Source organism: Mesonia hippocampi (genome assembly GCF_014197445.1).
GTDB lineage: Bacteria > Bacteroidota > Bacteroidia > Flavobacteriales > Flavobacteriaceae > Mesonia > Mesonia hippocampi.
In genome coordinates this window covers 1-57,671 of the sequence record NZ_JACIFO010000001.1, presented here as the reverse complement: position 1 = coordinate 57,671, position 57,671 = coordinate 1, and the positions used below count along the sequence as shown (strand labels likewise).

At 34.6% G+C, this 57,671-nt stretch carries 51 protein-coding genes and 1 rRNA gene (1 of these 52 running past the window's edge); 27 read left to right on the top strand and 25 right to left on the bottom strand.

What is annotated here, in order from left to right:
- Positions 1-446, bottom strand: the 5' portion of a protein-coding gene (locus tag GGR32_RS00255) for an alpha/beta hydrolase family protein (RefSeq protein WP_183475440.1). 223 nt of this gene lie to the left of the window's left edge; the window shows 446 of its 669 coding nt (coding positions 1-446); its start codon is at positions 444-446; the stop codon falls past the left edge of the window.
- Positions 447-568: 122 nt separating this feature from the next.
- Here GGR32_RS00255 and GGR32_RS00250 point away from each other — a divergent pair, with 122 nt between their 5' ends.
- Positions 569-865, top strand: a complete 297-nt coding sequence (locus GGR32_RS00250) for a GNAT family N-acetyltransferase (RefSeq protein WP_183475439.1) — start codon at positions 569-571, stop codon at positions 863-865.
- A gap of 3 nt (positions 866-868) precedes the next feature.
- Here the strand turns inward: GGR32_RS00250 and mtaB are convergent, their stop codons facing one another.
- Entirely contained in the window at positions 869-2,200 is a 1,332-nt protein-coding gene (gene mtaB, locus GGR32_RS00245; RefSeq protein ID WP_183475907.1) for a tRNA (N(6)-L-threonylcarbamoyladenosine(37)-C(2))-methylthiotransferase MtaB, read from the bottom strand.
- 103 nt (positions 2,201-2,303) lie between these two features.
- Here mtaB and GGR32_RS00240 point away from each other — a divergent pair, with 103 nt between their 5' ends.
- Positions 2,304-3,920, top strand: coding sequence for an ABC transporter substrate-binding protein (locus tag GGR32_RS00240; RefSeq protein ID WP_221403664.1), 1,617 nt, complete (start codon positions 2,304-2,306; stop codon positions 3,918-3,920).
- Here the strand turns inward: GGR32_RS00240 and mltG are convergent, their stop codons facing one another.
- From mltG to dapF, 3 genes are read right to left on the bottom strand one after another with little or no spacing between them, the layout of a single operon-like run.
- Positions 3,921-4,964 carry an endolytic transglycosylase MltG gene (gene mltG / locus GGR32_RS00235; RefSeq protein WP_183475438.1) on the bottom strand — a complete coding sequence of 348 codons (1,044 nt, stop codon included), beginning with the start codon at positions 4,962-4,964 and terminating at the stop codon, positions 3,921-3,923.
- On the bottom strand, positions 4,954-5,484 hold the full coding sequence (locus GGR32_RS00230) for a GNAT family N-acetyltransferase (protein ID WP_183475437.1): 531 nt from the start codon (positions 5,482-5,484) through the stop codon (positions 4,954-4,956). Before GGR32_RS00230 ends, mltG begins: the two co-directional genes overlap by 11 nt.
- On the bottom strand, positions 5,478-6,260 hold the full coding sequence (gene dapF, locus GGR32_RS00225) for a diaminopimelate epimerase (protein WP_183475436.1): 783 nt from the start codon (positions 6,258-6,260) through the stop codon (positions 5,478-5,480). The genes GGR32_RS00230 and dapF overlap by 7 nt, the downstream gene beginning before the upstream one ends.
- A gap of 127 nt (positions 6,261-6,387) precedes the next feature.
- On the opposite strand from dapF, the gene GGR32_RS00220 reads away from it, so the two are divergent.
- From GGR32_RS00220 to GGR32_RS00180, 9 genes are all read left to right on the top strand, one after another.
- A complete protein-coding gene (locus GGR32_RS00220) occupies positions 6,388-7,812 on the top strand; it encodes a S1C family serine protease (protein ID WP_183475435.1) in 1,425 nt (474 codons plus the stop codon).
- A gap of 145 nt (positions 7,813-7,957) precedes the next feature.
- Positions 7,958-9,406 (top strand): glyceraldehyde-3-phosphate dehydrogenase, encoded by a 1,449-nt coding sequence (locus GGR32_RS00215; RefSeq protein WP_183475434.1) that lies wholly within the window; start codon positions 7,958-7,960, stop codon positions 9,404-9,406.
- A gap of 90 nt (positions 9,407-9,496) precedes the next feature.
- Complete coding sequence (locus tag GGR32_RS00210) at positions 9,497-10,000, top strand: tetratricopeptide repeat protein (RefSeq protein WP_183475433.1); 504 nt, start codon at positions 9,497-9,499, stop codon at positions 9,998-10,000.
- A 79-nt stretch (positions 10,001-10,079) separates the two neighbouring features.
- Positions 10,080-10,661, top strand: a complete 582-nt coding sequence (locus tag GGR32_RS00205) for a hypothetical protein (protein ID WP_183475432.1) — start codon at positions 10,080-10,082, stop codon at positions 10,659-10,661.
- 10 nt (positions 10,662-10,671) lie between these two features.
- Positions 10,672-11,358: a tRNA (guanosine(37)-N1)-methyltransferase TrmD gene (gene trmD, locus GGR32_RS00200; RefSeq protein ID WP_183475431.1), complete on the top strand. Its 687-nt coding sequence runs from the start codon at positions 10,672-10,674 to the stop codon at positions 11,356-11,358.
- 92 nt (positions 11,359-11,450) lie between these two features.
- Positions 11,451-11,804, top strand: a complete 354-nt coding sequence (rplS, locus tag GGR32_RS00195; protein ID WP_183475430.1) for a 50S ribosomal protein L19 — start codon at positions 11,451-11,453, stop codon at positions 11,802-11,804.
- Positions 11,805-11,976: 172 nt separating this feature from the next.
- Entirely contained in the window at positions 11,977-14,202 is a 2,226-nt protein-coding gene (locus GGR32_RS00190; RefSeq protein WP_183475429.1) for an NADP-dependent isocitrate dehydrogenase, read from the top strand.
- A 152-nt stretch (positions 14,203-14,354) separates the two neighbouring features.
- On the top strand, positions 14,355-15,080 hold the full coding sequence (locus tag GGR32_RS00185) for a hypothetical protein (RefSeq protein WP_183475428.1): 726 nt from the start codon (positions 14,355-14,357) through the stop codon (positions 15,078-15,080).
- Between the two features lie 7 nt (positions 15,081-15,087).
- Positions 15,088-17,409, top strand: coding sequence for a hypothetical protein (locus GGR32_RS00180; RefSeq protein ID WP_183475427.1), 2,322 nt, complete (start codon positions 15,088-15,090; stop codon positions 17,407-17,409).
- Here the strand turns inward: GGR32_RS00180 and GGR32_RS00175 are convergent.
- The 10 genes from GGR32_RS00175 to GGR32_RS00130 all read right to left on the bottom strand — a co-directional run bounded on the left by GGR32_RS00175 (position 17,406) and on the right by GGR32_RS00130 (position 30,383).
- Positions 17,406-19,436 (bottom strand): VWA domain-containing protein, encoded by a 2,031-nt coding sequence (locus GGR32_RS00175; protein WP_183475426.1) that lies wholly within the window; start codon positions 19,434-19,436, stop codon positions 17,406-17,408. The genes GGR32_RS00180 and GGR32_RS00175 overlap by 4 nt on opposite strands.
- Before the next feature lie 14 nt (positions 19,437-19,450).
- The gene (fabG, locus tag GGR32_RS00170) at positions 19,451-20,197 is read right to left on the bottom strand and encodes a 3-oxoacyl-[acyl-carrier-protein] reductase (RefSeq protein ID WP_183475425.1); all 747 of its coding nucleotides are present in this window, start codon (positions 20,195-20,197) and stop codon (positions 19,451-19,453) included.
- A gap of 166 nt (positions 20,198-20,363) precedes the next feature.
- Positions 20,364-23,327 carry a M16 family metallopeptidase gene (locus GGR32_RS00165; protein ID WP_183475424.1) on the bottom strand — a complete coding sequence of 988 codons (2,964 nt, stop codon included), beginning with the start codon at positions 23,325-23,327 and terminating at the stop codon, positions 20,364-20,366.
- Between the two features lie 134 nt (positions 23,328-23,461).
- Positions 23,462-24,334 carry a succinate--CoA ligase subunit alpha gene (gene sucD / locus GGR32_RS00160; protein ID WP_183475423.1) on the bottom strand — a complete coding sequence of 291 codons (873 nt, stop codon included), beginning with the start codon at positions 24,332-24,334 and terminating at the stop codon, positions 23,462-23,464.
- 59 nt (positions 24,335-24,393) lie between these two features.
- Positions 24,394-25,332, bottom strand: a complete 939-nt coding sequence (locus tag GGR32_RS00155; protein WP_183475422.1) for a UDP-3-O-(3-hydroxymyristoyl)glucosamine N-acyltransferase — start codon at positions 25,330-25,332, stop codon at positions 24,394-24,396.
- 8 nt (positions 25,333-25,340) lie between these two features.
- Positions 25,341-25,907 carry an elongation factor P gene (efp, locus tag GGR32_RS00150; protein WP_183475421.1) on the bottom strand — a complete coding sequence of 189 codons (567 nt, stop codon included), beginning with the start codon at positions 25,905-25,907 and terminating at the stop codon, positions 25,341-25,343.
- Between the two features lie 9 nt (positions 25,908-25,916).
- On the bottom strand, positions 25,917-26,699 hold the full coding sequence (gene lpxA / locus GGR32_RS00145; protein ID WP_183475420.1) for an acyl-ACP--UDP-N-acetylglucosamine O-acyltransferase: 783 nt from the start codon (positions 26,697-26,699) through the stop codon (positions 25,917-25,919).
- Positions 26,700-26,709: 10 nt separating this feature from the next.
- Positions 26,710-28,110: a bifunctional UDP-3-O-[3-hydroxymyristoyl] N-acetylglucosamine deacetylase/3-hydroxyacyl-ACP dehydratase gene (locus GGR32_RS00140; protein ID WP_183475419.1), complete on the bottom strand. Its 1,401-nt coding sequence runs from the start codon at positions 28,108-28,110 to the stop codon at positions 26,710-26,712.
- A complete protein-coding gene (gene lpxD / locus GGR32_RS00135; protein WP_183475418.1) occupies positions 28,103-29,131 on the bottom strand; it encodes a UDP-3-O-(3-hydroxymyristoyl)glucosamine N-acyltransferase in 1,029 nt (342 codons plus the stop codon). The genes GGR32_RS00140 and lpxD overlap by 8 nt, the downstream gene beginning before the upstream one ends.
- Before the next feature lie 31 nt (positions 29,132-29,162).
- Complete coding sequence (locus tag GGR32_RS00130; RefSeq protein WP_183475417.1) at positions 29,163-30,383, bottom strand: HD domain-containing protein; 1,221 nt, start codon at positions 30,381-30,383, stop codon at positions 29,163-29,165.
- A 36-nt stretch (positions 30,384-30,419) separates the two neighbouring features.
- On the opposite strand from GGR32_RS00130, the gene porX reads away from it, so the two are divergent.
- The 5 genes from porX to GGR32_RS00105 all read left to right on the top strand — a co-directional run bounded on the left by porX (position 30,420) and on the right by GGR32_RS00105 (position 34,426).
- On the top strand, positions 30,420-31,970 hold the full coding sequence (gene porX, locus GGR32_RS00125; RefSeq protein WP_183475416.1) for a T9SS response regulator signal transducer PorX: 1,551 nt from the start codon (positions 30,420-30,422) through the stop codon (positions 31,968-31,970).
- A gap of 8 nt (positions 31,971-31,978) precedes the next feature.
- On the top strand, positions 31,979-32,404 hold the full coding sequence (gene tsaE, locus GGR32_RS00120; RefSeq protein ID WP_183475415.1) for a tRNA (adenosine(37)-N6)-threonylcarbamoyltransferase complex ATPase subunit type 1 TsaE: 426 nt from the start codon (positions 31,979-31,981) through the stop codon (positions 32,402-32,404).
- Between the two features lie 58 nt (positions 32,405-32,462).
- Positions 32,463-33,656: an alanine dehydrogenase gene (locus GGR32_RS00115; protein WP_183475414.1), complete on the top strand. Its 1,194-nt coding sequence runs from the start codon at positions 32,463-32,465 to the stop codon at positions 33,654-33,656.
- Between the two features lie 6 nt (positions 33,657-33,662).
- Positions 33,663-34,040 (top strand): hypothetical protein, encoded by a 378-nt coding sequence (locus GGR32_RS00110; protein WP_183475413.1) that lies wholly within the window; start codon positions 33,663-33,665, stop codon positions 34,038-34,040.
- Positions 34,041-34,126: 86 nt separating this feature from the next.
- Positions 34,127-34,426, top strand: a complete 300-nt coding sequence (locus GGR32_RS00105) for a hypothetical protein (protein WP_183475412.1) — start codon at positions 34,127-34,129, stop codon at positions 34,424-34,426.
- On the opposite strand, the gene GGR32_RS00100 is transcribed toward GGR32_RS00105, so the two are convergent.
- Positions 34,423-34,743 carry a hypothetical protein gene (locus tag GGR32_RS00100; RefSeq protein ID WP_183475411.1) on the bottom strand — a complete coding sequence of 107 codons (321 nt, stop codon included), beginning with the start codon at positions 34,741-34,743 and terminating at the stop codon, positions 34,423-34,425. The two genes, GGR32_RS00105 and GGR32_RS00100, sit on opposite strands and share 4 nt — an antisense overlap.
- 19 nt (positions 34,744-34,762) lie before the next feature.
- Entirely contained in the window at positions 34,763-35,302 is a 540-nt protein-coding gene (msrA, locus tag GGR32_RS00095; RefSeq protein WP_183475410.1) for a peptide-methionine (S)-S-oxide reductase MsrA, read from the bottom strand.
- A 106-nt stretch (positions 35,303-35,408) separates the two neighbouring features.
- Between msrA and GGR32_RS00090 the strand changes: the two genes are divergently transcribed.
- The 7 genes from GGR32_RS00090 to GGR32_RS00060 all read left to right on the top strand — a co-directional run bounded on the left by GGR32_RS00090 (position 35,409) and on the right by GGR32_RS00060 (position 42,446).
- Positions 35,409-36,074 carry an ABC transporter ATP-binding protein gene (locus GGR32_RS00090; protein ID WP_183475409.1) on the top strand — a complete coding sequence of 222 codons (666 nt, stop codon included), beginning with the start codon at positions 35,409-35,411 and terminating at the stop codon, positions 36,072-36,074.
- On the top strand, positions 36,071-36,835 hold the full coding sequence (locus GGR32_RS00085; RefSeq protein WP_183475408.1) for a TIGR02757 family protein: 765 nt from the start codon (positions 36,071-36,073) through the stop codon (positions 36,833-36,835). Before GGR32_RS00090 ends, GGR32_RS00085 begins: the two co-directional genes overlap by 4 nt.
- A 104-nt stretch (positions 36,836-36,939) precedes the next feature.
- A complete protein-coding gene (locus GGR32_RS00080) occupies positions 36,940-38,169 on the top strand; it encodes a sensor histidine kinase (protein ID WP_183475407.1) in 1,230 nt (409 codons plus the stop codon).
- Positions 38,170-38,233: 64 nt separating this feature from the next.
- A complete protein-coding gene (locus GGR32_RS00075) occupies positions 38,234-40,162 on the top strand; it encodes a vWA domain-containing protein (RefSeq protein ID WP_183475406.1) in 1,929 nt (642 codons plus the stop codon).
- Between the two features lie 28 nt (positions 40,163-40,190).
- Positions 40,191-41,444 (top strand): dihydroorotase, encoded by a 1,254-nt coding sequence (locus tag GGR32_RS00070; protein ID WP_183475405.1) that lies wholly within the window; start codon positions 40,191-40,193, stop codon positions 41,442-41,444.
- A gap of 1 nt (position 41,445) precedes the next feature.
- The gene (locus GGR32_RS00065) at positions 41,446-41,787 is read left to right on the top strand and encodes a hypothetical protein (RefSeq protein ID WP_183475404.1); all 342 of its coding nucleotides are present in this window, start codon (positions 41,446-41,448) and stop codon (positions 41,785-41,787) included.
- Complete coding sequence (locus GGR32_RS00060; protein ID WP_183475403.1) at positions 41,787-42,446, top strand: alpha/beta hydrolase; 660 nt, start codon at positions 41,787-41,789, stop codon at positions 42,444-42,446. The genes GGR32_RS00065 and GGR32_RS00060 overlap by 1 nt, the downstream gene beginning before the upstream one ends.
- On the opposite strand, the gene GGR32_RS00055 is transcribed toward GGR32_RS00060, so the two are convergent.
- Positions 42,443-42,937, bottom strand: a complete 495-nt coding sequence (locus GGR32_RS00055) for a hypothetical protein (protein ID WP_183475402.1) — start codon at positions 42,935-42,937, stop codon at positions 42,443-42,445. The genes GGR32_RS00060 and GGR32_RS00055 overlap by 4 nt on opposite strands.
- Positions 42,938-42,948: 11 nt before the next feature.
- Positions 42,949-43,710, bottom strand: coding sequence for an MBL fold metallo-hydrolase (locus GGR32_RS00050; protein WP_183475401.1), 762 nt, complete (start codon positions 43,708-43,710; stop codon positions 42,949-42,951).
- Between the two features lie 97 nt (positions 43,711-43,807).
- On the opposite strand from GGR32_RS00050, the gene GGR32_RS00045 reads away from it, so the two are divergent.
- Complete coding sequence (locus GGR32_RS00045) at positions 43,808-45,283, top strand: TonB-dependent receptor (RefSeq protein WP_183475400.1); 1,476 nt, start codon at positions 43,808-43,810, stop codon at positions 45,281-45,283.
- 179 nt (positions 45,284-45,462) lie between these two features.
- On the opposite strand, the gene hutH is transcribed toward GGR32_RS00045, so the two are convergent.
- The gene (gene hutH / locus GGR32_RS00040) at positions 45,463-46,974 is read right to left on the bottom strand and encodes a histidine ammonia-lyase (RefSeq protein WP_183475399.1); all 1,512 of its coding nucleotides are present in this window, start codon (positions 46,972-46,974) and stop codon (positions 45,463-45,465) included.
- Positions 46,975-47,030: 56 nt separating this feature from the next.
- A complete protein-coding gene (locus tag GGR32_RS00035; protein WP_183475398.1) occupies positions 47,031-48,563 on the bottom strand; it encodes an NAD(P)H-hydrate dehydratase in 1,533 nt (510 codons plus the stop codon).
- 150 nt (positions 48,564-48,713) lie between these two features.
- On the opposite strand from GGR32_RS00035, the gene gcvT reads away from it, so the two are divergent.
- On the top strand, positions 48,714-49,799 hold the full coding sequence (gcvT, locus tag GGR32_RS00030; RefSeq protein ID WP_183475397.1) for a glycine cleavage system aminomethyltransferase GcvT: 1,086 nt from the start codon (positions 48,714-48,716) through the stop codon (positions 49,797-49,799).
- 304 nt (positions 49,800-50,103) lie between these two features.
- Here the strand turns inward: gcvT and GGR32_RS00025 are convergent, their stop codons facing one another.
- A complete protein-coding gene (locus GGR32_RS00025; protein WP_183475396.1) occupies positions 50,104-51,282 on the bottom strand; it encodes a GlmU family protein in 1,179 nt (392 codons plus the stop codon).
- Positions 51,283-51,524: 242 nt separating this feature from the next.
- Between GGR32_RS00025 and panB the strand changes: the two genes are divergently transcribed.
- Together panB and GGR32_RS00015 are read left to right on the top strand one after the other, a co-directional pair.
- Positions 51,525-52,343, top strand: a complete 819-nt coding sequence (panB, locus tag GGR32_RS00020) for a 3-methyl-2-oxobutanoate hydroxymethyltransferase (RefSeq protein WP_183475395.1) — start codon at positions 51,525-51,527, stop codon at positions 52,341-52,343.
- A gap of 224 nt (positions 52,344-52,567) precedes the next feature.
- Positions 52,568-53,257 carry an RluA family pseudouridine synthase gene (locus tag GGR32_RS00015; RefSeq protein WP_183475394.1) on the top strand — a complete coding sequence of 230 codons (690 nt, stop codon included), beginning with the start codon at positions 52,568-52,570 and terminating at the stop codon, positions 53,255-53,257.
- 14 nt (positions 53,258-53,271) lie between these two features.
- Here GGR32_RS00015 and GGR32_RS00010 read toward each other — a convergent pair whose 3' ends face one another.
- The 3 genes from GGR32_RS00010 to rrf all read right to left on the bottom strand — a co-directional run.
- Complete coding sequence (locus GGR32_RS00010; RefSeq protein WP_183475393.1) at positions 53,272-54,810, bottom strand: YifB family Mg chelatase-like AAA ATPase; 1,539 nt, start codon at positions 54,808-54,810, stop codon at positions 53,272-53,274.
- 129 nt (positions 54,811-54,939) lie between these two features.
- Entirely contained in the window at positions 54,940-57,390 is a 2,451-nt protein-coding gene (lon, locus tag GGR32_RS00005; RefSeq protein WP_183475392.1) for an endopeptidase La, read from the bottom strand.
- 205 nt (positions 57,391-57,595) lie between these two features.
- Positions 57,596-57,671, bottom strand: a 5S ribosomal RNA gene (rrf, locus tag GGR32_RS12120); the annotation flags it as partial.

The following is a 57,671-nucleotide window of genomic DNA, read 5'->3' as shown; positions in this document are numbered from 1 at the left end:
GATAAGTATCGTTTATACAATTTTGCTTTTTTTTGTGTTGTTTTCCCCACTGGTAACTGTTCTAACTTATCTATATGCTTTGCTAAACTTGTGGGTAAAATCTTATAAAGTCCTGTATTCTTAGCAAACTTCATACCCGCAGGAAGTTCGTGCTTTGTTTTAACAGACGAAATAATAACAAGCTTTCTTACCGCTATAACTTTACTCATTTCTTGCACAATAATCCCCCCGAAAGAAACCCCTATTAAAATTGGTGTTTTGTGTTTTACATTCTCCAACAAACGCAATACATAATCCGAGAGTGTTTCATCATCATTTGGTATTATCCAATCTAAGTAATGTAACCTATATTTATCTTCAGGTAACTTTATATATTCAAAAATACTTGTATTTGCTGCCATTCCTGGCATAAAATATACATGAATTACTTCCTCTTTAACTGCCATAATCTTTTAACTATATAGATTGGGAAAATTGTAGTATCTTTATAGCGAGGTTTTTAAAAAGTTATACAATTTGATTTTTATTCATCTAAACACTTTGTAAAGTTACCTAAAATATTGTACAAATGGAAAACTTAAGCTTAATAGATAACGAATTTTTAAGACAATTTGAAGTAGAAAAAGGTAAAGAAAAAATTATTTTAGAGTATGTACGCCAAGAACGTAAAATTTTCTTAACTAAGTTAAAATTTAATAGCGAGCTTATCTCCGATTCTGAGGTTAATATTTTTTTAGGTGCTGTTTTTAATAAAATAAGGGAATACCGTTTACGCATTGTTCCTACAAGTCCCGAGGTTGCAAAATTCTTCAGAAAAAACAAAAATACGTATAAAGATTTAATCCCAATCGGGATTAGTATTTAGTGCTTATTTTTCGTTTACAAACTCAAAACGCACCAAACCATCTTCATCTATTTCTGTAAGTTTTACAAGGTGTAATGTGTTTACGTATGTAGGGTTCCATGGCATTTTTACTTTTACATAATTCTCTGTAAAACCATGAATGTAGCCTTCTTTGTTTTCTCCTTCAAAAAGCACTTCTAAGGTATTACCTAATTGACGCTCATAAAAAGCTCTACGCTTTTTAACCGAAAGTCCTCTAAGCATTTTGCTTCGTTTTTTACGCACATTTTGTGGTACAACCCCATCCATTTTATCGGCTGGTGTATTCGCTCGCTCTGAATAAGTAAAAACATGCAGGTAAGAAATATCTAGGTCTGCTAAAAAATTATAGGTTTCTAGAAAACGTTCATCGGTTTCTCCCGGAAAACCTACAATTACATCTACTCCTATACATGCATCGGGCATGGTTTGTTTAATTTTCTTAACTCGTTCTTGGTATAACTCCCGCATATACCTCCTACGCATAAGTTTTAATAAATGGTTACTCCCGCTTTGTAAAGGAATATGAAAATGAGGTACAAAAGTTCTGCTTTTAGAAACAAAATCTATGGTTTCATCTTTTAGCAAATTTGGTTCGATAGACGATATTCTTAATCGCTCTATCCCTTCTACTTTATCCAATGCCTCTACTAAATCTAAAAAGGTATGTTCATGGCGTTTATTACCAAACTCCCCTTTTCCGTAATCTCCAATATTAACTCCTGTAAGAACAATTTCTTTAATCCCTTGAGCAGAAATATCGGCTGCATTTTGCAAAACATTTTCTAAGGTATCGCTTCGAGAAATCCCTCTTGCCAAAGGTATTGTACAATAGGTACATTTATAATCGCACCCATCTTGAACTTTTAAGAAAGCCCGAGTACGATCTCCTATAGAATAGGAACCTACGTAAAAATCGGCTTCAGAAATTTCACAGGAATGTACCTCCCCAAAATCATTCTTGGTTAAATCGTTTAAGTAATCGGTGATATTAAATTTTTCGGTAGCTCCTAAAACCAAATCCACACCATTTACATCGGCCAATTCTTCAGGTTTTAATTGCGCATAACAACCTATAGCGATTACAAAAGCATCGGCATTGCTTTTTTGCGCCTGCTTCACAATGGTTTTGAAACGCTTATCGGCATTTTCGGTAACACTACAGGTATTAATTACGTAAACATCTGCTTTTTCCGAAAAATCTACACGATTAAAGCCTTCGTTTTCAAAAGAACGCGCAATGGTTGATGTTTCTGAAAAGTTTAATTTACATCCTAATGTATAAAAAGCTACATTTTTTGTTTCGGTAATATTCATATCCCTGACCTCTTCTTTCGTAATCTTTTTAGTATAATTGTAATGCATAAAGCTACACTAAAAAGCGGGTGCAAAAATACTATTTTAATTTGGTAAAATAAAATTGAAAACTTTTTTTAGAAACATACCTGTCAATCGCTTAGTTTTAGGATTAAGTCTGTGTTTATTTTTTGCTTGTAAAGAAGATAGCAAGCTCACAAAAGATCATTTGGTTTTCAGGTATAATGAGCACGCCAATATTAGCTCGTTAGATCCTGCTTTTGCAAAAGACCAACGCAACATTTGGGCATGCAATCAACTATACAACAGCTTAGTTAGGTTAAACGACAGCTTACAGGTAGAACCAGACTTGGCTAAAACTTGGAACATAAGCGAAGACCAAAAAACCTATACGTTTTTCTTACAAAAGGAAGTATTTTTTCATCAGCACCCTATTTTTGGTAAAGATTCTACTCGCGCATTTCTTGCTAAAGATGTAGTCTATAGTTTTAACCGCCTTAGGTCTCCTAAAATTGCATCGCCTGGTAGTTGGGTTATGCAAAGTGTTGAGGAAGTAATAGCCATAAACGATTCTGTTGTAAAAATCAGACTAAAAGAAGCCTTCCCTGCTTTTTTAGGCTTACTATCCATGAAGTTTTGCTCTGTAGTTCCTACAGAGATGGAAAACCTTGATTTTAGAAGCTCCCCCATTGGTACAGGACCATTTTATTTTAAACGCTGGAAAGCCAATGAAAAGCTTGTATTTAGGAAAAATAAACGTTATTTTGAAAAAGATGAAAACGGCGAGCAACTTCCTTATTTAGAAGCTGTAGCCATTACTTTTCTCCCTGATAAACAGAGTGAATTTCTACAATTTATTCAAGGAAATTTAGATTTTTTAAGTGGTTTAGACCCTTCATACAAAGATGAAATTATTACTGCTAAAGGTAAACTCCGAAAAAAACATGCCTCAAAAATTGCTATGCAAAAAACGCCTTACCTAAACACCGAGTACTTAGGCATTTTTTTAGAAGGCAACAACCCTGCCTTAGCTTCTGCTAAAATTAGAAAAGCAATCAACATTGGGTTTGATAGGCAAAAAATGGTTACTTACTTAAGAAATGGTATCGGAATTCCTGCCAATTACGGGTTTATTCCTAAAGGTTTACCTGGTTTTTCTGATAAAATATATTACACCTATCAACCTGAAAAAGCTAAAGCCCTAGTAACTGCTTACCACAAAGAAACAGGAAAAACACCTCAGATAAAAATTAGCACCAATGCTTCATACCTGGATTTATGCGAATATATCCAACAAGAGTTACGGCATATTGGTATTCAGGTAGAAATAGAAATAATGACTCCTTCCACGTTACGCCAACAACGCTCGGCAGGGAAGTTAGAATCGTTTAGAGCCAGTTGGATTGCCGATTATCCCGATGCCGAAAATTACCTTTCGTTATTTTACAGTAAAAATTTTAGTCCGAACGGCCCCAATTACACGCATTTTTCTGACTCTGCTTTTGATGCTTTGTATGAAAAAGCAAAATATACCGATGATAGCAACAAAAGACAACAGCTTTACAAGCAAATGGATGCTATTATTATGAATAAGGCTCCTATTGTTCCGTTATATTACGACGAGGTTGTTAGGTTTAAACAAAGTAATGTGCAAGGTTTAGGAATTAACCCCATTAACTTACTCAACTTAAGCAGAGTAAAAAAAACACCTGGAAATTAATTACCTATTTATTCCCATTTTATTTATCCAACTTATATAATGTTGGCGGTTACGGTTATGCTCTGCTAGGTTTCTCCCAAAAAGATGATAGCCTGGTTTTTTTGGGTTTGCCACAAAATAATAATACTGATGCTGCTCATAATCTAAAACGGCATCTATAGCAGAAATATCAGGCATAGCAATAGGTCCTGGAGGCAGCGTATTATATTTATATGTATTGTAAGGAGAATCTATTTCTAAATCTTTATACAACACCCGCTTTATTACCGTATCAAAATCGTTACGTTGCTTTTTAAGCGCGTAAATTACCGTTGGATCCGCATCGAGTTTCATGCCTTTGTTATACCTATTCATATAAACTCCGGCTACACGTGGGCGTTCATCTATTTGTACCGTTTCTTTTTGAACAATAGAAGCTATCACCATTACTTGCTTAGGTGTTAGGTTATTTTTTTTGGCTTTAGCCATACGTTTATCATTCCAAAAACGTTTATATTCCTGTAACATTCTAGCCCTAAACTCATCAGCAGAAGTGTTCCAATAAAATTCATATTGATTAGGAATATACATCCCTAAGGCATTTGCTAAAGTAAATTTTTGTTGCGCTAAAAATGTAGAATCGGTAAAACTTTTAAGCAAACTAATGCTATCTGTTTCAATTTGACTCGCAATACGCCCTGCGAGATTTTCTAAACGTTCTTGATTATTAAATGTAACTTTTACAGGCACATTTTTACTACGTAAGGTATTGATAAGCTCATTGTTATTCATCCCTTTTTTTAGAATAAACCTCCCTGGTTTTATATGTTTATGGTAAGCTTTTTTTTCTGCTATTCGCGAAAAACTAGCCATATCTTTTACATAAGGCTTAAGTTGTTTTTTTACCGTTGTAAAATTTGCATCGGTAGGAATTAACACAACGGCCTCTGGTTCTTGAAATGCTGTATTAGGAGTAAAAATCTGATTATAAACATAGTAACTAAAACCGCCCAATGCTATAATCCCCATGATAGCAATAATAAAAAGTATTTTTTTAATGTACATTATTAACGTATTGATATAAAAGTTCGTTTGTAAAAGTTCCGTTTGTAAAGTTCCAGTCTTTTTTGACTCCAGAAAGCACAAATCCTTGTTGTGTAAATAGTTTTATACTGGCGTTGTTTTCTTCTTCTATATTTGCATAAACTTGGTGCAATTGCAAGTGCTTAAAACAATAATTACATAATAAGTTTAGTGCTTGCTTTCCGTAGCCTTTTCCCCTATGGTAAGGTTCTAAAATTAATATTCCTATTCCGGCACGCTTATTTTTAGGGTCGAAATCAAAGACATCGATAAAGCCTATAGTTTCTTTAGTTAATGTTTCGATAACCAAACGAAGCTGTTTTACTTCATAAATATCTAAATGTGCATTTTCTAAATAGTGCTTTAAAATATGTTTTGAAAAAGGCGTTTGTGTTTGACTCAGCCCCCAAAGCTGCTCGGTATTTTCCGCCTTAAATAAGAAATCTAAATCCTCTGGCTCTAATGCTCGCAAACGCACTAAATCTCCTCGTAATGTTAGCATGTTATCTCTCCTTTAAAAACCATTGTTGCAGCTCCAGAAAGCCATACATCTTGATAACCTGTTTCTGTTTTGGTAAATTTTACATTTAGATTTCCTCCTTGAGTAACTAATTGTACTGGACACGTTGCTAATTTGTTAACCAAGTAACTTACCAAAGCAACTGCTGTAGCTCCTGTTCCGCAAGAAAGCGTTTCATCCTCCACCCCACGCTCGTATGTACGAAGGTAAGCTTTCCCTTCTTTTATTTCTGCAAAATTTACATTAACCCCTTTTAAAGGTGAATAAATGGCATGATTTCTAAGTTCTTTTCCTTTAGTATAAACATCAAAATCTGCCAAATTTTCTATAAACTCAACATGATGCGGAGAGCCTGTATCTATAAAATACCCTAACTCATTTTGTTGTACAGTTGCTGTATTTTTCATTTGCAGTTGAATCTCGTTAGGCGTAATTACAGCCTGATGTTCCCCGTCGATAGCGGTAAAAAAAGCACTATTATTAACAACCCCTAATTGCTCGGCAAAACGAACAATACATCTTCCGCCATTTCCGCACATGGTGCTTTCATTACCATCGGCATTAAAATACACCATTTTAAAATCATACTTAGCCTCTGTTGGGTTTTCTAATAATATGAGTCCATCTGCACCTATGCCAAATTTACGATCGCATAATTTTGCTATAAGTTTGGTATCATTTTTGAATGTTTTGTCACGATTATCCAGCATGATAAAATCGTTACCTGTTCCTTGATATTTATAGAATTCCAACTGCATATATAAAAAATAAGTGGGACAAATATACAATTTTCATCAAGAAGTAAGCTACGTTAAAAATGCGTTAATCAGAATCCTATAAAAAATCTTATTTTATAATTTAGTTCACTATAAAACTCTTAAAAGCATGAAAAAATTCACTAGTCTACTTATCGTTGCTATATTAGGCGGAGTTATTAGCCTAGGAACCTACAAATTATTCGAACCCAAACAAGAAGACAACAACACTTCTACCCTACTAACAACCGCAAATACAAATCCTGATACTTCTCGTGTTTTTCGGTTGCCTACTTCGCCTGTAAATCATAACAATACAGCATTGGCCAATTTAGATATCGATTTTACAAAAGCGGCCAACGAAACCGTACATGCTGTTGTCCATGTAAAAAATGTAAGCATTGGCAGAGCACCCCGAACAATCTCGGAATACATGATGGGGATGCGTGCAGGAAAAAGATTACAAGGCGCTGGTTCTGGAGTTATAATTACACCTAATGGCTATATTGTAACTAACAACCATGTCATAAAAGGAGCTAACGAAATTGAAGTTACCCTAAACAACAACCTCACCTACAAAGCAAAATTAATAGGCAGCGACCCGCAAGCAGATATTGCCTTAATAAAAATTGAAGCCGAAGAACTGGATTACCTCCCTTTTGGCGATAGCGACCAAGTTAAAATTGGCGAATGGGCGCTTGCCGTAGGAAACCCATTTAACCTTACTTCTACTGTAACCGCAGGAATAATTAGCGCCAAAGGAAGAGACTTAAACGATAGCGACACACAAATGCAATCTTTTATTCAGACCGATGCAGCCATAAACCCAGGAAATAGCGGAGGAGCCTTGGTAAACACAAGAGGTGAATTAATAGGGATAAACACCGCCATTAGCTCACAAACAGGAAGCTATATTGGGTATGGATTTGCCGTTCCTAGTAATAATGCCAAGAAAATTGTAGAAGATTTATTAGAATACGGAGATGTACAACAAGCCATTATAGGAATTACTGGCGGAACTATTAATCCTGAAATAGCCGAAAACAAAAACATCAGCATCACACAAGGTGTCTATATAGATAGTGTGTCGGATGGTGCAGAAGCTGCAGGACTTCAACACGGAGATTTAATTACGGCTATTGATAACATTAATGTTAGAAAAATATCGGACCTCACAGCTTATATACGTACCAAACGCCCTAACGACATCGTAAAAATTAAATACATAAGACAAGGAAACGTAAAACAGACCGATGTAAAACTTACTAAGTATGAAACGTACACACTAGATTTTGCTAACATAGAAGTTACCAACGCAAATAAAACATACCTTGCCGAATTTAAGGCAGATTATGGGGTAAGAATATCAAAAACATTAAGCAGAGATTTCCAGATACCTAAAGACCAATACATAATAACAGCCATTAACAACTACAAAATTAACAGTGTAACAGACGTTAAAAATATTTTAGAACAAACCCCAGAACACAAACGCATTACCTTAACCTTTCAGAACAGAAAAGGCTACCAAGAGAGTTACACTTTCAGGCATTAATCACTAAAAAACAACCATTTACAACAAACAGAAATTCCTTTAAATATGTTTTATAAGGAATTTCTGTTTCTTACTTCTATAAATACAATATTTAGTTATTTTTGCAAAGCAACTTAAAACCAAATAGTAACACAACATTAGTAAAATGAGTAACAACCAAGATTACGAAAAAGAGCTAGCATTTCAAGCAGACCGCAGGAAAGCAACGGTAGAATTCATTAAAATAATTAACGATTTATGGTACGATAAAGCCATCGAATTAGTTATTTTCAGAAATTCAATTATAGACAAAAGCGTTAGTGAAATTTTAAACCTTCACGAATATGCTGCAGAATTTGTAGAAAAACCAATCTCTATCTTCGATACGGTAGAAATTGCCAAAGCTATAAAAACCCTAGACCTACCTCCTGCACGATTAGATGTAGGAAAATTAACCTACGAGTATCAATTAGAATTAGATAAATACAATAGTGCAACAGCATTTGTATCGGCTAAATTAGCAGAGGCAAAAGACGTAGAAGACATCACCCCTAAAGATGTTGTATTATACGGTTTTGGACGTATAGGAAGGCTATTAGCCAGAGAACTAATGACTAAAGCAGGAAAAGGAAACCAATTACGTTTACGTGCAATTGTTGTGCGTGGCAACATTGATAAAACAGTATTAGAAAAACGCGCATCTTTACTTGCTAGCGATTCTGTACATGGTGATTTTTCTGGTGTTATTACTATAGATGAAGAGAAAAAAGCCTTTATTATAAACGGAACCACGGTTCACCTAATTTCTGCCAATCAACCCGAAGATATCGATTATACCCAATACGGTATCAACGATGCTTTAATTATCGATAACACAGGAGCCTTTAGAGATGAAGAAGCCCTTAGTAGACATTTAAAATCTGTAGGAGCTAAAAAAGTATTATTAACAGCTCCAGGAAAAGGTGTTCCTAACATTGTACATGGCGTAAACCATACAGATTATGATCCTGACACAATAGATATTTTTTCTGCAGCATCGTGTACAACCAATGCTATCACTCCTATCTTAAAAGTAATTGAAGATAATTTAGGGTTGAAAAACGGACACCTAGAAACTATACATGCCTATACTAACGACCAAAACTTGGTGGATAATATGCACAAAAAATACCGCAGAGGTCGTGCAGCAGCATTAAACATGGTAATTACAGAAACAGGTGCAGGAAAAGCAGTTGCCAAAGCATTACCTGGGTTAGAAGGTAAATTAACCTCAAATGCTATTAGAGTTCCTGTTCCTAATGGTTCTTTAGCTATTTTAAACCTTAACTTAGAAAAAGCAACAGAGCTTAATGCACTAAACAATTTAATGAAAAAATACGCGTTAGAAAGCGATTTAGTAGAGCAAATTAAGTACTCAATTGATAACGAATTAGTATCATCAGACATTATCGGGTCGTCGGCTCCTTCTATATTTGATAGTAAAGCCACTATTGTTACCGAGGATGGAAAAAATGCTGTACTTTACATCTGGTACGATAACGAGTATGGATATAGTCACCAAGTAATACGTCTTGCTAAATACATTGCTAAAGTACGCAGATTTACCTACTATTAATAGTTAAACAGTTAAATTACAAAGAGACTTCCTGATAGTAAAACCTATCGGGAAGCTCTTCTTTCTTTTTTAAAATAAAAACATATCATTATGGATAATAGCGTAATGCTAGAGGAAATGCTAAATAATGCCAATACCGCTATAAAAGAAAACAGATACGAAGATGCCTCATCTATCCTAGAAGAAATTATAAGTATAGACCCTAATTTCGGAAAAGCATACAACCACTTAGCTTACTTATATGATACCAAATTTAGAGCTTACGAGAAAGCAGAAACACTCTACACCCTCTGTTTAGAAAAATCTCCAGAATACCCTCCTTTATATTATAATTTTGCAATGTTACTTTCTAACTTAGAAAAATGGGAAGATTTAAAAAATTTACTCGATAAAGCTATCCATGTAGTTGGCATTACAAAATCTACCATTTACAATGAATATGGCATTATGTATGAGCAACAAAACAAATTTGACACTGCTATAGAATATTATAAAAAAAGTGCACTCTCTACCATTGATAACAATGCATTAAAACGCATTAAAACATCTATAGACAGAACTAAGCAAAAAAAAGCAATTCATTACGATCTATAGTTTTTTTTACACTACCTTTACAATAAGCCTTATAAATTGGCGTTGTTGAACACACACCATAACCATCAACCCCACAACAATGTTTAAAAACACCTTATTACTCTTATTTTTAAGTATTTCTTTTATACTTAACGCACAACAACCAGAAGAAGCTTCCAAAAACAGTATCGATTCTCAATTTACTGAGCTAATGGAATCTTCTAACAATTATAAAAATTTTAAAGTTGTAAAAACATCGCAACTAAATCAGCTTAAAAGAAATACAAATAAAGAAATAGCCAATCTTAACGAAAAAATAAATACTTCCGAAGCTACAATCCAAGAACAGCAAAAGGAAATAACAAGCCTAAAAGGTAAACTTGCCGATATCCAAAAGCAATTAACCGATGTAACACAAGAAAAAGATGACATTGTCTTTTTAGGAATTGCAACACAAAAAGCAGTTTACAAAAATATTATGTGGGGACTTGTTTTTGTTCTAATTCTTATCCTTGCATTCTTCATTTACCAGTATAAAAAAAGCAATAGCATTACAAAAGAAGCGCGCCATAAACTTCAAGAAACCGAGGAAGAATTTGAAGAATATCGAAAAAACGCGTTAGAAAAACAGCAAAAATTAGGTAGAATGCTACAAGACGAGAAAAATAAATCTCAAAAATAAATCTTTTCCTATGCGCATAGATATCATTAGCGTTGTTCCAGCTATACTCGAAAGCCCTTTTAATGCTTCTATTCTTAAACGTGCTATCGAAAAAAAATTAGTAGAAATCCACCTACACAACCTACGTGATTACACTGCTGATAGCTATAAACAAATAGACGACTATCAGTTTGGAGGCGGTGCAGGTATGGTTATGATGATCGAGCCTATAGATAAATGCATTAGTAAACTTAAAACTGAACGCCATTACGATGAAATAATCTACATGACGCCAGACGGAAAAACCTTAAATCAGCAAACAGCAAACGAGCTTTCCTTAAGAAAAAACATCATTATTCTTTGTGGGCACTATAAAGGGGTAGACCAACGTGTTCGGGATCACTTTATTACCAGAGAAATTTCTATAGGCGATTACGTACTCTCTGGTGGCGAACTAGGAGCAGCCGTACTTTGCGATGCCGTTATTAGGCTTCTCCCTGGAGTTTTAGGCAACGAAACCTCTGCCCTAACCGATTCTTTCCAAGACAACTTATTAGCACCTCCTATTTACACAAGGCCTGCAAACTATAAAGGTTGGGAAGTACCCGAGATACTCACCAGTGGTAACACACCAAAAATAGAAACTTGGCGAGAAGAACAAGCCTATAAACGAACCGCAGAAAAACGCCCCGATCTTTTAAGAGATTTTGAGGAATAAATAAAAAAAAACATTACATTTGCACTCGCAAAATTAACCTCTGACGAAAATCGTGCTATGTTGATTTGCTTACACTTATATAACTTATAACTATGGAATCGTTAATTAAATTTGTACAAGACGAATTTGTAACCAAAAAAGATTTTCCAGAATTTTCTGCAGGAGACACTATCACCGTGTATTACGAGATTAAAGAAGGGGCTAAAACCCGTACTCAGTTTTACCGTGGTGTAGTAATCCAAAAGAAAGGTAGCGGATCTTTACAAACCTTTACTATTCGTAAAATGAGTGGTACGGTTGGTGTAGAGCGTATTTTCCCTATCAACTTACCAGCACTTCAAAAAATCGAAGTAAACAAACGAGGTAAAGTACGTAGAGCACGTATCTTCTACTTTAGAAACCTTACTGGTAAAAAAGCAAGAATTAAAGAACGTCGTATGAAATAATACTTTGTACGTTTTTCGAAAAGCTTCCATAAACGGAAGCTTTTTTTATACCATTTATCCTTAACAAAACAACCAAAATTAATCGTTAAAATATGTATCTTTGTTCTGTCTTTTTTTCTTATCAAGAACAAGATAATTTTAACTATTAATAATTCTATAAACTAAAATACCCATGGCAGAAAAAGCAAAAATTATTTATACTAAAACCGACGAAGCTCCATACTTAGCAACACATTCGCTGTTACCTATTATAAAATCATTTACTGCTTCTTCTGATATAAATATCGAAACAAAAGATATTTCCTTAGCAGGGCGTATTCTTGCTGTTTTTCCTGAATACCTAACAGAAAACCAACGCACACCAGATGCTTTAGCAGAACTTGGCGAACTCGTTAAAAAACCAGAAGCCAACATTATAAAACTACCTAACATTAGCGCTTCTATTCCGCAATTAAAAACAGCAATAGAAGAGCTGCAAAATAAAGGTTATAAATTACCTAACTACCCAGACGAGCCACAAACAGATGATGAAAAACTCATCAAAGCAAAATACGATAAAGTAAAGGGAAGCGCTGTAAACCCTGTTCTACGAGAAGGAAACTCAGACCGTAGAGCCCCAAAAGCGGTAAAAAATTACGCAAAAAACAATCCGCACCGCATGGGCGAATGGAAAAAAGATTCTAAAACCCATGTAGCCACTATGACAAGTGGAGATTTCCGTGCAAACGAAAAATCGATAACTACCAATAAAGCTTGTGCCATAGATATCGTTCTTACCGATACCGATGGAAATACACATATGCTTAAAGAAAAACTTCAGCTTCAAGCTAAAGAAATTATCGATGCTACTGTAATGAGTAAAAAAGCACTTTTAACATTCTTAGAAGAGCAAATTAAAGATGCTAAAGATAAAAATGTACTTTTCTCTTTACACATGAAAGCCACAATGATGAAGGTTTCTGACCCTATTATATTTGGGCATGCGGTAAAAGTTTTCTTTAAAAGCTTATTTGATAAGTTTGGGAAAGAACTTAAAGAAGCTGGAGCAGATCCAAATAGCGGTTTAGGAGATGTTTTGGAAGCGATAAAACATTTACCAAAAGCTACCCGCAAAGAGGCTGAAAAAGAGATTGACCTTATTTTTGCAAACAGTCCAGATATTGCCATGGTAAACTCAGACAAAGGCATCACAAACCTTCATGTACCTAGCGATATCATCATCGATGCATCTATGCCTGCCATGATAAGAACATCTGGGCAAATGTGGAATAAAAACAACGAAACTCAGGACACAAAAGCTGTAATTCCCGACAGCAGTTATGCAGGTTTATATGAAGCTACTATCGAATTCTGTAAAGAAAACGGAGCTTTTGATCCTACCACCATGGGAACGGTTCCTAATGTTGGGCTAATGGCACAAAAAGCAGAGGAATATGGTTCTCACGACAAAACTTTTGAAATCGCTAAAAACGGTAGAGTTGATGTGATAGACCATGAAACAAAAGAAGTTTACCTTAGCCATACAGTAGAAGCCGGAGATATCTGGAGAATGTGTCAAGTTAAAGACGCTCCTGTTAAAGATTGGGTTAAACTTGCCATATCTCGTGCAAAAGATACTGGTTGGCCAGCAATATTTTGGTTAGACCAAGAAAGAGCACACGATGCCGAAATCATTAAAAAAGTAAATGAATATTTAAAAGATTTTGATACTAACGGATTAGATATTAAAATCTTATCTCCTATAGAAGCGACAAAATACACCTTAAAACGTGTAAAAGCAGGCGAAAATACAATCTCTGTAACGGGTAATGTTTTAAGAGATTACTTAACTGACCTTTTCCCTATTTTAGAATTAGGTACTAGTGCAAAAATGCTCTCGATTGTACCTTTAATGAATGGCGGAGGCTTATTTGAAACTGGTGCAGGAGGTTCTGCCCCAAAACACGTTCAGCAATTCCTAGAAGAAGGTCACCTGCGTTGGGATTCTCTTGGTGAGTTTTTAGCATTAGCTGTTTCATTAGAGCATTTAGGAAAAACCCATAACAATCCTAAAGCATTGGTATTAGCCGAAGCGTTAGATGAAGCAACAAACAAGCTTCTTGAAAACAAAAAATCGCCTTCACGAAAAGTAAATGAACTAGATAACCGCGGAAGCCACTTCTATTTAGCAATGTATTGGGCACAAGCATTAGCTTCTCAAAATGAGAATAGCGAACTTAAAGAAGAGTTTATGCCTATTGCTAAATACATGGAAGAAAATGAAGCTCAAATTATTGAAGAGTTAACTCAGGCACAAGGTCATAAAGTTTCTATAGACGGTTATTATAAGCCAGATGAGACACTTGTTTACAAAGAAATGAGAGCTAGTGAAACTTTAAATAAAACGATAGAAGCCTAAAAGAAACTTATAATCCTATTTTAAAACCCTCATTATACAAATACACATAATGAGGGTTTTTCTTTTTAAAAAATTCACATTTAACATTATGTTAATCATAAAACGAGTATTTTTGTATTTTATAAGAATATTCACTTTTATTATATTAATAAATGTTAAAAAAAACAAGTATATCGATTCTACTAATTGCAATATTCTTTTTAGAATCAAACAGTTATGCCCAAACAGGAATCAATATAATAGAGCCAAAAGCTACACTAGATGTAGTTGCTAAATCTCCTTCAGGGCAAAACACGCATACTGACGGAATATTAATACCTAGGATAGACAGAGAAAGGGCGCAGTTTATGACTGACATTGAAAATTCTACCTTGGTTTACATAGACAATAGTGTTACAGGTACACAAACAGGTAAAGCAGAATACATAAACAGTGAAGATTTCTATTACTGGAAAGCAAACATAGTAGGCGGAATAGACCAAGGCAAATGGATAAAACTAATTCCAAGCAATACTGCTCCTAGCTTTTTTTATATGCCCTCTATAGTATTACCTACTTCCGAATTAGATAGCAGAATTATCAATATCAGTAATACCAACTATATTTACGATAGCGTTACCAAAGTTTTCTCCGTAAATTTATATACTATTTTTAGCAATCAATTTTCTACCCCTATTGCAAAAAGCAATACCAATACAGAGTTAACTTCTTTTGTTCTTCCTACAGCTACACAATACGACTATTTTGTTACCTATGCAGATACCGCTGTTTTTGAACAAATAACATTAGACGAAAATGGTATCCTAACTTATAAAGTAAAAGAAAACAGTATTATCAGAAACGGCTCATTCATGAACATCGTTTTAAAATTAAACTAATTTAAAAATGATAAGAACTGCCCATTTACTACTAATTTTATTTATTTCTTTTGCTGTAAAGTCTAATACACACACAGCCGAAAAGAAGGCTTTTGCCATTACCCCAGGCAGCATTTCATTCGCAGAAAATTATAGCCTAACCAGTATAGATATATGCCACGGAGGAAGCATTACCATTTATGAAGACCAAGCCGTAAGTGGATTAGGACTTCTCCAAACAGCAAACTATTATTATGAAATAAGTTACGATAATGGGCTAACTTGGTCTTATTATGAAAATGCAGAAGGAGATCCGTATGAATTTGGAGACGGACTTCTTCAAACCGACCCTAACCCCATAACATTAGAAAACATAACCAACAACATGCTTATAAGAAGGTATGTTTATTCAACTCTATCGCCTAGTAATAACGCATACACCGCTCCGCTAAGCGTTAATGTTCAACAAGAAAATAAAATACTTTTTCAAAACGATATCAATGCGTATGCCATTGCTTTAGGTGAAACCTTTACCATACCAACAATTACAACCAGCTTGCCTGCAACTATAGCAATATTTGATGCTGAAGGAAATAGTCTTTCCCAAGGAAGCTCTATAAGCCTAAGCGAAGGTACGCATACCTTAACGGTTATTGCTACCACTACTACAGCCGCCACGGTTTCAGGTTGTACAAACACAACATATATACAAGTAGTTGTTTATGATATGGCAGATTGTAATAAACGTACCAAGAAAATATATGCTACCCAAGCTGTCGGCTGGAGTTCGAGTCCTCTGTTAAGTTGGGTTTCTAACGAGCAAAATGCCGTTAATAACAATAGGGCAAACTATGCTTCACTAAATGGAGGTGTTGTAATTTTAGGAATTGGTACGGTAAGAATAGATTTATATTTTACAAAAGAAAACGGAACCCTATACAGTCCGCAAGAGTTAAAAGGAAAACGAGTAACCATAAAACTAGGAGAGCAATATTCTGGGCTAAAAGTAGCTGGGGGTCTTACCGTTGTAGGCCGACAAACAGATGAAGGAGTTACAGCAGGGAATATTACAGAATTCAACGGAAGCAACGTAGGTAAAACCTTTGGAGTAAAGGGAGGAGTATTAGATCTGCTAAAAGGAGATAATGTTTTTCAATTTAGCTTTAGTCCTGCTTCGTCAAACGGAATCCCTGTAGGCTTTAATGGCGTACGTATTCAATTAGGATCACTTCTAGGTGTTGCCGATATTGCTACCGTTTTCTATGCCTATATAGAAGAAGATTACACTATAGACCCCAACACTAACACCTGTATAGAAGAAGAAATAAGAGTAACCCCGCCAGCATCTTTACTCTATCCTGATGAACAAACCACTATTGATGGTGATACCGTTATTATAGAAAATACTAATTTTTTATTAAATGAGTTTACCGAAGATGTCTCTTGGGGTAATAAAACCGCTGTAATTAATGCCGCTACATCGTTATCATCTGTAGTACATCCCTATTATGCAGTAGATAATAATTACGAAAGTTATGCCATTTTCAATACTGTTGTAGGTGCGCTTAACCAGCAATTTTTACTAACCCATTTACGCCAAACGGCACGTCCTGGTGACCAGGTACAAATTACCATTTCGTACCCAAACATCAATATTCTTAATCTAAGTCTTTTACAATTAGGAAACTTTAAAGTTGTATATTACCTAGATGATACTAAAGTTGGAGAAGAATATATGGAAGAGTTTCGAGTTTTAGATATTGGGCTATTAGACTTTGAAAACAACAAAAAAGCGGTAATTGCCAAACCTGTAACTATTCCTTTTAATAAAATTGAAATTCAACAATTTAATACCGTAAGCGTAAATTTAGGACAAGGACTTAGAATTCACGATGTGAGAATGCGCCCAATGATGCTTTTTGAAGGACAAAAAGACCCTAAAGAAGTAACCGCGATTTGTGCCGCCGATTACCTTAAAATTAAACAACCTGACCACTGTACTACTTATGAAGTCTCCTTCGCAAAAGTGCTCCAATTTGGAGGAAGTTTTACCGATACTGACGGAAATATTTTGGTAGATGAAAATAACCAACCCATAAAAAGTATTCTAGAAGTAGAAGATATACCAGAATCGGCACTTACATTAAGCCATGTAGAAAACAATATTATGTATTTTCCGTTAGAGCGTTTATACCAAAACTTAGAAAACGAAGAAATAATACTTGCAAAAATTCAAACAAAACGCCAAGGCTGTGATTACGGAGATCCTGAATATTTAAGAGTTAGGCTTATCAACTGTAAAAATGCGGTTGTAAACCCTGTAATAAATACCGAAGGAATAAAAAATTAAATAAGTCCGTAGTATTTACGCAAAAACCATTCTAAGCTCAAACTCAATACCAATATCCCTAACAATAACTTCCAATCGATGAGTTGTTTTTCTGATTTTTCTGCTTTCTGAATAGAAGTATATTCTGAGGTGTTTAACAAATAGTCAATTAGCACATTAGGTTTATCTAAAAAATATAATCCAGACTCTCCTCCTACCCGTTTTAAATCGGTTAAGTTTGCACTGGTATGTTGCTGTTCTACATCGAAAGGAATAATTTTTAATGCGCCAAATTTTTCTATGTTTTCACCCAGCACACTTATTTTAAAAGTATAATCGCCTGGTGCACTATTGCTTAAATCTGCCTCGTAATAATGTTGTTTGAGCAATAACGGAATCTGCTGAGTAGTACCTCCTGATTTTGAGCTAAGCCTAAGCTGAAGTTTTTTACGTTCATCAAAAGCATAGGTTTTATCAAAATAAGATGCTCTAATGTAAATTGCTTCTCCCTGTTTATAAAAAGTTTTATAATCTAATTTTAGGCGTTCCTTTTTGGTATTACTCACCAAAAACTGGACTACTTTTTCTACAAAACCATCATAGACTTCAAAATTACCTTCCTTTAAAAAAGAGGAAGCTCTCCATTGCCATGTATTTTCACCAAACAAATATCCGTAGCGTTTATTGGTGTCTTCAACAAAAGTTATCAAGGGCTCTTCTGTTGTAAACCCATTAACCGTTTTTTCTAATAATGTTTGTGTTGGGGTATTAAAACTTAGCCTTCCAAAAACATCCTGTACAGGCGGGAAATCTTCTACGCCTAACGCCGGAATTTGAAACAATTGAAATTGGGCTGATTTCTGAGGTAAATACTCTTCTATTGAGTTGCTTACTTGCTTAGTAAAATGCTGTTGCTGTGTATTAAAAAAATTATAATCGGTTTTGGTACCTCCTATAAACAAATAATTAATTCCTACTTGCTTAATACGTTCAATAACCTTGCTAAATGTTTGGTCTGGTTGATATAAAATAACCAGTTGATAGGCTGAAAAATCAATCTCATCCGATGGTTTTTTTAACGTAAATCTACGTTGTTTATTATGAGTAATTGCTTTTTTAAACGCACCAATATCTGGATGTAAAAAACTGCTTAATAACAATATATTTGTTTGCTGGTCTAATACCTCTATAGCAAACTCTTGCTGGTTATTCAAAATATTCTTCTCGCCTTCTAAATTTTCTATTTTTATTTTATAAGAATGTATCCCAACCTTATCTGCTTGAAGCATTACAGTTACAATTTCTGCCGCGTGTTGCTTATTAAACTTTAGGGTTTGGGCGGCTACTAGTTTTTCTCCTAAATAAAAACTAAGTTTTTTAGCAACCGTCTGTTTTCCTGTATAAGATAAATGAACTTCTACTGGGTATGTATTTCCTAGAAATGCATATTTATTTACATTCACCCTATCTATACGTATATCTGGGTGTTTTATAGTATCGCCCAAGATGACAGGGTAAATATTATTTTTATATAATTTAGCTTGAGTTATGTAGTCTTTCCCATAAGTGGCATTTCCGTCTGTAAGCAATACGGTTGCCACTTTATCATCTTGATATAGTGATGAAAAGCTGTTAAAAACTTGTGCAATATCGGTGTGCTTATCAGAAAACGTCAGGCTATCGGTAAGTTTTTTTACCGTTTCTCCAAAAGAGAAAACTTCTACCGAAAATTTTTCTTGTAGGTTAGGGTTTTCAACCAACTTGTTAAAAAAACTAGTTACTTCTTTTGTCTTGCCTATATTTTTAATAGAAGAAGAATTATCTACCGCTATTGCCAATGTTGGTTTTTCTACATGGTAAGAATAATTAGAAAATTTAAGTGGCAATAATAGTAATAATAGTGACAAAAATGTAATAAAACGTAAAGCACCGAATAAAATCCAGTGCTTTATACGTTTTTGTTTATCTTTTTTATAATACTGAAAAAATGATACTATAAGTGATAAAAAAACAAATAAAACCAGTAACAAAATTGTACTGTTACTCATAAACACAAGGTTTATTAGGTTAACATTCCTCCATCTACTTGTAATACTTGCCCGGTGATGTAATTACTCATATCACTTCCTAAAAACACACATGCATTAGCGATATCCTGAGGAGTTCCGCCTCGTTTTAACGGAATTGCTTGGCGCCATCCATCTACAGTTTTTTCGTCTAATTTTGCTGTCATTTCGGTTTCGATAAATCCTGGAGCAACTACGTTAGAACGGATATTTCTCGAGCCTAATTCTAAGGCTACAGATTTAGAGAAACCTATAATTCCTGCTTTAGAAGCGGCGTAATTTGCTTGTCCTGCGTTTCCTTTAATTCCTACTACCGAACTCATGTTTATAATACTTCCTGAGCGTTGTTTAAGCATTGTTCGCTGTACAGCTTTAACCATGTTATAAACAGATTTTAAGTTAATCCCTATTACGGCATCAAAATCTTCTTCGCTCATACGCATTAATAAATTATCTTTAGTTATTCCTGCGTTGTTGATAAGAATATCTATCGAGTCGAAATCTTCTAAAACGTTAGCTACTAAATCTTGTGCTTCTTCATAGCTAGCGGCATTGCTTTTATATGCTTTTGCTTTTATGCCTAGCTTAGAAAGTTCTTCTTCCAATTCTTTAGCTGCAGCTTCCGAAGAGCTGTATGTAAATGCCACGTTTGCACCCTGTTCTGCATATACTCTTGCGATACCTCTACCAATACCTCTACTGCCTCCTGTAATAATGGCGTTTTTTCCTTCTAAAAGTTTCATTAATTTAAATTTAATACTGTTTGGGTTTCAAATATACTAATTTAGCTTTTGTATGCTAAAAATCCAACAATTTAAAGTGTGCTATTTTTTATAAAAAAGAAGATTTTATAGCTTTTTGAAAGTTTGCTATAAAACCTTCTTTATCTTTTTATCGAAATCTGATTATTTATTTAAAGTTAAATAGATAATCTACTTTAAGTTTTTCTATCGTCCCTAATTTTTCTAAGGCTTTAAAGTTTATCTCTTTTTCATTTCCTATTACCATAATGGTGTACTCTTCTCCTTTTATATTTTCATTAAAAAACTTGTGCAAATCCTTTAATTCCATTTCTTGGATACCTTCGTAAATCGCTTTTCGGTTATCATTTTCTATACCTTGTTTTTTAAGGCGTTCATAACTCCAAAAAATATTGCTTTTTGTAATACGCTGTGCGGCTATTTTCTTTAAGGCTGCCTCTTTTGCTGCATTAAATTGTTCTTCTGCCTCTGGCATATCATTCATTAAGCCCAACATAGCATCTACGGCTTGTGGCATTTTATTGGCTTGTGTGCCTATATAAGCATAAATATAGTTTGGTTTTTCTTTTTCTGAGGCATTAGCGTAAGCTGAAAATGCGGAGTATGCTAAAGATTTAGACTCTCTAATTTCCTGAAAAACAATAGATGATAAACCACGCCCAAAATATGCATTAAATAAAGTAGATGCTGCCATTTTATCGGCATCAAATAGGTCTCCTTTTGCTAAGAATAGCATTTCTGCCTGAACCATATCGTAATTAACAAAATAGACTTTATTGCCTGTTTCTAACTCGATATAGTTTTTTGCTTCAGGATATTCTTGTAACTGCTCTGGTAGTTTATGCTCTTTGTTTAACGCAGTAATTGCTGCTTCTACATCTTTACCGTAATAAAAAATACGTTGTTTATAGTTTTTAAGCTTTTTAAGTATGTTTACTAAATCTGCTGGCTTTTTTGCTTGTAAAGCTTCTGTGCTATAAATGTTACGTAGTGGAGAATTTTCGCCATATTGCCCGTAATTCATTAACCCAGACCAAAGTATTGCTCCTTTATTTGTTTTTGTATCTTGACGTGATTTTTGAATGCTCTCTACATATTTTGCATAAGCTTCTCCGTCTGGCGTTACATTATCCCAAAAATGCTCTAATAAAGTTAAGCCTTTAGGTAGGTTTTCTTTCAGTCCGCTAATAGAAACATAGGTTTTATCTTCTCCTGTACCTACTTTGTATTCTATCCCTAATTTATAAAACTCTTTTTTAAGTTCTTCTGCGGTGTATTTATCGGTTCCTAAATATTCGGAATAGTTAACAGCTAAACCTAAATCTTTGTTATGTTTATCGCCCATATCAAAAATAAAGTTCAGTTCAAATAAATCGTTATTAGGATTATTAACATAAGAAACTTCTACTCCATTAGTTAAGTTTTTAGTTTTTATCGCTTTCTTATAATCTATAAATTGTGGTGCTAAAGCTGGTGACTCTTTTGCGGTAAAATTGGCTAGGTATTCCGATTTTTTGTCACGATTTAAATTTACAGGAGTTATTCCAGGGTTTTCTACTTTTACAATATTTTTATCCTCTCCTTGGCGTTTATACACTACTACATAATTATCCTTGTAGAAATTATTAGCGAATTCCACCAACTCCTTTTTAGAAATTTTTCGTAATTCTTCTAAAAAGTTCACTTTATCTTGCCAGTCTTCATGATGGATAAAAGCATTGTAATATGCTGAAGCTAAAGCTGAAGAATTCTCGTATTGACGTGTTTGGCTTAGTTTCATATCGTTAATAACGGCCTCGAGCATCCATTGGTCAAATTCTCCTTTTTTCAACTTTTCTATTTGTGCCAAAATAAGTTCCTTTACCTCATCTAAACTTTGCCCTGCTTTTGGGGTTCCACTAAAGTTATGAAAGCCATAATCGTTTAAAAACATAGGAGAGCTTCCTGCATTTTGTACCAATTGTTTTTGGTTCAGGTTTAAATCGATTAAACCAGCGGTTCCGTTAGTTAAAATCATATCACACAGTGTAACAAACTTTTCGTCTGCGGTATTTACCCCACCAGAGCGGAATGTAATGCTGATATTTTCGGCTGTTGGCCCATAAACTTCTTTTACAATAGGGCTTGTAATTGGTGTTTCTTTGGGAAGCTCTGGATGAACTACTTCTTTACTTTCTAGTTTTCCAAAAGTTTTATTTACTTCTGCAATGGTCGTATCAAAATCTAAATCCCCTACCAAAACAACGGCCATGTTGCTTGGTACGTAATATTTATCAAAATACTCATGTATAGCAACCATCGAAGGATTTTTCAGGTGCTCGGCAGTACCTATAGTTGTTTGCTGGCCGTATGGGTGTTGCGGAAATAGCCCATCTAGCATCGCTGCATAAACTTTTCTGAAATCGTTATCCTGCCCTCGGTTAAATTCCTCAAAAACGGCTTCTAATTCTGTATGAAATAAGCGTAGTGTAAGTTCGCCAAAACGATCGCTTTCTAGTTTCAGCCATTTATTTAATTCATTTGCTGGAATTTTATTTTTGTATACCGTTTCTTCAAACCATGTATGAGCATTAGTTCCCGTTGCTCCTAGAGATTGTACCATTTTATCGTACTCGTTAGCTACGCTATAATTAGAGGCTTCTAATGAGATTTCGTCTATCTTTCGGTATATTTCTTTCTTTTTCTCTGGGTCATTTTCTGCTTTATGCGCTTCGTACAAATCTGATATTTGTTTAAGAAACTCTTTCTCTTTTCCCCAATCTATAGTACCTATTTCGCTTGTTCCTTTAAACACCATGTGTTCTAAATAGTGAGCTAAGCCGGTAGCTTCTTTTGGATCATAATTAGAACCTGCTCTAACGGCTACAAAAGTTTGTATTTTAGGCTCATCGGTATTTTTGCTTAGGTAAACTTTTAGTCCGTTTTCTAGTGTATACAGGCGTAGCCCTGTAGGGTCGTTACTTACAGTTTCGTATGTAAATCCTGCTTTATCGGTATGTTTTTCGGTTACTACCTTGGTAGATTCTTGCGGTTTCTTATCCTGCGTACAGCTTCCTAAAAACAGAAAAGTAGTGGCGAACAGAAATAGAAATAAGGGTTTTAATTTGTTCATATAATATTTACTTAAATTTATTTATAAAGGCACTAATTTAGTATAAATTTCTTTTATTCAGAAGTTTATATTTTTTTTCATAAAAAAAGCCATTAACTATTTGTTAATGGCCTCCTGTTTTTATTATAAAAGGTTTACGAAAGTACTTCTGCTACTTTTTTACCTATTTCTGCAGGAGAATCTACTACATGAATTCCTGAGTCTCTCATAATTTGTTTTTTTGCTTGTGCAGTATCTTCACTACCACCTACAATAGCACCTGCGTGCCCCATTGTTCTTCCTGCAGGAGCTGTTTCTCCAGCAATAAAACCAACGATAGGTTTTTTAGAGCCACTTTCTTTGTACCATTTTGCGGCGTCTGCTTCTAGTTGACCACCTATTTCACCTATCATTACTACACATTCTGTTTCTTCGTCGTTAATAAGTAGTTCGATAGCTTCTTTGGTAGTTGTTCCTATTATTGGGTCTCCTCCAATACCAATGGCTGTAGTAATTCCTAAACCTTGTTTTACAACTTGGTCTGCTGCCTCATAAGTTAAGGTACCTGATTTAGATACAATTCCTACTTTTCCTTTTTTGAAAACAAAACCAGGCATGATACCTACTTTAGCTTCTTCTGGGGTAATTACTCCTGGACAGTTAGGCCCTATTAATCGGCAATCTTTATCTTGAATATAGTCTGCAGCTTTAATCATATCAGCTACTGGAATTCCTTCTGTAATGGTAATAATTACTTTTATTCCTGCATCGGCAGCTTCCATAATAGCATCGGCAGCAAAAGCTGGCGGAACAAAAATAATACTGGTATCTGCGGCGGTTTCTTTTACCGCATCGGCTACCGTATTAAATACGGGTTTGTCTAGGTGTTTCTGCCCTCCTTTTCCTGGAGTTACCCCACCAACTACGTTAGTACCGTATTCTATCATTTGTTCTGCATGGAAGGTTCCTTCGCTTCCGGTAAAACCTTGCACTATAATTTTCGAATTCTTATTAACTAAAACGCTCATAATTTTTTCTTGATTTGTACTTGCAAATTTAACTTTTTATCTATGAAATATAAAGATTTTTACTGCTTTTTTAAAAGTGCAGGAATTTGTCTTATCATGGCTGCTTCTCGAAACATTTTTTTGGCTTCGTTTGCAGGTGATCCAAAATAATTTTTCCCTCCTTCTAGAGATTTACTTACTCCAGATTGTGCAAAAATAACAGCTTTTTCTCCTATTACTACATCGCTTTTAATTCCTACTTGTCCCCATAGGGTTACTTCATCTTCTATAACTACGCAGCCTGCTATACCGCATTGTGAGGCTATTAAACATTTTTTACCTACTACTGTATCGTGTCCTATATGGACTTGATTATCTATTTTGCTTCCTTCTTTGATGGTTGTATCTCCGCTTACACCTCTATCTATGGTGCAAGCCGCGCCTATATCTACATTGTTTTCGATAACAACTCTGCCGCCAGATTTAAGTTTATCAAAACCTTTTTCTCCTCTATTTTTATAATAGAAAGCTTCGGCCCCAAGAATAGTTCCTGCGTGAATGGTTACATTATCGCCTATACATGTATAATCGTAAATTGTTACGTTGGGATGTATTATGCAATTCTTTCCTATTTTTACATGATTGCCTATAAAAACATTAGGCTGAAGAATAGTTCCTTCGCCTATACTTGCTGTATTGGGTATTATGATATTATGTTGTTCTACAGGCCGAAAAGGTTTAAAGTAATCTGTAAGTTTATTAAAATCTCGAAAAGGATCGTCTGAAATTAATAAGGCTTTCCCTTTGGGGCAGTCTACTTTTTTGTTAATTAAAATTACACTTGCTGCGGAGTTTAAGGCCTTATCATAATACTTAGGATGGTCGACAAATACAATATCGCCAAGGGTAACCACATGAATTTCATTCATCCCTAAAACTTGGAAATTCTTATCGCCTACATAGGTTACCTCTAATATTTCTGCAATATGTTGTAGAGAATAGGGTTGTGGAAACTTCATCTAAACAATTATTCTTTTATACGTTCTTTATAGGATGCTGTTTCTGTATCTATTTTTATTTTATCGCCTTCATTAATAAATAACGGCACCATAATTTCTGCTCCGGTTTCTACTGTTGCGGGTTTTGTTGCATTTGTAGCAGTGTTTCCTTTTACGCCAGGTTCTGTATGTGTTATTTCTAACACTACACTTGCAGGCATTTCTACAGAAAGCGGCATGCTATCTTCTGTGTTTATAAGTACGGTTACTACTTCGCCTTCTTTTAATAATCCTGGACTATCTAGGTTGCTTTCTGTTAATCGTATTTGGGTATAATCTTCTGTATTCATAAAATGATAGAATTCGCCATCATTGTATAGAAACTGAAATTTTTGGGTTTCTACGCGTACATCTTCTATTTTATGTCCGGCAGAAAATGTGTTTTCGATTACTTTTCCTGAGGTTACACTTTTTAATTTTGTACGAACAAAAGCAGGTCCTTTTCCTGGTTTCACGTGTAGAAATTCTGTTACTTTATAAATATCGTTACTGTAACGAATACATAATCCTTTTTTGATATCACTAGTTGTTGCCATAATTTGTTTTTAGTTTGAAAAATAGCCTTTCATAATTCCTCGTTGTGAGTTTTTAATAAACTCAAGTATATCATCTCGTTCTGGAGTTGCTTCCATTTCAGCTTCTATGATTGCTGCTGCTTGAGAGTTATTATAATTTTTTTGATATAAAATTCTGTATATATCCTGAATTTCTCTAATTTTCTCTGTACTGAAGCCTCTTCTTCTCAAACCTATAGAGTTAATTCCTACATAAGAAAGTGGCTCTCGTGCTGCTTTTACAAATGGAGGAACATCTTTACGTACCAGAGAACCTCCTGTAATGAAGGCATGGCTTCCTATTTTACAAAATTGTTGTACTGCGGCCATTCCTGCGAGCACTACATAATCTCCTACCGTGATGTGCCCTGCTAAAGTACTGTTATTGGAAAATATACAATTATCACCAACTACACAATCATGGGCAATGTGGCAGTAGGCCATTATCCAGCAATTTTCACCAACTACGGTTTTCATTCTATCAGAAGTCCCTCTATTAATGGTTACACATTCTCTAATGGTTGTGTTATCGCCAATGATGGTGAGGGTATCTTCTTCATCAAATTTCTTATCTTGTGGAACGGCCGAGATTACAGCACCTGGAAAAATACTTACATTTTTTCCTATTCGTGCTCCTTCCATGATGGTTACATTAGAACCTATCCATGTTCCCTCTCCTATTACAACATTGTTATGTATTGTTGTAAAGGGTTCTATTACTACATTTTTTGCAATTTTTGCTCCTGGATGAACATAAGCTAAGGGCTGGTTCATAATGTTATGGTTATTTAGATTTTACAATTTGTGCCATTAATTCTGCTTCTGCGCAAAGTTTTCCGTTGGCAAACGCTCTACCTTGCATGTGGCAAATCCCGCGACGTATTGGTGTTATTAAATCACACTTAAAAATTAGGGTGTCTCCAGGAGTTACTTTTTGTTTAAACTTCACTTTATCTATTTTCATAAAATAAGTGAGGTAATTTTCTGGGTCGGGGACAGTATTGAGTATAAAAATACCTCCTGTTTGTGCCATGGCTTCTACAATTAAAACGCCTGGCATAACGGGAGCTCCAGGAAAGTGACCTCTAAAGAAGTCTTCATTCATGGTTACGTTTTTACTTCCCACAACATATTTATCTGTAATCTCAAATATTTTATCGATCAATAAAAATGGTGGTCTATGTGGCAACATTTTCATTATTTGATTGATATCCATTAAAGGTGTAACGGTTAAATCTACCTCTGGTACTTGGTTACGTTTTTCGTTCTTTATAATTTTGGCCACTTTTTTGGCAAACTCTGTATTTACCTTGTGTCCTGGCTTATTGGCTATTACTTTTCCTTTTATTCTTGTTCCTATAAGTGCTAAATCTCCTATAACATCTAATAGTTTATGGCGGGCGGCTTCATTAGGGTGATGCAGGGTTAGGTTATCTAGGATACCATTTGGTTTTACCGAAATACTCTCTTTATCAAAAGCCACTTTAAGTTTTTGCATGGTTTCTTGCGAGAGTTCTTTATCTACATAAACAATGGCATTATTTAGATCGCCTCCGCGTATTAAACCATGTTCTAAAAGCATTTCTAACTCGTGTAAGAAACTAAAAGTTCTTGCGTTAGAGATTTCTTTTTTAAACTCTGATAAATGTTTTATAGAGGCATTTTGTGTTCCTAAAATTTTTGTTTCAAAATCTACCATTGTGGTTACTTGGTAGTTATCGGCTGGCATAAGGATAATCTCGCTTCCCGATGTTGGGTCTTGATAAGAGATTACTTCTTTTACAACATACTCTTCCCGTTCGGCTTCTTGTTCTTGTATTCCTGCTTTTTCTAATGCTTCGATAAAAAACTTTGACGACCCATCCATAATAGGAGGTTCACTTTCGGTAAGCTCCATCAAAAGGTTATCAATTTCAAGTCCTACACAGGCTGCCAAAACATGTTCGGTAGTGTGTACTGCAACCCCATTTTTTTCTAGTGTAGTTCCTCGTTGAGTATCGGTTACATAACCTGCTTCTGCAGGGATAGAAGGCTGCCCTTCTAAGTCTACTCGCTTAAAAACATAACCCTGATTTTCTGGAGCTGGTTTAAACGTGATGGTAACATTTTTACCGGTATGAAGTCCTACTCCTGTTAATGAAACTTCATTTTGAATGGTTCGCTGTTTTGCTTTTTTTTCAGCCATGATTATCTAACTTTTTTTCTAAACGTTCAAGTCTTTCTACTAGTTCTGGAAACTTTTTAAAATAAACGTAAGCTCTATTAAATTCGTTATATCCTATTGCAGGACTTCCTTGTATGGCAACATCATCTTCTATATTTCTTCCTATTCCTGTTTGTGCTTGCGCTCGTACTTTATCACCTATTTTTAAATGCCCTGCTATACCTGCTTGCCCTCCAATCATACAATGTTTCCCTATTTTTGTAGATCCTGCTACACCTGCTTGTGCTGCCAAAACAGTATGTGCTCCAACCTCTACATTATGGGCAATTTGTATAAGGTTGTCTAGTTTAGCGCCTTCGTTAATAACGGTAGAACCTAAAGTTGCTCTATCTATTGCGGCATTGGCTCCTACTTCTACATAATCGTGTAAAACTACATTACCTATTTGTGGTACTTTGGAGTATCTTCCCTCTTCATCTGGACTAAAGCCAAAGCCATCGGCTCCTAAAACGGCTCCTGCATGAATGATACAATGGTTTCCTATTTGGGTTTCAGAATATATTTTTACACCTGCAAAAATTACAGTATTATCGCCTATAACAACGTTATCGCCTATATAAGCGTTAGGGTAAATTTTTACATTATCGCCTATTTTTGCATTTTTACCAATGTATGCAAAAGCACCTAAGTATATATTTTCTCCGTAAGTTGCTGTTTCGTCGATAAAGCTTGGTTGCTCTATCCCTTCTTTATGAAGTTTTATCTGATTATAGTAATCTAAGAGTTTAGAGAACGCAGCATAAGCATCGGCTACTTTAATAAGTGTAGTAGAAATTGCTTGTTCTGGTGTAAAATTATTATTAACAATACATATGCTTGCTTGAGTAGCGTATATATATGAGGTATATTTGGGATTAGCCAAAAAGGTTAAAGAACCTTCTTTTCCTTCTTCTATTTTAGACAGTGTAAATACTTCTGCTTCGGGATTTCCTTCAACACTACCGTCTAAAATCTCTGCTATTTGTTGGGCTGTAAATTTCATTCTTGCAAAAATAGAAAAAATTGTTTATCTTTTATTTAGGATAACAGATATAATATTTAACCACAGGTTGAGATAGTGCCTCAAGGTTAAGTTGATCTGATGTTTTAACCACATCGGTTATCTTTTGATTTTTATGTAAAATTTGTATAGATTCTGAAGTTGGGTTATAAGCCAAATTACTAACCTTCCCTTTAAAAACAAAGTATTTAGCTTCTTCTTCTGTTAGGTTATATTGCTGCATCACTTCTGTTAATTTACGCTTCACTTTATGGTCTCCTAAACTTTTTTTCTTGAGTTTAACTTTTAATAAATCCCTATTAAGAATCATTTTACATAAACTACTCAATACAAAATCATCACAAGAAACCCATTCTTTCATCGCGGCTACAATGTCATAGTCATCTAATTTACTAAATTTCTCTAAATGGACATTATTAAAGTTCTCGATGTTAACTGGAGTGGTAAGAAAAAAGCTTAAAGCTGTAGTTGCTGGCAATTTTACACCTTTTTGACTAAGTTCTTTGGCTCTTTTTAAAACCCTGATGAGCAATTGCTCTGCCCCAAGACTTGTTTTATGCAAATATACTTGCCAATACATAAGCCTACGGGCTACCAAAAATTTTTCGATCGAGTAAATACCTTTCTCTTCAACTACCAATGCATCGTTTTTTACATTAAGCATGGTAATAATGCGTTCGCTATTTATATTACCTTCGGCTACTCCTGTGTAAAAACTATCGCGCTTTAAATAATCTAACCTATCTATATCTAGCTGACTTGCTATGAGTTGCTTAAAAAACTTGCGATGATATTCTCCTTTAAAAATTTTAATCGCAAGCGTTAAACTTTGGTTAAATTCAGCATTCATTTCCTCCATAAAACACAGCGATAAATACTCATGGCTAACACCATTTACAATGCTATGTTCCATGGCATGAGAAAATGGACCATGCCCAATATCATGCAGCAAAATTGCAATTTGCAATGCTTCTGCTTCTTCTAAAGAAATCTCAACCCCTTTAAAACGAAGTACTTCTATTGCTTTTCCCATTAAATGCATGCAACCTAAAGCATGATGAAAACGTGTGTGGTGCGCTCCTGGATACACTAAATAAGACATCCCCATTTGCGAAATTCTCCGCAAACGCTGAAAGTATCTATGTTCTATAATATCAAAAATCCGTTCGTTAGGAATTGTAATAAATCCGTAAATTGGATCGTTTAATATTTTAAGTTTGTTTCGTAAATTCAAACACAAATTTTTAAATTCCACAGCAAATATACATATATGAATAAAATAAACGTACTTTGGGTAGATGATGAAATAGATTTATTAAAGCCTCATATCTTATTTTTAGAAAAAAAAGGATACCAAGTAAGCACTTGCCAAAGTGGAACAGAAGCTATAGAAGAGGTTAATAACCAGCATTTTGATATTATTCTTTTAGATGAAAACATGCCTGGACTTACCGGGCTAGAAACCCTTAATGAAATAAAAGAAAAACATACAAATCTTCCTGTAATAATGATTACAAAAAGTGAAGAAGAGTATATTATGGAAGAAGCTATTGGGGCAAAAATAGCCGATTACCTTATTAAACCTGTAAATCCTAATCAGATTTTATTAAGCTTAAAAAAGAATTTAGACCACTCGCGCTTAGTATCCGAAAAAACTACTGCCAACTACCAGCAAGAGTTTAGAAAAATTGCAATGGATATGAGTATGGTAAACTCGTATGAGGAATGGGAAGACCTTTATAAAAAATTAATATACTGGGAACTAGCACTAGAAGCTACCAACGATACAGGCATGGCAGAAATTCTAGAAAGCCAGAAAACAGAAGCAAATGTACAGTTTTGCAAATTTATAGAAAAAAATTACCCTAAATGGTGTCAAGATTCTGCAGAAGCTCCTGTAATGTCGCATACATTATTTAAAAAGAAAATTCTGCCCGAAATCTCTAAAAAACAACCCACGCTGCTGGTAGTAATCGATAACCTGCGCTACGACCAGTATAAACTTTTAGAACCCATAATAAACAAGCACTATAAAACACAAAAAAGCGATACCTATTACAGTATTTTACCCACAGCAACACAATATGCCAGAAACGCCCTTTTTTCTGGACTCATGCCTTCAGACATGCAAAAACTTCATCCCGATTTATGGCTAAACGACACCGATGAAGGAGGAAAAAACCTCAACGAAGAAGCCTTTTTAAACGCTCAATGTAAACGTTTAGGTATAGACTATAAAACTTCATATCATAAAATAACTAGCCTAAAAGGCGGAAAAAAACTAGTAGATAATTTTAAAAACCTACAAGAAAACGACCTCTCGGTAGTTGTTTACAACTTTGTAGATATGCTCTCGCATGCAAAAACAGAAATGGAAGTAATTAAAGAGCTAGCATCTACAGATCGGTCTTACAGATCGCTAACCCTTAGTTGGTTTAAAAACTCCCCTTTACTTGCTATGATTCAGCAAGCGCAACAGCTAGGCTTTAAGCTTATTATTACAACAGATCATGGTACCATTAATGTAAAAAACCCTTCTAAAGTAATAGGCGACAAAAACACAAGCTTAAACTTACGCTATAAAACAGGAAAAAGCCTTACCTACGAAAATAAAGAAGTGGTAGCAGCAAAAAAACCTAAAGATTTTCATCTTCCTAGCATAAATATGAGCAGTTCTTTTATTTTTGCCAAAAACGATTTATTTTTTGCCTACCCTAACAACTATAACCATTATGTAAGCTATTACAGAAACACCTATCAACACGGCGGGGTTTCTTTAGAGGAAATGATTATCCCATTTTCGGTTTTCAATCCTAAATAAAAAATAAAATGCAAGAACAATACAATCTAGACGAACTCCCTAAAATAGCTAAAATGATTTTAGAAAAAGCCAACAGCAAAGTTTTTGCTTTTTATGGCAGGATGGGTATTGGAAAAACAACACTATTAAGAGAAATTGTAAAACAATTAGGCACTACCGATAGCGTTTCTAGTCCAACATTCTCGTTGGTTAATGAATATCAATACCCCAACGGGCTTATTTATCATTTTGATTTTTACCGAATAGATAATGAGGAAGAAGCCTATGATATTGGTTTCGAAGAATACCTTTACAGCCCAAACTATGTTTTTATTGAATGGCCAGAAAAAATAGAAAACCTCCTACCCAACACTTATACTGAAATTAAAATTACCGAAGTCCCTACAAACATTACCGAAAGAAACATTTCTATAAAAAACATTACGATAAACTAATATTTTATTTTATTAACATTTTTTTATACCTTGTAAAACAATTTCAACGGCACAACTCATGAGTATTCCCAATACCCCATTTAGTAAGTCTGAATTGATTCCGCAGGAAGAAACTTTAGAAATACAGCGCGCTAAAGGAAAACTGTATATAGGAATTCCTAAAGAAAACTCTTATCAAGAAAAACGAGTTTGCCTTACACCAGATGCCGTTGCTGCCATAACAGCGCATGGGCACCGTATTCTTATAGAAAGTAAAGCTGGTGCCAACGCGAACTTTTCTGATAAAGATTATAGCGAAGCAGGTGCCGAAATCACCCTAGACACGGCTAAGGTTTTTGCTTGCCCCATGATTTTAAAAGTAGAGCCGCCTACCCAAAAAGAACTTCAATACATAAATCCGCAAAGTACCATTATAAGTGCTTTACAACTAAAAACACAAAAAAAGGATTATTTTAAAACCCTTGCCGAAAAACGAATTACAGCATTAGCCTTTGAGTTTATTAAAGATGAAGACGGAAGCTACCCTGCCGTAAAAGCCTTAAGCGAAATTGCGGGAACCGCAGCGGTACTTATTGCAGCAGAATTATTAGCTAGCCCAAAAGGAAGTGGTTTAATGTTTGGGAACATTAGCGGCGTACCTCCGCTCGAGGTGGTTATAATTGGCGCCGGAACCGTAGGGAAATTTGCAGGAAGAGCAGCACTTGGCCTAGGGGCAAACGTTAAATTTTTCGATAATTCCTTAACTAAACTAAGAAGCATTCACGACCACCTAGGCGGTATATACACATCTACCATACAGCCCAAAAACCTGTCAAAAGCCCTAAAAAGAGCCGATGTAGTAATTGGAGCTGTACGCGGTAAAGACCGCTCTCCTATTATTGTAACACAAGATATGGTAGAACAAATGAAACGTGACGCTGTGGTAATTGATGTTAGCATAGATATGGGCGGTTGTTTCGAAACTTCAGAAGTTACCTCGCACGATGCTCCTTTTATAAAAAAACATAATGTTTTTCATTACGGCGTTCCTAACATTCCTTCCAGATACCCCAGAACTTCCTCTATATCAATAAGTAATATTTTTACGCCTTACATATTACATATTGGCGAAGAAGGAGGCATAGAAAACAGCCTCCGCTTTAACCGAGATTTACGAAACGGTTTGTATTTTTACCACGGTATTTTAACCCATAAATCTATTGCAGATTGGTTTAATTTAACCTATCGTGATATTAATCTTTTAATTTTTTAAATACTTATGAGTCTTATAAAACGTTTAGCTTACTATTTAGGTGGCTTTCTAATTGGTATTATTCTCCTTTTATTTTTCCTTAACGGAAAAAATGCTTCTTGCGATTATACACCTAATGCAAGGGTTTTAAAAAACATTAAAACAAAACCTAAACATTTTAGTACTCAAAGCTTGGCTTTTTTAAATCAGCAAGCAATAGATACCACCTATATGTCTGAACTTCTTACTAATGGAGATGTAGATTTTAAAAACAGTATTACCAATACAGACACCTGCAACACTTACCTTATAGACCATAACTATAAACAAAAAACAATAAGGGCAACCATTGTAAATTGCGACAGCTTAGCAAGTATAGAAAAACTTAACTTTAAGAAGAAGTAAAAATTATTTTTTCATCTAGGCTGTTTTAGAAACTTTTTTCATATTTGCTTCGAGGTTTACACTAAACAACAACCTAAATACCCCATATGAAACGAGTAATTGTAGATTACAAAAAATTAACCCCAGAAATTCTAGGGCTTTTGGTTGAAAAATATCCTGACGGGTATGATGACAACCATATTATTACATTTAAAAATGCTAAAAACGAAACTGTTGAAGCTGTTGAAGTTCGTACTACAGATAGTATTTATCTGGTAAAAATAAGTACACGTTTAGAGCAAAGTATGGCTAATTATGATGAGGATCAATACGATGAAGATGATTTACAAGAACCAATTGTAGACCTTCCAGAAGCTCCTGATTTAAATGATGATGATGATATTTAATCATCATTCATTTTGATATCGATAGTTTTATCATCGTCAAAATTTTCAGCATTTTTAGCAAAAATAAATGTATATATCCACATTATAGTAAATGTAGGTATGTAATCTGTATAAGGTAAAATTTCTTCTATAAAAACAATGACAGAAGCTATTTTACCTTTTTTGTTAGGATACATTTTAAGCATTTGAGACCCCGCATAAGGTGCCCACAAAATATCTAAAGCTGGACCAACAACAGGAATTGCCATGGTTAGCATCCCTATAGCATCGTACAACAGCCCTTGCCATAAAAGTTTCTTTTTTCTATTTTCTTTCATGAAATATTTACCTTTAAAATTATTTTAACACGCTTTTAAACCGAGTTAGTAATAGATTAATTTTTGGATTTATAATTGCTTGGCAATACGGCTGCTCTTTATTTAAATCATAATAATCTACATGTTCACTTTCTGCATTATAAAAAGGCTTCGCAAGCGTTAGTTCTGTAACAATTTTATGATTATAAATAGTAGCGTTCAACTCCTTAATAACTCGTTTTGCTATTTCATATTGTTTATCATTATGGTAAAAAATAGCACTTCGGTAGTGTTTACCTACATCATTTGCTTGTCTATTAAGTGTTGTAGGGTCGTGTGTTGCAAAAAATACCGCTAATAACTGCTGATAACTTATTAGAGCTGGGTTGTATTTTATTTGTATTGCCTCAGCATGGTTGGTTAGCCCCATAGCAACCTCTCGATAACACGGGTTTTTAACTTCTCCTCCGGTATAACCAGGTAAAACACGTTCCACACCTTTTATACGTTTAAAAACGGCTTCGGTACACCAAAAGCATCCGCCTGCAAAAGTTGCTGTTTCAAGTTTATTATTTTCCATAACATAACTAAAGCAAAAAGCTCTCCAAACTTGTTTTTAGAATTCTAAAGACTAAAATTAACATAAATACGTTATTTTTGAAACCGACTTACAGAACTCATAAACTATGATCAACATAAAACACGTACATAAACATTATGAAAACTTACATGTTTTAAACGATGTTAACTTGCATATAAAAAAGGGAGAAATTGTTTCTATTGTTGGTGCTTCTGGAGCAGGAAAAACCACTTTGCTACAAATTTTAGGCACCTTAGATTTTCCAGATAAAAGAAACGATACTTCATTAAAAATCAACAATATAAACCTACACAAACTTTCTAAAAAAGAGCTTGCGCTGTTTAGAAACAAACATATTGGGTTTATTTTTCAATTTCACCAACTTTTACCCGAATTTACAGCAATAGAGAATGTGTGTATTCCTGCATTTATCCACAACACCCCTAAGGTTGAAGCCGAAAAAAGAGCTTCGGAATTACTTGATTTTTTAGGGCTTGCAGACCGAAAAAACCATAAACCAGATGCCTTAAGTGGAGGTGAACAGCAACGCGTAGCTGTAGCTAGAGCTCTTATTAATAATCCAGCTGTTATTTTGGCAGATGAACCCTCGGGAAACCTAGACTCTGAATCGGCAGAAAATCTACATCAGTTGTTTTTCAAGCTACGAAAAGAGTTTGGGCAAACTTTTGTTATTGTAACCCATAATAAAAAACTTGCCGATATGGCCGATAGAAAGCTCGTAATGAAAGACGGAAAAATAATTGAAAATTGAAAACCACCGAATTAAAAGCCTTTTTAGACTATAAAGTAACTGTTTACAACCAAGCTCGGTTTATAGAAACCGACCCAATACAAATTCCGCACTTATACAAAAGAAAAGAGGATATAGAAATAGCAGGCTTTCTAACCGCTACTATTGCCTGGGGAAACAGAAAAAGTATTATTAAAAATGCACACAGGATGTTAACGCTTTTAGATCATTCTCCTGCAGATTTTGTGATAAACCACTCCAAAAAAGACCTACAACAACTAGAAAATTTTGTTCACCGAACTTTTAATTTAACAGATTTTATTTATTTTATAGAAGCCTTACAGCACATTTATAAAAAACACCAAGGCTTAGAGAGTGTGTTTAAAACCTATAGCTCTGCAAGCTCTACGCAAATAGCCATCCACGAGTTTAAAAAAATATTTTTTGAAATCCCACATCCACAAAGAACTACAAAACACATTTCTGATCCTCACAAAGGTTCAGCAGCAAAACGCATAAATATGTTTTTACGCTGGATGGCAAGAAAAGATAACAATGGCGTAGATTTTGGGATTTGGAACTCCATTGCCCCTTCCCAACTTTCTTGTCCGTTAGATGTACATAGCGGAAATGTAGCGAGAAAATTAGGGCTTTTAACGCGCAAGCAGAACGATGCTAAAGCTTTACTAGAGCTAGACACTAATTTAAGAAAATTAGACCCTAACGACCCTGTAAAATACGATTTTGCACTTTTTGGACTTGGAGTTTTTGAAAGGTTCTAATTATATTTTCTTTAACTTTAGTTTAACTTTTTTAAGATTTTATATACATATTTAAAATTTTTCTTTATTTTAGTAAGCAACTAACCTTCTGATTTCAGATTATTATGGAAATACCCCAAATCCCAATCAACGAAAAAGAGCGACTTGAGGCATTACAACGTTTAGAAATTTTAGATACTCCCGCAGAAAAAGCCTATGATGACATAACACTTATTGCTGCAGAAATTAGCAAAATGCCGATTGTACTTATTAATTTAATCGATAAAAACAGGCAATGGGCAAAAGCAGCTTTTGGGATTAATTTTTGCGAATCTGACAGAAAACACTCTATTTGCGCTCATGTAATTAACAACCCAAATGAAATTACAGAATACAAAAACATTACCGAGGTAAAAGAATTTGACAAAAACCCACTCTTAGAAAAATTAAACCCTAAAATTAACTATTATTGTGGCATACCCATTGTAAATAAAGAAAACCTTGCATTAGGAACCTTATGTGTTATCGACCATAAACCTAACCAACTTTCCGATGCGCAAAAAACATCATTACAAGCTTTAGCACAGCAGGTAATGCTATTATTTGAATTGCGTAAAAAAAACTCTTCCTTAACAAAGGCTAAAGAAGAATTACATAAGCAAAATGAACTGCTTAAGAATTTTGCAGGTACGGTATCGCATGACATGAAAATGCCGCTTTCCAACATGATTTTAACCATCGATTTACTAAAAGCGCAATACGATAAACAGTTGGATTTTCAAGGTAAAAAACACTTAGATTACATTAAACAAGCATCATTTACCTTAAGCGATTATATTTCTAGCATTCTAACCCACTATGAAACCGATAAAATTGCCGACAAAAACAATGTTGAAGAAATAGATGTTAATCACCTGTTGGAAGAAGTTATCGATTTATTTCATATCCAAGAAGAATGCGAAATAAACTTTATAGAAGAAAACCCCGTAATAAAAGTAAATAAAATAGCCTTAGAGCAAATTTTCATCAACCTCATAGGCAACAGCCTAAAGTATAATGATAAAAATAAAATTATCATCAGCCTCAATTTTTCTAAAGATCAACATTATTATTACTTCTCGGTTACCGATAATGGAGTAGGAATTCCTGAAGATAAAAAAGATAGTATTTTTGATTTATTTTCCATTGCTACTTCGGTAGATAGAAATGGCCGAAAAGGCAACGGCATAGGACTCTCTACCGTAAAAAAACTTGTAGAAGGTTTAGGTGGTAAAATTACCGTAGAATCACGCGAAGGTCAGGAAACCAGCTTTAAGTTTAGCATACAGAAATATTCGCAGAAAAAAACTGCCTAAACGAAAACCCTAAAAAGATATACAAAATTGTATATTTGACGTATTTTAGAAATTAAAATCAACTATGCAGTTTTTATACCCTAAGGTTCTCTATGCGCTTTTTTTACTGCTAATTCCAGTACTTATCCACTTATTTCAATTACGAAAATTTAAAAAAGAAATTTTTAGTAATGTTGCGTTTTTAAAAAAGGTAAATACCCAAAGCCGTAAAAGTAGGCAATTAAAAAAATGGCTTGTTTTATGTACACGTTTAGCCGCTTTAGCCTGTATAATTATTGCTTTTGCTCAGCCGTATTTCCCGTTGGTAACCGAGCTAACCTCTAAAAAAGAAAAGGAACTTGTAATATACCTAGACAACTCTTTTAGCATGCAATTACAAGGAAAAAGCAGCTCTCTTTTAGAAGAGAGCATTCAAGAGTTATTACAAAGTTTCCCCGAAGATTACCCACTTAGCCTTATTACCAATAGCAATACTTATAAAAACACCAACTTAAAAAAAATAAAAGAAGAACTTTTACAAACTAGCTTCTCTTCAAAAAAAACAGCTATAAATAACGCCTTTCTAAAAGCAACCACCTTATTTTCTAAAAATAGTAATACCGAAAAGCATTTTGTGGCGGTTTCAGATTTCCAAGAAAACATAACAAAAAACATCCCAGTAACCGATAGCCTTTATCAGGTACATTATATTGTTAAAAAGCCCGAAAACACACATAATATTGCGATAGATACTGTTTATTTTAAAGAAGGTAACCATCAACTTAACATTAAATTAAGCAGCAACCAATTAGACAAGCAATTATACCACCTAAGCCTTTATGATGGTGATACCCCTTTTGCTAAAAACAGTTTTAGTTTTGCTACAAAAAAAGAACAACTACTTAGCATAAGCTTACCCGAAAATGGCGTTGAGAATGGTAAAATTAGCCTAGAAGATAATGGCCTAACCTACGATAACAGCATCTATTTTAATACCCCAAAAAAACAATCTATAAAAATAGCCATTATTAGCAATAAAGATCCTGTTTTTTTAAAACGAATTTATGCCAACCTCGAAGAATTTTCAGTAAAAACATACACTGAGAAAAATGTAAATTACAAAGAACTTTCCGAAGCTAATTTCATTATCCTAAACAACCTAAACAAAATACCACCAAGCTTAGCACAATTACTTGTTACTCATAAAGATAAAAAAGGGGCTTTATGTATTATTCCTTCTAGTAACATAAAAAAAGACAGCTACAACCTACTGCTTTCAGGTTTACAACATAGCCCATACGCACTCCAAGAGTTGAACGATGTAAAAGTTACTCAACTTAATTTTTCGCATCCTATTTTTCAAGATGTCTTTAGCAAAACCATAGAAAATTTTGATTATCCAACGGTTAAACATTCCTATACCTTTAAAAATCCATCAGAAAAAATTCTTTCGTACCAAAATCATCAAGCTTTTTTAAGCAGCTCCACAAATAAGGTTTATGTTTTTAGCAGTGCGTTAACTCCAGAAAATAGCAATTTTACACAATCGCCATTAATTGTTCCAGTTTTTTATAATATGGCAAAAACAAGTACAATACAACCACAACTTTACTACCTTATTAATAAGCAAAATAATATCTTAATTACTCCGCCAGAAAACAGTAATCCCGAGAACGTACTCAGCTTAGCGTTAAATACAGCAACATTTATCCCGCTACAACAAAAACACAACGATAAAATAGTAGTTACCACCCAAGACTTACCGCAAGAAGCAGGTATATATAAGGTTAAGTTAGACCAGCAGGACATCGCTAAGCTTAGCTTTAACTACGACCGAACAGAAAGTAACTTAACTTACACCACTCTTAAAAACACCGAACTAAACACTTCGATAAACACATTTGCAAATGTGTTGGTAAATGCTGATAAAATAAACAACATTTGGAAATGGTTTATTATCTTTGCCCTAATATTTTTACTAGCAGAAGTAGCTTTGCTAAAATTGCTGAAATAACCATATATTAATCCAAAAACTGAGTGCTTTGAAGATTTTAATAAAATCGGCAACCATCATCGCCCCATCAAGTAAATATCATAACAAAACCCTTGATATTCTTATAGAAAACGGAACAATTAAGGCTATAGAAAAAAATATTTCTTTAACAGAAAACACTCAGGAAGTAACCTACCAAAATTTACACCTCTCGTTAGGTTGGATAGATAGCAGTGTATCGTTTGGAGAACCTGGCTATGAAGACCGAGAAACACTTTACAATGGGATGCAAACTGCGGCAAAAAGCGGTTATACAAGCATCGGTTTAAATGCAACCAGCCATCCTGCTCCAGATACGGGGTCGAGTATAAGTTATCTTAAAAACAAAACGCATTTATTTGGGGTAGAATTATTTCCTATTGGAAATTTAACTAAAAATGGAGCTGGTAAAGATTTAGCCGAATTATACGACATGCAGCAACATGGTGCTATTTCTTTTTACGATTATAAACAACCCATACAAAATCCTAACCTTTTAAAGTTAGCTTTACAATACACACAAGGTTTTAACGGGCTAATACAATCTTTCCCGCAAGAAAATGCCATTGCTCGTACGGCTTGTGTAAACGAAAACATTAGCAGTACCAACGCTGGTTTATCGGGAATTCCTAACCTTGCGGAAGAATTACAAATCGCACGCGATTTATATATTTTAAAATACACTGGTGGGAAATTACACATTCCTACCATATCTACCGCTTCTTCGGTTAACCTTATCAAGCAAGCAAAATTAGAAGGACTTGATGTAAGTTGCAGTGTGGCTATTGCTAACCTATATTATACAGATAAAGAAATAATTGGTTTTGATAGCGCCTATAAAATTTTACCGCCTTTACGTACAGAAGAAGATAGGCTTGCGCTTTTAGCAGGAATAAAAGATGGTACTATAGATATGGTTACCACAGACCACTTCCCTACTACTATCGAAGAAAAAAAGGTAGAATTTGAACAAGCCAATTACGGAAGTATTGGTCTAGAATGTGCTTTTGGAATTCTAAATAAACTTGTAGGAACCGAAAAAGCAATAGACCTTCTTACTAAAGGACGTACTCGTTTTGGCATAACCGAACCAAAATTAGAAGTAGGTGAAAAAGCAGAAATCAGTTTATTTTCTCCTACCGAAAATTACACCTTTACCCCAGAAAACATCTTATCATCCTCCAAAAATACCATCTTTAAAGATGAAAAACTTACAGGAAAAGCAATCGGTATTTTTGCAAACAACAGCCTTACGCTAAATTAACATGACGCAGCAACCTCAGCAACAACAAATAAAAGAAGGAAAATCAACAGCCATAGCTGCTTACCTCACTTTTGTAGGAACTATTATTGCAATATCGATGAATAGCGAAACTAAAAACACATTTGCCAGTTTCCATATCCGCCAAGCTATAGGAATACATATTGTTTACTTTTTAGTATTAGCACTTATCAGCGGTTTTGACTCTTGGCTTATCACCATTCCTTTTTGGATTTTTTCTTTTGTGCTATGGGCTTATGGGTTTACAGGAGCTTTACAAAACCGCAAAACAATTGTTCCGCTGTTAGGAGAATACTTTCAAAAATGGTTTAAAACTATTGGCTAATGACAACTAAAAATTTAACACTCGAGCACCTCGTAAAACCTTCCAAGAATACAACTACCAAAGCACCAGTAATAATAATGCTACACGGGTATGGAAGTAATGAAAATGATTTATTTTCCTTCGCATCAGAACTGCCAGAAGAATACCTTATTGTTTCTGCCAAAGCTCCACTAAGCTTAATGCCTTACGGAAATGCGTGGTATGAAATAAATTTTGATGCCGACCAAAATAAATTTACCAATAACGAGCAAGCCATCGCCTCTAGAAAACGTATTCTAAAATTTATAGACGAAGTGGTAGAACATTACCATGCCGATGCCAATAAAGTCACGCTTTTAGGTTTTAGCCAAGGGGCTATCTTGAGTTATGCTGCTGCGCTTTCTGCTCCACAAAAAGTACAACGTGTTATTGCTTTAAGCGGATATATAGATAGTGAAATTTTTAATAAATCATTCAGAGATAATTCGTACAAAAACCTTGCTATTTTTGCTTCTCACGGAAGTGTAGACCAGGTAATTCCTGTAGATTGGGCTCGTAAAATAAAGCCTTTTCTAACAGCGCTTAACATTACTCACGAATACCATGAATATCCTGTAGGACATGGGGTTTGCCCTCAGAATTTTTCCGATTTAAAAAATTGGTTGCTAAAAACGGCTTAACGCGGGTATAAAAAAGCTTCTTTAGTATCTAACGCAAGTTTACCTTCTTTATCAAACACGTAAGCAATAATAGCTTCACCCCAATAAACACTATCGGTAAATTCAACCAGTACCCATTTATGGTTAAGTACTTTTATTCGGTTTACGCGGATATGCCCTTCCATCCCTGTATATGGAATTAAAGCATTATCTGCATCAATTTTATTGTTGCCTATTATCTTGCTTTCTATTGTTTTTTCTATGGCAGTAATATTATAGCCTAAATCCTCATAAAAAGCACGAGCTTTATCGTTGGTTGCTAAGCTAAATCCGCTCATATCCTCTATTTTTAATTGCAAAGCTGCTTTTTCTGTTTCCAGGTCATTTACTTGCTCTTTTAGCTTCTCTATCTTTTTACTTTGGCGTTCTAAGCCTTTAGAGGCATTGGTATACTGAAAAACAATGTATAAAACAGCAAATAAAAATAGGTATAAAAAAATATGCTTTCTCACGTAAATAGTTTTTAAAGTGTTATTGTTAAGTTATCGTAAGCCAAAAATACATTTTTTGGTAATTCTTTCTCTACTTCTTCATGAAAACCCATTAAATGGCTTATATGGGTTAAATAAGCTTTCGTTGGTTTTACTTTCTCGATAAAAGCTAAAGCTTCCGATAAATTAAAATGAGAATGGTGTGGCTCTCTTCTCAGGGCATTTACCACCAAAACCTCTACATTTTTAAGTTTCTCTAATTCAGTATCTGCTATTGTTTTGGCATCGGTTATATAAACAAAATCTTTTATCCGATAACCTAAAATGGGCAATTTACCGTGTAGCACCTGTATAGGCGTAACTTCTAGGTTTCCTAGCTTAAAAACGGCTGTTCCTACTTCATTCACCATTATTTTAGGAGCTCCTGGATAACGATCTTTTTCCTGAAAAACATAAGCAAAGCGTTTTTTAAGGTCTACAATCACACGTTCTTGTGCATATATGGTTACTTCGCCCTGTTTATGTGAAAACGGACGCACATCATCTAGTCCTACCACATGGTCATTATGCTCATGCGTAAACAATACTGCATCTAATTGCTTAACATCATGCCGTAACATTTGCTGCCTAAAATCAGGACCACAGTCTATTACATAAGTATTGCTATCTATTTCTATTAATACCGATACACGTAAGCGTTTATCTTTGGGATTTGTACTAAGGCAAACAGGATGATTACTCCCAATAACGGGAATTCCTTGTGAGGTGCCTGTTCCTAAAAAACGGATTTTCACAAATAAAATATTTTCCTACAAAAGTAAATATATTATTTCATGTTTAATGAGCAAATGCGTATTTTTGAATAACTACTATTAAAAACAAAACGCAAGCATGCCAATAACCATTATGGGGGATAGAGAGTTTGAGAATGTCCCTTCTATACAGAGTAAAGCTTTAAGAATTAACCTTAACAAAAATATTTACGGCACTTTTGCAGAAATTGGTGCAGGACAAGAAACGGTTAGAAATTTTTTTAGAGCTGGAGGCGCTTCGGGTACAATTGCTAAAACCATGAGTGCATACGATAAAGATTTTAGCGATGCTATCTATGGGATTGAAGATGATAAACGCTATGTAACCGAATCTAGGCTCAAAAAAATGCTTTCGCATGAAATAAATTTAATAGAAGAACGTATAAATCGCGACAGGCACCCCGATAAACTTTTTTTTAGTTACGCCAATACAGTAGCTACCATCGATTTTAAAAAGAATTACAAAGGTCATGGTTGGGTAGGCTTACGCTTTCAAGTAAAGCCCGATGAAGCTTATAACGATATTATTTTACACGTTCGTTTTCACGAAAACGATGCTCGTTTACAACAAAATACCTTAGGGACATTAGGCGTAAACCTTATTTATGGTGCTTTTTATAAATACGATGAACCTAAAAACCTATTAAAATACTTATACGACCATATCGATAAAGACCAAATAGAGATAGATACCATCAATTTTTCTGGTCCACGTTTTAAAGAAGTGGATAACCGATTGATGAGCTTACAATTGGTTAAAAACGGAATGACGCAAGCAGTTATGTTCTCACCAGATGCAAAAAATGTAATGCCGGCAGCTGTTTTATACAAGAAAAATGTACTTGCTTTCCGAGGAAGCTTCCGTCCTGTAACAAAAGTTAATATGGATATCTACCATAAATCTTTAGATTTATTTTTAAAAGAAAAACGTGTAGATGAAAATAATACCATCTGTCTTTTTGAAATTACCCTTTCAAACTTAAGGGCCGAAGGCGAGATAGACGAAAGAGACTTTCTTGACAGGGCAAAACTGCTCTGCGCACAAGGTCAAACAGTACTTATCTCTAACTTTAAGGAATACTACCGTTTGGTAGAATACCTTTCACGTTTTACCAAAAGTCGCATGGGCTTAGCTATGGGCGTTAATAACCTTGTAGATATTTTTGACGAACGCTACTATAGGCACCTAAGCGGAGGAATTTTAGAAGCCTTTGGAAAATTATTTTATAGAAATTTAAAGGTTTATTTATATCCGCTTATCGATAAAGAAAACGGTGGACTTATCGACAGCAACAACCTAAAAGTACACCCAAGAATGAAAGAATTGTATAAGTTTTTTAAATACAATGGGCGGGTTGTTGATATTACAAACCCCAACCCCGATGTTATGGACATTCATTCTAGGTTTGTATTAAAAATGATTAACGAAAACAAGCCCGGTTGGGAAAAAATGCTACCTAAAAGTACTGCAGATATGATAAAGGAACATGAGCTTTTTGGATACACCAAAGCCATAAACCAAGAAAAAAACACCGAAAAATTAATAAACAACTAGCTTTTAATACTTTAATAAACAGTTAAGGATATTTATTTTCAGTACAATTCTACCTACTTAAAAAAAGTAAGTTTAGTATTACAAGCATATCTAGTTTCACTAATCTATCTTACTATTTTTAAAATAAAAAAAGCACCTATTTTTATAAAAACAGGTGCTTTTAAACTTTTTATAGTGTATTAATCGTATAACAAAGTTTCATCTATTTGATAACCTTCTAAATATTGTACTGCTTTAGCAATTTCATCTGCCATAAGTTTATCTAACTTTACTAAAGGCACTTCTGTTCTAAAGGCATTTACAAAACTCATGATAAAAGGAGACGAGGTTAATGGTTCTCTATAATGTAACGCCTGTGAAGCATTAAACAATTCTATGGCTAAAATTCGCTCTACATTATCCAACACTTTTATAAGCTTTGTAGCGGCATTGGCTCCCATACTTACGTGATCTTCTTGCCCATTTGAAGAAACAATAGAATCTATACTCGCAGGGGTTGCTAATTGTTTATTTTGACTGGCAATACTTGCCGCAGTATATTGCGGAATCATAAAGCCATTATTAATACCTGGTTCTTCTACCAAGAATGCTGGCAAGCCTCTTAAGCCAGAAATTAACTGATAAATTCTTCGTTCTGAAATACTTCCTAATTCAGCCATGGCAATAGCCAAATAATCTAAGGCTAAAGCTAAAGGTTGCCCATGGAAATTTCCCGCCGAGATAATCTCATCTTCATCAGGAAAAATATTAGGATTATCGGTTACGCTATTAATTTCTGTTTTTACAACCTTATGCACAAACCTTAATGTATCTTTAGACGCGCCATGTACTTGGGGTACACACCTAAACGAATACGGGTCTTGTACATGCTTTTTAGGTTGATTAATAAGTTGACTTCCTTCTAAAAAGCTTCTTACGCGTTCAGCAGTTTGTATTTGCCCTCTGTGCGGACGTATATCGTGAACCAAAGCCGTAAAAGGCGAACTATTACCATCGTATGCTTCTAGCGATATGGTTGAAATTAAATCTGATAGAAATGAAATTTTATAAGCTTTCATTAAGGCATAAACACCATGAGCACTCATAAATTGAGTTCCGTTTAACAGCGCCAAACCTTCCTTAGATTGTAAAGCTATAGGCTTCCAGTTATGTTTTGCTAAAATTTCTTCCGAAGCTAAAATTTCTCCTTCCACCTCTACTTTTCCTTTTCCTAAAAGGGGTAAAGATAAATGTGCCAAAGGCGATAAATCTCCAGAAGCACCTAATGAGCCTTGCTCAAAAACAACTGGAAGAATATCGTTGTTATAAAAATCTATTAAACGTTCTACCACCTGTAAGCTTATCCCCGAGTTGCCATAACTTAAAGACTGTATTTTTAAGAGCAACATAATTTTAACAATTGTTGCATCTACTTTATCTCCTGTACCACAAGCATGTGATAACACAAGATTTTCTTGTAGTTTAGTGAGTTTATCTTTGGCAATTTTCACATTGTATAAAGAACCAAAACCTGTATTTATTCCATAATATGGCTGTTCTGAATTGGCTATTTTATCATCTAAATAAGTTCTTGCCTTGGCAATATCATGTCTTGCTTCTTCGCTTAAAGCTAGTTTTGTTTTCTGTGCTAGTAATTCCTGTATTTTAGGAATATCTATTGTTCCTCTATTTATATAATGTATGTTTTCCATAAGTATATTTTTACGGTTTCAAAAGTCAATCTTTAAATCATTATTTACAAATAATATTAAACTTCTTTGGCGGGTTTTTGTTCCTCTTGAAACAAACTTATAAATGCTTTCCCCATGTAAGCGATAATATCTGATGCTATTAAGGCTTCATAGCCATTTTGTTGTGCTACCAAATCTCCTGCTTTACCATGCAAATATACTCCCAAAATACTTGCCATTAACGGGTCGTATTGTTGTGCCAACAAAGCAGTAATTACCCCCGAAAGTACATCGCCGCTACCTGCAGTTGCCATACCGGGATTTCCTGTAGTGTTTACATAAAGGTTATCCTCTGCTACTACAATAGTGTGCGCTCCTTTTAATACAATGATTACTTTATGTGTTTTAGAAAATGTTTTACACTTTTCTAATTTATCAAAATCATCTGTCCATGTTCCTAGCAAACGTATTAATTCTCCAGGATGTGGCGTAAGAATAGTTTTTTCAGGAAGCTTTTCTATTAACCCAGGATGTTTTGCCAGTAAGTTTATGCCATCGGCATCTATCAGCATCGGATTTTTAGTATCTTCTATCAAATTTAATAAAGTAATATAAGCGTTTTCTCCTGTGCCTGCTCCCATTCCGAAGCAAACCACATCTGGAATAAAATCTATATTTTCGGTATTAAGCTCATTTTCTAAATTACTGGTTACCAACATTGCTTCGGGTACACTTGTTTGCAGGATTTGATAACCACAACTAGGCACCAAAGCAGTTAACTTACCTACTCCTGTACGTAAAGCAGCTTTACTCGACAAACTAACACATCCTATTTTACCATAACTTCCTCCCACAACAAGCGCATGGCCATAACTTCCTTTATGCGAAAATTTTGCCCTATTTCTATATAATGGCAATACGTCATTTTTTGTCATTAGAAATTTACTCGCCATTGATTTATGGATAGCTTCTGCATCTAAGCCTATATTTAATAAGCGTAAACCGCCTATATATTTAGCGGTTTGGGGTAAGAAAAAAATAAGTTTATACAACTGAAAACTAACTGTAAAATTTGCCTGAATAATCGCTTCGTCATCATCGGGAAATTTATCTAAAAACAATCCTGAGGGAACATCTATTGCGATAACATAAGCAGCTTGCTTATTTATATGTTTTACTAAGGATGCCACCCAAGGAGATAAACTATGGGTTAACCCTATTCCGAAAATAGCATCGATAACAATTTCATTTTCTTGAAGTGTTGGAAAATCTGAATCTTCAGAAATAAAATTAGGCCAAAGTTTATTTTCTTTCAATCGGTCTAAATTCTTTAAAAAACCTTCTGTTCTGCCTTCACCAAAATTAACCACATGCACTGTTACTTCATAACCTTTTAGCAATAGCAGCCTTGCCAATACCAAACCATCGCCTCCGTTATTTCCTACGCCGCAAAAAAGCACTATTTTTTGGTCTGTGCTAGGCAATTGTTCATCTAACCATGCAAACAATCTAGTCCCTACACGCTCCATCAATTCATCTTGGGTAATATTCTGACTTTGTATAGTTTGTTTATCTATTTGGTATATCTGTTCTCTATCAAAAATTTTCATACTTTTATTTTAAAACAATTAATTTATTCCGCTAAAAAGCGCTTAAAGTTAACAAAAGCATTTGGAAAAAGGAGGAACTCTTCTTTAAGCTTTTTTTACCGCATTATTTTAGTAATTTCGCAACTTTAACCTTATTAAGAAATTAAACCAATGAAAACAACTGCACTAAACCATATACACAAGGCTTTAGGTGCCAAAATGGTGCCTTATGCTGGTTTTGAAATGCCTGTACAATACGAAGGGGTAAATATCGAACATCAAAATGTACGTGAACACCTTGGGGTTTTTGATGTTTCTCACATGGGAGAGTTTATCGTTTCTGGACCAAATGCGGTAGCTTTATTGCAAAAAATAAGCTCTAACGACGTATCTACCTTAACCGATGGCAAAGCTCAATATGCCTATATGCCTAACGATAAAGGCGGTGTTGTAGACGACCTTATTATTTATAGGTTTACAGCCGAAAAATATTTACTTGTGGTAAATGCCTCTAATATTGAGAAGGATTGGGCTTGGATAGAAAAACAAAATAAAGGCATTGATGCTGAATTAAGAAATGTATCTGATGATTATTCGCTTTTAGCCATTCAAGGACCTAAGGCTGTAGAAGCCATGCAACAACTTACCGATGTAAATTTAAGCGAAATTAAATTTTATCATTTTGTAGTTGGTACTTTTGCCGGAATCGACAATGTTATTATTTCTGCAACAGGCTATACTGGAAGTGGTGGTTTTGAAATCTATTTTAAAAATGATAATGCCGAAAGCATTTGGAATAAAGTGTTTGAAGCTGGAAAAGATTTCAATATTAAACCTATAGGACTTGCTGCTCGTGACACCCTTCGCTTAGAAATGGGATTCTGCCTTTACGGAAACGATATCGATGAAACTACTTCGCCTATCGAAGCTGGATTAAGTTGGATTACAAAATTTACTAAAGATTTTGTGAACGCTGAGAATTTAAAGAAAGAAAAAGAAGAAGGTCCTAAAAGAAGACTTATTGCTTTTGAACTTACCGAACGTGGTATTCCGCGTAAAGATTACCTAATTACCGATGAGAACGACAACGAAATTGGTATTGTTACCTCAGGAACCATGTCGCCTTCTACCGGAAAAGCTATTGGATTAGGTTATGTTAACACACCTTTGCATAAGCAAGGAAGCAAGATTTTTATCAAAATCAGAAAGAAAAACATCCCCGCTACTATTGTAAAATTACCATTCTACAAAAAGTAATTACTTTAATAGCACTATATTACAAACCGATAAAGTTGAGTTTCAATTTTATCGGTTTGTAATTTGATAAAACAAACAGTTATCCAGAAAAAATAAAACATATTAATTTTAGGTGGAAGCATATTTTTAGGTTACGCACTAGAGAGTTAATAGAAAAATTCTGTAACAAGTTAAACCTAAAACCTACCCTTAAAAATGTTTATGACACTAATAAAGATAGGTTTCTTGGCCGTTTTACTAAAAGATAACTTACTTCCTTAAAATTTACAAATCACCAGTAAAGAGATAACTGATGGTTATAATATTATTTAAAATTCTTTCTATATTTTTCTGTTTCATCAAAAATATGGGTTAAAATATTTTTGTCCTCTTCAGTAAAATCTATATCCCTGCGCTGCATTACCCGTTCAGCAACTTCAAAGGCTTTTTGCGTTTTATAAGTTGTCATTCCGCTACTTCCTCCCCAGGCAAAACTTGGGATAAAATTTCGAGGAAAACCTCCTCCATAAATATTAGCACTTACACCAACTACAGTACCTGTATTAAACATCGTATTTATACCACATTTAGAGTGATCTGCCATCATTAACCCACAAAATTGTAGGCCTGTATCTGCAAAACCTTCTGTTTCATAGTCCCACAAACGCACAGGTGCATAATTATTTTTTAAGTTAGAATTATTGCTATCGGCACCTATATTACACCACTCTCCCAACACCGAATTTCCTAAAAACCCATCGTGGCCTTTATTAGAATATCCCAAAATAACCGAATTGTTTACCTCTCCGCCTACTTTGCTATGCGGACCAATGGTTGTACCTCCATAAATTTTAGCTCCCATTTTTAGAGTGGCATGCTCGCATAAGGCAAAAGGTCCTCGTACCAATGAACCCTCCATTATTTCTGCATTTTTCCCTATATAAATGGGGCCATTTTCTGCGTTAAGCGAAGCCATATTCACGTTAGCTCCTTCTTCTATAAATATATTTTCTTTTCCTAAACAATGAACGCTGGCTGGAATTTCGGCAGAAGTACGCCCCGCAGTTATTAATTTAAAATCGGCTTCAATAGCCAAGCTGTTTTTAGAAAAAATATCCCAAGTATTTTGTATAATGAGAGGCGACTCGGTTAAATCTACTGGGGTTAAATGGTCAAGGTCTACTTCGGCATCTTCCGCTGCTTTAAAAGCTACATATATATCATCGTAAATTAGCACTTCGTTTTTCTTTAAAGCCTTAATTTGTGCTACTAAAGCAGTAGAAGGTAAAAATGCAGCGTTGATGAATATATTTTCTTCCAACTCTACTAGTGGCCAACGTTGGCTAAGGTAATCTTCGGTTATGGTAGAAGTGGTTGTTTCTAAAAAATGTTCCCACTTCTCTCTAATGGTTAAAATTCCTACACGGATATCGGCTACTGGCCTGGTATAGGTAAATGGTAACAATTGGTTACGAAAATTACCATCAAATAAAATATAATTCATCGTTAAAAGTTTCAACAAAGTTAATAAGCTAAACTTGATTATTCAAATTTTATCAAAAACACTCAAAAAATTAATTTACAAATATTTACAAACAAAAACTTCAACTAAACAACATAAATAACAACACAAACAATTTATAAAATGCAAGGAATATGAAAAGCCTCTAAAAATGGCTTATTATATAAAAACAAGTAGCAGTTCACATAAGTTTCTTACCTTTACACTTATTAAAACCTAAAAAAATGTCAACAGCAAAAAAACAATATAAGCGAGTAACGGTAAAATCGTTAGTAGATATGAAAGCACAAGGTGAAAAAATATCTATGCTTACTTCATACGATTATACCATGGCACAAATTGTAGATCGTGCAGGAATCGATGTAATTTTAGTAGGCGATTCTGCTTCTAACGTAATGGCAGGACACGAAACTACGCTTCCTATTACGCTAGATCAAATGATATATCATGCTTCATCTGTTGTACGTGCTATCGAAAGATGTTTAGTAGTAGTAGATTTACCTTTTGGTAGTTACCAAAGTGACCCTAAAGAAGCATTACGCTCTGCTATACGTATTATGAAAGAAAGCGGCGGACATGCTGTAAAACTTGAAGGTGGAAAAGAAATTAAAGAATCGATAAAACGTATTTTACGAGCTGGTATTCCTGTAATGGGACATCTTGGGCTAACCCCACAATCTATTTATAAATTTGGAACTTATACGGTTAGAGCCAAAGAGGATGCCGAAGCAGAAAAACTAAAAGAAGATGCTAAAATGCTAGAGAAATTAGGTTGTTTTGCATTGGTTTTAGAAAAAGTACCTGCAAAATTAGCTCAAGAAGTTGCTGAAAGTATTTCTATCCCTGTAATTGGCATCGGAGCCGGAAATGGCGTAGATGGGCAAGTACTTGTGGTGCATGATATGCTCGGGATGACACATGAGTTTAACCCAAGATTTTTACGTAGGTATTTAGACATGTATACCGAAATGACAAATGCATTTAAGCAATATAATACCGATGTAAAATCGGGCGATTTCCCTAATGATAAAGAGCAGTATTAAAACGGAAAAAAATATTCCTTCAAAAAATAGATGATTACCTGCTTATCAAATTATTAACATACTTTTACTTCCCCATTGTGAACATTTTCTAGCAATGGGGTGAGTTTTTATGTATATATCTTTTCCTTAATTCTAAATAGATTATCAGAAATAATACATTGAGTTTTATCTTTTATTTTATAATGCTTCCTTAATATCAAATTTACTCTAAAGCACTAACAACATTGGCACATTCTAACAAAGACAATTTACAAGTAGTTTATGAAGACAACCATATTATTGTGGTAAATAAACGTGCTGGCGATATTGTGCAAGGCGACAAAACAGGCGATAAACCATTAAGTGAAGTGGTAAAAAGCTACTTAAAAGAAAAATATAACAAGCCTGGCAATGTATACCTAGGAGTTGTACATCGATTAGATAGACCCACTAGTGGACTTGTGCTTTTTGCAAAAACCTCTAAAGCTTTACCCCGATTAAATAAACTTTTTGCCGATAAAAAGGCTCAAAAAACATATTGGGCTTTGGTAAAAAAAGCACCTCTGCAAACAGAAGATAAGCTTATACATTACTTAAAAAGAAATCCTAAGCAAAATAAATCTTACGCACATAAAAAAGAAGTTCCCGATAGCAAAAAAGCCATCCTACACTATAAAATTATAAAAAAGCTACAAGCCTATACTTTATTAGAAATTAATTTAGAAACAGGCAGGCACCATCAAATAAGATGTCAGCTTTCTGCAATAGGTTGCACCATAAAAGGAGATTTAAAATACGGCTTTAACCGAAGCAATAAAGATGGAAGCATCCATTTACATGCTCGAAAACTAAGTTTTATACATCCTATAAAAAAAGAGGAAATAACACTAGAAGCTCCACTCCCGCCAGATAATTTATGGCAAGCTTGTCTATAACTACAAGTTATTTTTCAGCCCAACCAACCTTCTCTATCTAGGCTTCTATACTGGATAGCTTCACTTATGTGATGGCTTAAAATTTGTTCTTTTTGCTCTAAATCGGCAATGGTTCTGGCTACTTTTAAAATTCTATCATAAGCCCTAGCCGACAAGTTTAAACGTTCCATCGCATTTTTTAGTAATGCTTTAGAAGTTTCATCTAATACACAATATTTTCTTATTTGCTTAACTCCCATTTGGGCGTTGTAATGAATATTTTCTATCGCTTTAAAGCGCTCGCTTTGTATCTCTCGAGCATCAATCACACGTTTTCGAATTTGTGTACTGCTTTCCCCTTTACGTTCTTCGCTCAATTTATCAAAAGGTACAGGGGTAACTTCTATATGAATATCTATCCTGTCTAACAGCGGTCCGCTTATTTTTCCTAAATAACGTTGCATCTCTGCCGGAGAAGAAGCTCCTGGATGCGAACCATCATTAAAATATCCGCTAGGACTTGGGTTCATACTTGCTACCAGCATAAAACTACAAGGGTAAGTAATGGTAAATTGAGCCCGAGAAATAGTTACTTCTCTATCTTCTAAGGGTTGCCGCATTACTTCCAATACACTGCGTTTAAATTCTGGAAGCTCGTCTAAAAAAAGTACCCCATTATGTGCTAACGAAATTTCTCCGGGTTGTGGGTAGCTACCGCCTCCTACCAAAGCAACATCAGAGATGGTATGGTGTGGACTCCTAAAAGGTCTAGCCGCAATTAATCCTTTATGCGCTTTTAAATTACCTACAACACTATGTATTTTTGTAGTTTCTAAAGCTTCGTGTAAAAACATAGGAGGTAAAATACTGGGTAAACGCTTTGCTAACATGGTTTTTCCAGAACCTGGTGGACCTATTAAAATGATGTTATGCCCACCTGCTGCAGCTATTTCCATACAGCGTTTTATAGATTCTTGTCCTTTTACATCGGCAAAATCTAAACTAGCGTTTTCTAAGGTATCGTAAAATTGTTTTCGTGTATCAACAACAGTAGGTAACAAAGGAACATTTTTATCAAAAAAATCAATAACTTCAGAAATATGTTCTACGCCTAGTACTTCTAGCTTATCTACAATGGCGGCTTCTTCTGCATTTTGTTTGGGAAGAATAAAACCTTTAAAACCTTCTTTTTTTGCTTGTATAGCAATGGGCAATGCGCCCTTTATGGGTTGTAAGCTTCCATCTAACGATAATTCTCCCATAATAAGATAATCGTCTATATGTTCTGCTTTTATCTGATTTGAAGCACATAAAATACCTACTGCCAAAGGCAAATCGTAAGCAGAGCCTTCTTTACGCATATCGGCAGGTGCCATGTTTATGGTTATTTTTTTACCCGGAAGCTTATAATTATTATTTTGTAATGCAGCAGCTATACGGTAACTACTTTCACGAATAGCATTATCGGGTAAACCTACTAAATGGTAACCTATACCTTTTGCAATATTTACTTCTATTATGATTGTAGTGGCTTCTACACCAAATAAAGCGCTACCGTAAATTTTAACCAGCATAATTATTACATTTCTTTAAAAATAAGATTTTTTTATTAAAAAAACAGTAATAACATCATTTTAAACTAACTACTCATAAAAAAAGACCACCATTTTGGCAGTCTTTTTAAAACAATTTAGACAGATAATCTATAAAGCTTTGGGATTTTTTACTTTTTGATTAGTAACAGCAATAGCAATTACCTCTTTCATATCGGTTACATAATGGAAAGTGAGTCCTTTTAGGTAATCTTCTTTTATTTCTTCAATATCGCGACGATTATCCTCACAAAGCACAATTTCTTTAATATGTGCTCGTTTTGCTGCTAAAATTTTCTCTTTTATTCCTCCTACCGGAAGTACTTTTCCTCGTAAAGTAATCTCGCCTGTCATGGCTAAATTTTTCTTTACTTTTTTCTGTGTAAATAACGATACTAAAGAAGTTAGCATGGTAATTCCTGCACTTGGTCCATCTTTAGGAGTTGCTCCTTCTGGAACGTGAATATGTACATTGTATTTACTAAAAATATCAGGATTTAAATTAAAATCTTCAGCATGTGCTTTAATATATTCTAAAGCGATGGTTGCCGACTCCTTCATTACTTTTCCTAGATTCCCCGTAATACTCAGGTTTCCTTTTCCTTCAGATAAAATAGATTCTATATAAAGTATATCTCCACCTACCTGTGTCCAGGCTAAACCTGTAACCACACCTGCTACATCGTTTCCTTCGTATTTGTCACGTTCTAACCTTGCTGGGCCTAATATTTCTATCAGGTCTTCATTATAAATTTTAACATCATATTCTTCCTCTAGTGCTATACTTTTGGCTACATAGCGCACTACTTTTGCTATCTGTTTTTCTAAGCCTCGCACCCCAGATTCTCGCGTATATCCTTCTACAATTTTGGTTAATTGAGTTTTTCCTACTTTTATTTGTGAAGGCGTTAAACCATGTTCCTTAATTTGTTTAGGAAGTAAATGTTTTTTAGCAATTTCTACTTTCTCTTCAATAGTATAGCCATTTACCTTTATAATTTCCATACGGTCACGCAAAGCTGGCTGAATGCTACTTAAATTATTACAAGTTGCTATAAACATTACCCGCGATAAATCATAACCAACTTCTAAGAAATTATCATGAAATTCGCTGTTTTGCTCAGGGTCTAAAACCTCTAGCAATGCAGACGAAGGATCGCCTTGATGGCTACTTGATAGTTTATCTATTTCATCTAAAACAAATACAGGATTACTGGTTCCTGCCTTTTTCAAACTCTGAATAATTCTTCCTGGCATGGCTCCTATATAGGTTTTTCTGTGCCCTCTAATTTCAGCTTCATCCCGCAATCCTCCTAACGAAATTCTTACATATTCTCTGCCTAAGGCTTCGGCTACCGATTTCCCTAAAGAAGTTTTTCCTACTCCTGGAGGACCATATAAACATAAAATAGGCGACTTCATATCATTACGAAGTTTTAAAACAGCCAAATACTCTATTATTCGACGTTTTACATCCTCAAGCCCATAATGATCTCTATCTAATATGCGTTGAGCTTTTTTCAGGTCAAACTTATCCTTGCTAAATTCATTCCATGGAAGGTCTAAAAATAACTCTAAATAATTACGTTGGATAGCATATTCGGCAACTTGTGGATTCATGCGTTGCATTTTGGCAAGTTCTTTTTCAAAATGCTGCCCTATCTCTTTAGTCCATTTTTTATCCTTAGCCTTTAAACGCATTTCTTCAATTTCTGTTTCTGCAGAAACTCCACCCAATTCTTCTTGGATAGTTTTCATCTGCTGATGCAGAAAATATTCGCGCTGTTGTTGGTTCATATCATTTTGAACCTTTGATTGAATATCGTTACGAAGTTCAAGCTTTTTAAGCTCCAAATTCATATACTTTAATGTTTCTAAAGCACGATCTTTAAGGTCGTTAATTGCCAATAGCTTCTGTTTTTCTTCTACCGATAAATTCATGTTAGAAGAAATAAAATTAACTAAGAATGAAGGACTTTCAATATTCTTAATCGCAAAAGAAGCCTCGGAAGGTAAATTAGGATTTTCCTTAATAATACGTAATGATAAATCCTTTATCGATTCTACTATTGTTGTAAATTCTGCATCTTTCTTAATAGGCTTAAGCTCTCCTACTTCAAAAATAGAAGCTGTAAGATAAGGTTCCTGTGTAAGTACCTCGTTAATCTCAAAACGCTTTTTACCTTGAATTATCACCGTAATGTTTCCATCTGGCATTTTCAACACCTTAAGAATATTAGCAACTACTCCCAATCTATTTATATCCTCTACTCCAGGATTCTCAACACTGCTATCTTTCTGTGCAACAACCCCTATAGTTTTATTTCCCTTATTAGCATCATTAAGCAATTTAATAGATTTATCTCGACCCGCTGTTATCGGAATAACAACTCCCGGAAACAAAACAGTATTTTTTAACGGTAATATAGGTAACACCTCAGGAAGCTCTTCATTATTTATCTTTTCTTCATCCTCGGAAGTCATTAACGGAATAAATTCTGCATCCTCATTTACCTCTTGAAGTGACAAATTGTCAATACTAAAAAAATTTGATTTCGCCATAGTATATTTTTGGTCAAACTGACATTAATACAGCTTGATTTTTATTTATAAGAATAATTTACATTGTAGAGGTATATTAGGCAATTCCTATGCCATAATCTATCCCGCTTTAAAAATAGCTTAAGAAGCTAATAATAAAAAAACCATCTTATTCTAAACAATATAAAAACAAAAAACCCTTCATCGGAATGATGAAGGGTTTCAAAGAAGGCGGCGACCTACTCTCCCACAATACGCAGTACCATCGGCACTAACGGGCTTAACTTCTCTGTTCGGAATGG

What these genes read in the sequence shown, in the direction of transcription:
- GGR32_RS00250 (WP_183475439.1), top strand. Translation starts at nt 569, where the DNA reads ATGGAAAACTTAAGCTTAATAGATAACGAATTTTTAAGACAATTTGAA.
- mtaB (WP_183475907.1), bottom strand. Translation starts at nt 2,200, where the DNA reads ATGAATATTACCGAAACAAAAAATGTAGCTTTTTATACATTAGGATGT.
- mltG (WP_183475438.1), bottom strand. Translation starts at nt 4,964, where the DNA reads ATGTACATTAAAAAAATACTTTTTATTATTGCTATCATGGGGATTATA.
- GGR32_RS00230 (WP_183475437.1), bottom strand. Translation starts at nt 5,484, where the DNA reads ATGCTAACATTACGAGGAGATTTAGTGCGTTTGCGAGCATTAGAGCCA.
- dapF (WP_183475436.1), bottom strand. Translation starts at nt 6,260, where the DNA reads ATGCAGTTGGAATTCTATAAATATCAAGGAACAGGTAACGATTTTATC.
- GGR32_RS00220 (WP_183475435.1), top strand. Translation starts at nt 6,388, where the DNA reads ATGAAAAAATTCACTAGTCTACTTATCGTTGCTATATTAGGCGGAGTT.
- GGR32_RS00215 (WP_183475434.1), top strand. Translation starts at nt 7,958, where the DNA reads ATGAGTAACAACCAAGATTACGAAAAAGAGCTAGCATTTCAAGCAGAC.
- GGR32_RS00210 (WP_183475433.1), top strand. Translation starts at nt 9,497, where the DNA reads ATGGATAATAGCGTAATGCTAGAGGAAATGCTAAATAATGCCAATACC.
- GGR32_RS00205 (WP_183475432.1), top strand. Translation starts at nt 10,080, where the DNA reads ATGTTTAAAAACACCTTATTACTCTTATTTTTAAGTATTTCTTTTATA.
- trmD (WP_183475431.1), top strand. Translation starts at nt 10,672, where the DNA reads ATGCGCATAGATATCATTAGCGTTGTTCCAGCTATACTCGAAAGCCCT.
- rplS (WP_183475430.1), top strand. Translation starts at nt 11,451, where the DNA reads ATGGAATCGTTAATTAAATTTGTACAAGACGAATTTGTAACCAAAAAA.
- GGR32_RS00190 (WP_183475429.1), top strand. Translation starts at nt 11,977, where the DNA reads ATGGCAGAAAAAGCAAAAATTATTTATACTAAAACCGACGAAGCTCCA.
- GGR32_RS00185 (WP_183475428.1), top strand. Translation starts at nt 14,355, where the DNA reads ATGTTAAAAAAAACAAGTATATCGATTCTACTAATTGCAATATTCTTT.
- GGR32_RS00180 (WP_183475427.1), top strand. Translation starts at nt 15,088, where the DNA reads ATGATAAGAACTGCCCATTTACTACTAATTTTATTTATTTCTTTTGCT.
- GGR32_RS00175 (WP_183475426.1), bottom strand. Translation starts at nt 19,436, where the DNA reads ATGAGTAACAGTACAATTTTGTTACTGGTTTTATTTGTTTTTTTATCA.
- fabG (WP_183475425.1), bottom strand. Translation starts at nt 20,197, where the DNA reads ATGAAACTTTTAGAAGGAAAAAACGCCATTATTACAGGAGGCAGTAGA.
- GGR32_RS00165 (WP_183475424.1), bottom strand. Translation starts at nt 23,327, where the DNA reads ATGAACAAATTAAAACCCTTATTTCTATTTCTGTTCGCCACTACTTTT.
- sucD (WP_183475423.1), bottom strand. Translation starts at nt 24,334, where the DNA reads ATGAGCGTTTTAGTTAATAAGAATTCGAAAATTATAGTGCAAGGTTTT.
- GGR32_RS00155 (WP_183475422.1), bottom strand. Translation starts at nt 25,332, where the DNA reads ATGAAGTTTCCACAACCCTATTCTCTACAACATATTGCAGAAATATTA.
- efp (WP_183475421.1), bottom strand. Translation starts at nt 25,907, where the DNA reads ATGGCAACAACTAGTGATATCAAAAAAGGATTATGTATTCGTTACAGT.
- lpxA (WP_183475420.1), bottom strand. Translation starts at nt 26,699, where the DNA reads ATGAACCAGCCCTTAGCTTATGTTCATCCAGGAGCAAAAATTGCAAAA.
- GGR32_RS00140 (WP_183475419.1), bottom strand. Translation starts at nt 28,110, where the DNA reads ATGGCTGAAAAAAAAGCAAAACAGCGAACCATTCAAAATGAAGTTTCA.
- lpxD (WP_183475418.1), bottom strand. Translation starts at nt 29,131, where the DNA reads ATGAAATTTACAGCCCAACAAATAGCAGAGATTTTAGACGGTAGTGTT.
- porX (WP_183475416.1), top strand. Translation starts at nt 30,420, where the DNA reads ATGAATAAAATAAACGTACTTTGGGTAGATGATGAAATAGATTTATTA.
- tsaE (WP_183475415.1), top strand. Translation starts at nt 31,979, where the DNA reads ATGCAAGAACAATACAATCTAGACGAACTCCCTAAAATAGCTAAAATG.
- GGR32_RS00115 (WP_183475414.1), top strand. Translation starts at nt 32,463, where the DNA reads ATGAGTATTCCCAATACCCCATTTAGTAAGTCTGAATTGATTCCGCAG.
- GGR32_RS00110 (WP_183475413.1), top strand. Translation starts at nt 33,663, where the DNA reads ATGAGTCTTATAAAACGTTTAGCTTACTATTTAGGTGGCTTTCTAATT.
- GGR32_RS00105 (WP_183475412.1), top strand. Translation starts at nt 34,127, where the DNA reads ATGAAACGAGTAATTGTAGATTACAAAAAATTAACCCCAGAAATTCTA.
- GGR32_RS00100 (WP_183475411.1), bottom strand. Translation starts at nt 34,743, where the DNA reads ATGAAAGAAAATAGAAAAAAGAAACTTTTATGGCAAGGGCTGTTGTAC.
- msrA (WP_183475410.1), bottom strand. Translation starts at nt 35,302, where the DNA reads ATGGAAAATAATAAACTTGAAACAGCAACTTTTGCAGGCGGATGCTTT.
- GGR32_RS00090 (WP_183475409.1), top strand. Translation starts at nt 35,409, where the DNA reads ATGATCAACATAAAACACGTACATAAACATTATGAAAACTTACATGTT.
- GGR32_RS00080 (WP_183475407.1), top strand. Translation starts at nt 36,940, where the DNA reads ATGGAAATACCCCAAATCCCAATCAACGAAAAAGAGCGACTTGAGGCA.
- GGR32_RS00075 (WP_183475406.1), top strand. Translation starts at nt 38,234, where the DNA reads ATGCAGTTTTTATACCCTAAGGTTCTCTATGCGCTTTTTTTACTGCTA.
- GGR32_RS00065 (WP_183475404.1), top strand. Translation starts at nt 41,446, where the DNA reads ATGACGCAGCAACCTCAGCAACAACAAATAAAAGAAGGAAAATCAACA.
- GGR32_RS00060 (WP_183475403.1), top strand. Translation starts at nt 41,787, where the DNA reads ATGACAACTAAAAATTTAACACTCGAGCACCTCGTAAAACCTTCCAAG.
- GGR32_RS00045 (WP_183475400.1), top strand. Translation starts at nt 43,808, where the DNA reads ATGCCAATAACCATTATGGGGGATAGAGAGTTTGAGAATGTCCCTTCT.
- hutH (WP_183475399.1), bottom strand. Translation starts at nt 46,974, where the DNA reads ATGGAAAACATACATTATATAAATAGAGGAACAATAGATATTCCTAAA.
- GGR32_RS00035 (WP_183475398.1), bottom strand. Translation starts at nt 48,563, where the DNA reads ATGAAAATTTTTGATAGAGAACAGATATACCAAATAGATAAACAAACT.
- gcvT (WP_183475397.1), top strand. Translation starts at nt 48,714, where the DNA reads ATGAAAACAACTGCACTAAACCATATACACAAGGCTTTAGGTGCCAAA.
- GGR32_RS00025 (WP_183475396.1), bottom strand. Translation starts at nt 51,282, where the DNA reads ATGAATTATATTTTATTTGATGGTAATTTTCGTAACCAATTGTTACCA.
- panB (WP_183475395.1), top strand. Translation starts at nt 51,525, where the DNA reads ATGTCAACAGCAAAAAAACAATATAAGCGAGTAACGGTAAAATCGTTA.
- GGR32_RS00010 (WP_183475393.1), bottom strand. Translation starts at nt 54,810, where the DNA reads ATGCTGGTTAAAATTTACGGTAGCGCTTTATTTGGTGTAGAAGCCACT.
- lon (WP_183475392.1), bottom strand. Translation starts at nt 57,390, where the DNA reads ATGGCGAAATCAAATTTTTTTAGTATTGACAATTTGTCACTTCAAGAG.